Genomic DNA, 57,671 nt, shown 5'->3' with positions numbered 1-57,671 from the left:
GTTGTCCGATCATCTATATTTAAAGCCGAAAAAACAAATGGAAGCCGTCATGATGATGGGAGAATACACTCATTTCGGTTCTCTTTTGTTTCTTCATGAACAAGCCGATGCGAATGTAATCAAACAGCTGCAGAATATAGGGGAGAAGTATAAGGAAAAAGCACGGATCGGCTTTTCCATCCCGCCGGTTAAAGGGATTGTTATAAGGGTGCTTGCTTACCGGACACAAGTCATTGAAGCTCTTTTTTCCGAGTGTGAGGCTATGATTCGTAAACAGGTTTTGAATCAGCCAGCCATTCACTATCGAAAGTATTGAGGATATCGTTTCATACAAAGACGCTGGCTTGAGCGTTTTGTTATATAAGAACGCCCGCTTTTCGCTTTTATTGGATATTGAACTACCCACCACTTAATTTTCTAACGAAAATTTGAAGTGGGGGATTCCTGCGAACACCAGTGTATCCACCAGTTACGGAGCAGGCTCTGCCCGTAGTCCCTACGGTGAACGCTTTTTAGCATCTTGTACGTTGAACTCACCGCACGTTCTACTCTGCTTGGTTTTCGCTACTTCGATACGTGCGGGGCGACTGAACGTTGAAGATTTTACGTGACAGACGTTTTCCTGTCACAACCTTATATCTTCAGTTTTCAAAGAACAACCTGTACAGGAATAGTATACCATAGGAACAAATGTTCCGCTACGCAAAAAGGCAATTCATCTCCCACTTATTTTTGGGCTGCGCCCTGCACAAAATGGAAGTGGGAGTCTTCTCTCCTAAAATGATAAAGGAGAAAGGCGTGCGTTCAGCCAATATGAAGTGGGTATCATCTAGCCGAAAAGGGGAGATGTTAAACAGACTCATGCAAGCTGCTTAACGGAACCGTCTTTTCGATGTCTGGATGTTTTTTTTCATAAATGCGCGCTGTCCCATTTTCTTCATCTACATGTTGAATCATAACGGGATGTCCTAAATACGTTACATTCACCACATCCGCTGATTCAAGAATTTCCTTTGCACGTCCTGCATTCATGGATACAAACCTCCTTTGTTATGTCGTTAGTTTGTGACGGATAACGTAATTTATTCCGAGCGGTTTCTATGTCAGAAGTTTGAATTATAGGATGTACAAGTGCAGCGTTGCTCTCTTATGCTGCGTTCCTTATATTGTCCAGCTGCGGTTCCTGGCTCAGCATGGGAAAAGCTGCTTGCCCTCATAAGGCAAAAAGCGTATACGAGGTCAATCCCTATTTCTTTAAGTTGACAGGATGTGAGTCAGACCGACGTTGCCGCAGGACGCAGTGGTCTTAGTCGGCCTTGTTTAAACAGTGGCCTCCACTTTTCTCAACGAAACCAAATGGAGAATAATCCTTCGTTCACACCCAGGTTATACATATAATACAAGCCGAACAGCATGCTTACGAAACCGGTAAAACGTGTCAAGGAGCGGTTGAGGGTCAGTTTGTTTTTCGTCCGGACAAATGGGATGCCTAAGATGGTTGTAAAGGCGAGCATTCCAATGCATGTACCTATTCCGAATATGGCAATATAAACAGCACCTTGCCATGTATGCTCAACTGTACTCATCGTCAACAATACCATCGCCGCGCTTCCTGCAAGACCATGGATAAATCCGATTGCCATCGATTTTATGTAAGAGTGATGTGCATGTTGGTGTTGATCGGCAGAATGCTTCAAGGCAAAAAAGGTAGACAGGCCAAGATAAACGAGCATGATGCCGACCAAAAATTCAAGAGACATAGCCCATGAAGCGGGAATTTCATTTTTTAAGATGATCAAGACCATCCCGACAATAAACAAAGTCATTGTGTGTCCAATGCCCCAAAAAACTCCCGCTAATGAAGCGCGTGAAAGTTTTTGGCTTTGACTGGCGATGGTCGATACGGCAATGATATGATCTGGTTCGATCGCGTGTTTGATTCCAAGTACAAGTCCCAGTACTAATACTGATAGTAAACTAAATTCCATCATTTTCACATCCTTTAGTTGTTTAATTCGTTAATATTATAAAGCATAAAAATAGAAATGGAAATAGAATAAATAGAAAATTTAATCTTTTATGGGGAAAGAAGGCACTAGAATTATAGATTAAGAGAAGTATTTGTTCCTTTATAACTAGGGAAGGTTTGCTGGCAGTGATCATCTTATATTCCGATTCCATAATGAAAAGGGCCAAACGGTTTCCATCATATTCCTTGTGCTGTATAAAAAAGCGCCATACTTGTCAAAATAAGAAAAAAATAAAGGATGACCAGTATGAACAGACAGCACACAAACTTATTAGCATCAGAAAAATTTCGCGAAAATAAAAGACAATATATTGTGAAAAGGAATCCCGATTCGTGACAAAATTAGAGGCGTTGTTATGGAGCATTGCCCTCCCGGGGTTCGGACAGCTGCTTCAAAAACAATACATTAAGGGAATTTTGCTTGTTGTGCTGGAGTTTTTGATCAATGTCCAATCCAATTTTAATGAGGCTATTCGTTTTAGCTTCATGGGAGACATTCATCAATCCATTTCGGTTATCAATTTTCAATGGCTCATGTTTTATCCGTGTCTTTATTTTTTTGCGATGTGGGATGCATTTAAGGCAGTCGGTCCTGTGTCCCGTTATTCTTTTTTGCCATTTGTATTTTCTGCTTATTTTGTAACGGTTGGATTAATGTATTCTACTAAATGGACCCTTGGCGGCATTTTGCTCGGGCCGATTTGGCTTCCTATGCTATTTGTTATCCCGGGTGCTGTCGTCGGTGTTCTGCTTAAAGCCATTCTTTCTAGAAAGACGGTTTAATGAATAGGGTCTTGTGAGGAGTTAAAAGAAATCTGATAAGAAAGGCTGCCATTTGTTTTTGGCTGCTTTTTTTATTTACAAGCTAAATTTTATTTTTTTCCTCCATTTTTCTTTTCTTACTGATGGAATTGTTTGAAATGCGATACCATATTTTTGAAGTTGTGATATAATCTTATATTGTAATTAAGTGGAGTTGTATATAATAAAGGGGAAAAAAATGAATAGAATTAAAAACCGGAAACGGAAGAGGAAACGGCAGGAAAAGCAGTTTTGGCGTTTACTAGGTGCTCTTTTAAGTTTGTTAGTTGCTTTAATTGCCATAAATGTATATTACCTCGGGCCGAGCGAGCAAAAAGCCGTTTCAAAGCCTGTAGCAGAAAACGTTCTCATTGAAAGTGACCTTCCCGAAAAAGAAAATTATCTTGACCCCAAATGGATTATGGAAGAAGAGGATCTTCATGAGCCGATTACGCTGGCGTTTGCTGGAGACGTATTGCTTGATTCAGGGGTCGGAAAAGATATTGAAGTTCACGGTGTTTCCTATCCGTTTAAACATGTGGCTTCGCTTTTAGCTCAAGCCGACCTTGCAGCAGTCAATCTAGAAACTCCTGTATCAAAAAGAGGGACTCCTTTTCAAAAACAGTTTGCCTTTCGCTCTCGCCCAGAAACGCTTCAAGGGATAGTGGATGCTGGCATAGATGTCGTATCGCTTGCCAATAATCATACGCTTGATTATGGGGAAGAAGCATTATTAGATACAATCGATCATTTAAAGGCATACCGCATCGGATATACAGGAGCCGGCAAAAATGAAGAAGAGGCCTTTACCGCCCATTATAAGATCATTAAAGGGAAAAAGGTCGCCATTCTCGGTTTAAGCAGGGTGCTGCCCAATGTATCATGGTTTGCCAAAAAGGACCGTGCAGGCATTGCGAATGCTTATCACGAAGAACCGATGATGGAGTATGTGAAAAAAGCAGTCCAATCATCTGACTATACGGTTGTTATGATTCATTGGAATAAAGAGCTGGCGGATTACCCCGAGGAATACGCCAAAGCGATGGCCCGGCAATTCATCGATGCAGGAGTTACGGCGGTGATCGGTTCACACAGCCACTCGCTTATGGGGATTGAGTATTATAAAGGATCTCCGATTTATTACAGTCTCGGCAATTTTGTCTTTACAAACTCTTCGGTTCCTAAAGGCAGAGAGACGGTGATTGCACACATTACACTTGATAATGGAGCCGTTTCAAGTAGTCTTACACCTTTAAAAATTGCTGCCCATCAGCCTGTTCCGATGGATCAAGCATATAATGAACAATTAATCCAAAAGTTGAACAACCTATCCTATAATGTCCAAATCGATAAAAAAGGAAATGTTAGTTTAAAAGAATAATAGAGTCGGCTTTTCAAAAAGGTGTAATCAAGTGATGATTGCATCTTTTTTTTGGAAAAACGGAAGACTATACTTAGTGCATTTCAGTGAAAAGATCTAAAAAGACAGAAATAATGATCGTCATTAAACTTGAAAAATTCACTACGGTACTCCAAAAACTTAACTGGCTTCCGTCCATGTCCTTGAGCCAAAAGGCGCCTGCCAAAATTCCGAAAAAAGATAGAAAAAATACAAGCAGACAAGGCAGATATTTGAGGAAAGGACGTTTTTTATAGATTTTTGCTAGTAGAGCAGTAAGAAAAAATAGAGTGCTGATGGCAATAGTGGACACCCAGCCAATTTCATTCAACTACAATCACCTCATATGTGTTGTGTTTATATCGGAATGAGTAATCATATCAAATTCCATAGATGTTTTCGTCTATGGATATGAATCATAATATGTTTTCTTGTGTAGTTTACCATACATATGTAAATTTAAGGTAAATATGATGAAGATAATAATAAGAACACATTAAGATTATGTGTAAATAAGAGGACGTGGGTAAAAATACCCATACCTTTTATTTTCCCCTCATTGAGGGAAGTAAGACCCCCGCCGATGGAAGTCTCCTTTAAAGATTAGAAAATATGAGAAAGAGGCAGGACGATGGGATGGTTTCTGCATTGTATGGTTCACATAGTGGTAGGGGACCATAAAAGCATGAATGCATCTATCTTCTGCTTGCCGTTTTTGTTGGAATTAGGGTATGAGTGGAAAGGGAGGGAATACGCATGAAGAGAGTTTTAATTGTAGGAGGCGGGCTCGGTGGACTTGCTGCCGGAATGAAATTACAGGCGAACGGGTACAAAGTTTCTATTTTTGAGCAAAACCATCACTTCGGCGGGAAAATGGTACCCATCCAGCTTGGGGATTATTCCTTTGATTTTGGCCCGAATACCATTACAATGCCGCAAGTTTTTCAGGAAATTTTAACAGAGGCGGGGGAAAATCCGGATGATTATTTAGAATTCATTAAGCTTGAGACGCATACGGTCAACTTTTTTCCGGACGGCACCCCTTTTTTCATGACGACCGATCGAAATAAAATGGTCGAACAGCTCGAACGTCTCGACTCGCATGCGGAAATCAGTTATTATGATTATTTGGAAGAAGTAAAGATTCTATATGAGACGGTGGAAAAACAGTTTTTTTACCGGACGTTTTCTTCTTGGACGGATTATTTCGATCCATCATTGTTTCAAGCATTGTGGTCTGTTCACCCGTTTGAAACGATGGATCATTTTCACCGTCAATTTTTTCGAAATGATTACGTTCGTCACGCATTCAATCGCTATGCAGCCTACATCGGCTCATCGCCTTTTTCGGCGCCTGCCGCATTTGCTTATATCGGACATCTTGAGTTCAATGATGGGGTGTATTATGTCAAAGGAGGGAATACAAAAATTTCCGAGGCGTTTACCAGTGTATTGACAAAGCTGGGAGCTAATCTTTATACGAGCACAAAAGTGAGAAAAATTATGGTTGAGCAAAAACAGGCAAAAGGGATAGAATTGGAGAATGGAGAAACGGTCATGGGAGATATAATTATTGTTAACGGAGATGTGTTGACGGCCTACCCAGACTTAGTAGAGGAAAAACGCCATCCTCATTTTAAAAATGGGAAAGCGGACCGGTATGAACCTTCCCTTTCAGCTTTTGTCATTATGGCGGGACTGAAGGAACGTAATCCTCACTTTATTCATCATCAAGTGTACTCTTCCAGTGATTATGAGGCGGAGTTTCATGAGTTGTTTCAAGAGAAGCGTTTGCCGAGCGATCCGACCATTTATATTTGGAATTCGTCCTATATCGATCCTCAGAGAGCGCCTGGTGATAATTTATTTATCTTCGTAAACGCACCTGCTGACAGCGGTTCGTTCAGCTACAGACCGGAGGAGTATAAGCATCTTATTTATAAAAAGCTAAAACGATTCGGAGTGGATATCCCTTCGCAGCTTGTGGTGGAAAAAGTCATCACTCCAGGGGATCTTGCTTCTGCATTTTCAGCGTATAAAGGAGCGTCATATGGCATCCGTTCGACTCGGAAGTTAGACAGTTTTCTCCGGTCAAGCAATAAATCAAAAGATATTTCCAATCTGTATTTTTCCGACGGCACGACCCATCCAGCAGGAGCGCCGATGGCCGTTATCAGCGGCATAAATGCTGCTGATGCAATTATACATAAGTAGAAGGTGGATCCTGGCATTTATGATTTGGTTTACGTTTATATTGTTGTTTTTAACGGTTATCCGTCCTTATTTCGAGAGTGTCGCCATTCCGAGATTGGGAACCGGACCAAAACGGCTGCGCTTTTACAAAGAGCAAACGGCCTTTTACGTATTCATTCTTTTATTATTTGGCGCCGTGATTGTCCTTTATGAAATTCCATTATCCGTTTTTGGATGGAATGGCGCCTTCTTGGAGACAGTGAACGAATCCACCTATTTTCCTAAAGTGATTAATTATTTACTGTTGCTTGGTTATGTTCTGTACTTGCTGTTATGTTTTGCGATTCAATGGATGAAAGAAAGCGGAGAAACAGTATTTGCTGAAAATGAACTGCCTCTTTCCATTGAAAGAACAATGCCGAAAACAAACAAAGAATATTCATGGTGGGTGATTTATGCCGTTCTTTCGGCATTGGCCGAGGCAGTCGTGTACATGCCGTTTTTCATTTATTATGTCCAGCAGCTGCTTCGTGTGGACAATTCTTATTTAATGGTTTTATGTACGGCACTATTGTATATGATGAGTCATTTGGCTTTCCAGAAAGATCGTTTAAGCATCCAAACACTGCTTGTCGGCGCATTTCTAGCGGCTTTATACATGGTGACGAATTCCATCGTTCCGCTTCTTCTTTTTTACGGAGTAAGCTTTATGATTTCCGACTTGTACCAAGAATCCCAGCGTCGATCAGGCATATAAGGTCACTTAAAGGAAAAGACCCGCGCTTCATTCATTTGAGAGCGCGGGCCTTTTCTTTTTATTTAAAGGGGGTAGGGTGTACATATATTTAGACGAATGAATCGGGAAAAGGTTTCAAATATTAAGAGTGGATTTGTAAAAAAACATTTGTTCACAATTTTTTGTCTATTCTATCTTCTCTTTTCTATGAGTTGAGGAACTTGTCTAATCAAAAAGACTGCCAGTTTCATAAGATGAATTATCTTGCAATGAGGCATGAATCGGGAGGAGAGCAGAATAGAGATGATGGTTGATGAAGCAAAAGTTATATATGTATACGGCCTAATCCCGACTATGGAAATAAAAAAGGCCAATCGGGATAAAAATATCCAGAAAGTTCGATTGGAAGAATTTGAAGGTGTAACAGCCATTTTTGATTATATAGATTTCCAATTGTTTAATATAGAGTTAACTTTAAATGATGCCCAGTGGGTGAAAGAGAAGAAAATGTATCATCATGAAGTTTTAACGCTTTTCCAACAACAATTTACGGTGATTCCTTTAAAATTTTGTACCATCTTTACAAATAGGAAGAGTCTTGAAGAGATGATCGTTAAGCATTATGGGGAATTGATTTCCCTATGTACTTTTTTGCGTGAAAAAGAGGAGTGGAATTTAAAAGTTTATTGCAATAAAGAAAAATTTAAACATTTCATTATGCAAAGCAATGAAACTGTTAAAAGAGCGCAAAAAGAAATAGAAGAGATTTTATCTGATCGGCGTTGTCTCATGAAAAAGAAGTTAAACACGGTGATTGAAAATGAAATCGAAATCGAGATGAAGCAAATATGTAATGATCTGCATGAAGAGGCGGTATCCATTTCCATCGAGGATTTCGTTGAAAATGTACAAGAGCGGGATGTAATTCAGGGGGAAGAAGAAATAGCATGGAGCAGCGTGTACTTAATCGATCGCAGAGAAATAGACGAATTTATAGACATTATTAAACAGCATGGAAATGCATTCAAAGAGATGGGATTTTCATTCAAGTGTTATGGACCGTCACCTGTCTATCATTTTGTCGACTTGGATATAAGAGGGACTACGTGAGCGGAATTTATAAGTATAAAGCATCATTTTTCTTATAACGGGACAAACACCGTGACCCGATGAAATAGAAAAGAAGCGGCAGGGAAAATCCACAACGATTTTTCTGCAGCTTTTTTTCTATCATTTGACATCTTCCTTTCAAGAAGGGGAAGAATTTTGAAATATATTCGATAAGATAGTTCAAATTTGCTAAAATAACGGTGGTGATGAAAAAATGAATGGATTTGAACAACGAAAACAACAAAAAAAGCGTGATATTTTACAAGCGGCGTTCGGGCTGTTCAATGAAAAAGGGACAAAAGCGGTCAACATTGCCGATATAGCCAAAAAGGCGAGCGTATCTCAAGTGACCATCTACAATCATTTCAACAGCAAAGAACAGCTCATTCGTGAAGTTGTGAAAGATTACAGTTTTCGAAAATTTGAAGAATTTGCAGGTATGCTTAGAAGCGATCGACCGTTCCAGGAAAAAGTGAAAGTGTTTATTCTCGATAAGCTGCATTCACTGGAATCATTGAATATGGATTTTATGAAAGCAGCCATGGAAGAGGATGAAGAGCTGAAAGGATTTTTAGAAGAATTTTATCAGCAAAAAGCGGCGCCTTTATTTATGGAATTTATTCAAGATAGTCAACAAAAAGGAGACATCTCAAAGGATATCTCTATTCAAAGCATTTTATTTCATTTAAATATGTTCAAAACTGCGATGGACTCCCTGCCAGTCGTGACGATGTTAAAGCAGAATGAAAAATTAGCAGAAGAACTGCTGCATTTATTTTTTTACGGCATCACCGGAAGCTCTCCCAGCGAGGAGTAGCGGCTAAAGATTGATTTACATCGATAGTTATTGTTTTTCTTCTATATTAAAGAAAATGCCAACTGCTTTATTGAAAAATTCTCAGGGCATACTAACGGTATGTTTTTTGAAAAAGGAGGAGTAACTGTGAACAAAGTACATTTGTTTTCCCATAATGATTTAGACGGATTCAGTCCGGCGTTATTAGGTAAGCTGGCTTTTCCGGAAGATAAGTTTGAGTATTCGTGCGTCGGCATCGGACGGATCGATCAAGTCATCACCGAGTTTTTGGAGACGAATAAAGAAATGGAAATTGATTTATACATAACGGATATTAGCGTGAACGAAGAAGTGGCGAAGATGCTGCAAAAGCGGGTCCAAAAAGGACAAAAAGTCGTGTTAATTGATCATCATGCGTCCGCGATTCCGCTTGCTGAAAAATATAAGTGGGCATATGTCCAGCCCGTATACGAAGATGGAACGAAAACGGCAGCGACAAGTTTGTTTTACGATTATTTAGTGGAACAAACCTTCTTGGAAAAAACGCCGATTCTCGATGAATATGTCGAGCTTGTCCGCCAATTTGATACATGGGACTGGTTTGCCAATCAAAACGAAAAAGCGAAACAATTGAACCATTTATTTTACTTAATCAGTCGTGATGAATTTCAGAATGCAGTTTTGCCGGTACTGCAAAGCGAAGAGGAGGTCTTTCAATTTTCTGAGCGTCATCAAACGTTGCTGGAAGTAGAGGAGAAGAAGATTGAAAAATATATTCGTGAAAAACAAAAGCAAATGATGAAAGCAAGCTTGGCCATTGGAGGAAAAGAGTGGAAGGCAGGGATTGTCTTTGCTGAGAGTTATCAATCAGAGCTTGGAAATGCTTTATGCCTGGAAGATGAAGAAATTGATTTTTCAGCGATGGTGGATATGGGCAGAAGGAAAATCGGCTTCCGTACGGTGAAGGAAGATTTGAGTTTAATCGATGTCGTAGTCCCTCTTGGAGGAGGAGGGCACCCGAAAGCTGCTGGATGTTCGTTGACGAAAGAAACATTTGAATTATTTGTTCAGTCTCATTTGTTTCAAAATGAGGAGCGTTCTTAGTCTCTTTTTGCTCTTACATCTTGAATAAGATTACAAAGGTAATAATGGGCCGTGGATGTTTTTTTATCCATGGCCCATTATTTAGCGTTAAAACTTCAATGTTTTTCGTAAACGTGCTAATTTTTCCTCGGCTTTTTCAGCCGCTCTTTTTGAACCGAAGAGAAAGTTGAACATCGGCATTTCCTCCCATTACTTTGTACTTTGTTTCTTTTATTATAGCACGGTATCTATAAAATTCAATAAAATTGTATACCAAATACCGAAAATATTATATAATTATGAAAAAAATAAGGCGTATAACTACATTTTGGTATACCGTATAACAAAAGGGAAACTGGTTTTTGAAGCAGAAAGAATGATTAGTAGGCTGGAAGCAAGTATAATGATATCAATATCTTTCCATCATTTTCCTGATGCAGGAAGGTTTACATAGACACCTTTATGGGTGCCTCATAGTAGGGAGAAAATATATAATAAATGAATAGTTAGGGTGATCATATGCTGAGGCTCTTGTTTTTATCGGTTATTTTTTTGTATTTGTTATCCACTCTGTTTCCTGCGTTGAATATGGGAATGACTTTGTCTGTTTTATGTTTGGCAATCGTCGGGTATACAGTATGGCAAGTAAAACGGTTCGTCCAAATATTGGGAAGCATCTTTTTGATTCTCGGTTTGGGGATGCTATGGGAAAGCGGGGCACATTGGCATGAATATATCCGTTCTTTCGGACCGATGCTTGATCTTGTTACGATGTTTACATTAGTACCGATTTTAGGGATACCCATTCAATTAGGGGGATACAGCAGCGGGATTCAAACACTAATCCGGCAAAAAGTGAAAACATCGGGCCATCTTTATATGATGACTTCGGGCATTTCATATTTTTTTAGTATCTTTATGAATTTGGCTACGCTGCCGATGACGTATTATTCTATGCAGCCCGCTCTAAGCGTGTTTGGGGTCAAGAATGAAGAGCGATTTTTGAGCAGAGCGATTACCCGTGGATTCGCAATGCCTTTAACATGGGCACCAGTGACTCCGATTGTCGGGATTGTAATTGGGATGACCGGGGTAAGCTGGCTCTCTATTCTTCCATATGTCGTGCCGCTTAGTTTGCTGGGATTGGGACTAGATTGGTACATAGGTGTACGTAATGCAAAGAAATTATCAAACTTACGAAATAATGTATCGGTAGATGAAACGGCTGCGGCCGCTGAACAGGGAGAAAAGGGACGTCCTGGAAGGGTGTTTCAAATCTTATTGGCCATCCTTGTTTTTAATATCGCGATTTCCGTAGCTGAAAGGCAATTTTCATACTCATTTCTTATTCTCGTAGCCCTATTGGTTATTCCATTTGCGTTCGGGTGGTCTTTATTGTTGAAGAAAGGCAAAGAGTTTGGTCATAGTTTGCAAGAGCATTTTCGCTCGTTTTCTATTAAAATGAAAGATCAGTTCTTTATTTTTTTATCTGCCGGCTTTTTTATTTCGGCCATACAAATTTCCGGGACAAACGAATGGCTGACCGGATGGATTGACCAGTTCAAATCGGTGATAGGATCCGAAATCTTTTTGATTTTACTTCCGCTTATCCCCATGGCTTTTGCCTTTACGGGCCTTCACCCTGCTGTGACACTCGCCCTGATGGCTGAAGCATTAAACCCGAGTGTGTTAGGAGTTTCCCCGCATATCTTGACGGTGGCTATGCTGGCGGGAGCCGTGTCCGCATTTTTAGTGGGGCCATATAATGCGACGATTGGACTTATGTCAAACATTGTAAAGGAAACCTCGTATAAAGTGTCCAATTGGAATTTGTCTTTTACGAGCCTTTACATCGGGTGCGTCATGATCTATTTGTTTTTATTGGAATTGTGTATAGCGTAAAAAATGAGGCATGGCCATTCTTTGGCCATGCCCCATTTCCTAAGTCTTTAAACAGCCGCTTGCTCTGACTTGACAAGTTTGGAGTATTTGGAATCTTCGCTGTTGCCGGATGCTTTGACTATTTCATATAACTCTTCACGTGCTCCTTCAATCGTTGGAAATGTTTCGAAGAATTTCACGCGAATATGGTTCACATATTCTTTTTCCTCATATTTTTCAAATAGTTGGATTTTAATATCGTCATCAAGCACTTTAGCGATGGTATACTTTGCTTTTAATTGATCGAAAAAATAGAAATGGTATGTTTCTACAGGCTCTAATCCTTCGTTATCAATAACCGTTTGAAATGTGTCTTTATTTGTTAATACAATATATTTTTCCATGCTCAACACTCCTTCATATATAATACTGGTTCAACATTAAAATGATATTTTGCTGGATGAAATGAATGATGTATTCGTGATGTTCAATAAGGATTATCAAAAACGAGGGGAAAATAAGATTCATTAGTTTTTAGATTGGATCGGCATTCACCACCACTTTTAATGGCACATTGTATACCATATTCTTTTATTGATTAGTTTATACTATCAATCTTATATGTTCAATATTATTTTCTAAATTTTTAATTAATTTTTTAGTTCTGTATTAAAAGGACTATCGAAAAATAGAGAGAATAATATAACTTAAATAATATGTCAGTTTTTCTGACAAATATAGGGAAATATAGAGGGGGCTCTGTATAATAAGAAATATAGAAGAAAGCATCGATCCTTAGTTAAAATGTTTTGAGCGATCAAAAAGAAGGTTTACATTTTCGAGAAAGGTAGTTTATAATTTAGTAAAATTTCATAATTTTTAGAAAAAATGGAAGAGGAGTGATTGTATGCCAAAAGTAACATTGCATGTTGATGGAACTGTTGTCGAACAAGAAGTCAAAGAGAATGCTAATTTAGTTGTTTTAGCAGGCACTCGTCAATTTCCGCAATTAAAGTATGGATGTGGAATGGGCAGATGTACGAAATGTTCATGCCAGGTTATCTCTGGAGCAGAAGGGTTGGCACCCCCAAACTGGAAGGAAAAGAAGATGCTGGGAGATAAGGTTGAAGAGGGATTCCGCTTAGCCTGTCAATTTACCGTTCAACAAGATATCGAATTATCACAAGAACATGGTGTAATTAAACCTCCAAAGAAAGCAACCACTACTGTATCTGAATAGCTTTTTTATTTTTTAAACTTTTTAGGTATACAAAATACCTATAGGGTAAGATCCTTTCTTTTGCAGAACACCGCTCAATGAGGATAATCGAAAGAGGAAACTCTTATTGAAAGCGCTAACAAAAAATAAGGCAGGTGAATGGAATGAAATCTTATGTATTAACCAGTATGACATGGGAAGAGGTAGAAGCAGCACTAAAAACTGTTCAGCTTGCCATCATCCCGATTGGAGCACATGAGCAGCATGGCCCCCATATGACGGAAAGCTGTGATGCCGTGCTTGCTGAAAAGATGGCTGAAAAATTGGGGGAAAGGTTATTCCCGTACGTTGTTGTTACTCCTACCGTCAACATGGGGGTTTCCGCTCATCATATGAATTTTCCGGGAACGATTTCCCTGCAGCCGACTACATTGATTGCCATTTTAAAAGATATGATTTCATCTTTGAAACACCACGGCATCGAGAGATTTTTATTTCTTAATTCACATGGAGGCAACCAATCAACATTGAATGTTGCATCAAGCATGTTGACAGAAGAAATGAATGTGGACATTTATTATGCCAAAACAACTGCATCCGCTAAAAAAGCTATCTCAGCTTTTATTACATCTCCGTTATTTGGTCATAGCTGTGAACGGGAGGTTTCAGAAGCGCTGTACTTGGCTCCGCACCTCGTCCGTCCTGACAAGATCACAAAGGGAAATATTCAGGAGTCGGGAAGATGGAAACAGCTGAGGCCAGGAAAAGCCCTTCAAGGTTTTTACCGCTATGAGGAAATGACATCCAACGGGTGCATCGGAGACGCAACAAAAGCGAGCCGGGAAATTGGCGAACAGATTGTTGAGGAAGCATTGGACAACCTTGCGAAAGAACTCCAGCAACTATTGAATTTGCAAGTAGAATCTCTTTATTAATCGTTATTGAGAGAGAAATATCTCTTTTAATAAATATAAAAAAATGAGAAAGGATGAAGAGATTTGGAGTTGACTGCTGCCCATTGGATGTATGCTGTTGTAACTGTCGTCGTCATCGTTACCATGCTGTTTAAAAGAGGAGTCGTTCTTCCCACCCTTGTAGGAACGTTTTTAGTTGCCTGTATGTATAAGGGATCACTTGTAAGTGGATTCCAGGCAATGTTTAACGCCAACTTGGTTGCGGCAAAAGAATTGTTCAATATTTTTCTTATCATCACCTTTATGGTAGCGTTATTGCAATCATTAAAAGATTTGAAAGCCGATCAAAAAATGATTGCTCCGATTCAAAAGGTAATGAAAAATGGACATATTGCTTTTTTGGTCCTATTAGCAACGACGTACGTCATTTCATTGTTTTTCTGGCCGACACCAGCAGTGCCTTTAATCTGTGCATTGCTTGTGCCAGCAGCTATCCGGGCAGGTTTACCGGCTATGGCCGCGGCCGTTACGGTATCTATTGCAGGTCAAGGTATGGCACTATCTTCAGATTACATCATGCAAGTTGCTCCAATGCTTACAGCAAAGTCAGCAGGAATTGAAACAGGGGCTGTTGCAGACAAAGTACTGCTTCTTTCATTAATTACAGGCGGGGTTGCCATCGGAATGTCTTACTTATTGTTCCGAAAGGAAATCCGCAAACCGAATAGTGAAGTGGCAGAACAAGAGCTTCAATCCATTACCGGTATGGCTAATGTCGAATCGGCGGAAAATGAGATAGCGGCTGCTGCGGAAGGAGCAGCGCAAAACAAGGAAACAGAAAAATGGGGTAAATTATTCGCCGTTTTAGTCCCGTTGTCATTGCTTGCTGTCATGATCTTTATGTTTTCCACGAAGCTCGGGTCGAACTCGGGCGGCTTTGAAGGCGGAGATGGAGCAGCTTTCATCGGCGGTGTTGCAACAGTTTTACTCATTTTGGCATCTGTTGCATTTAAGAGGCTCGATGCGCTCGATAAAATTAGCGATCATTTAACTGAAGGATTTGTATTCGCTTTTCGCGCGATGGGTCCTGTCATTCCAATTGCCGGTTTCTTTTTTCTTGGCAGCTCAGATTTTACCGGTTCAATTTTATCATTGCCTGAAGATGCAGCGAAGCCGGCCTTTTTATTTGATTTGATTCAAACAGCACAACATGGAGCAATTCAAGCTGGTATACCAGACTTTCCGATTGTAACCGCCTTTTTAATTTTAATTGTCGGAATCATTACAGGATTGGATGGCTCAGGTTTTTCAGGATTACCGTTAGTAGGTGCTCTTTCCGGAGCGATGGCGACATCGGGCATTGATGCTGGTACATTAGGAGCCATCGGCCAAATCGGTTCAGTGTGGACTGGTGGAGGGACAATCATTGCCTGGTCATCCCTTGTGGCGGTGGCAGGATTTTGTGGGGTGCCGGTATTGGACCTTGCCAGGAAGAATTTTGGTCCCGTTGTAATAGGGATGTGTGTCGCCACGATCGTTGCTGTTTTTATTTGGTAGATTAACACTATTGGTATATTTAAAAAGTTAAAAAAATTCTAAAAATTTTATTTACAAACAGAAAAAGATAGGTTACTATATAATCAAATGGTATACCAAATAGATTCAAAGACAACATGAAAGGAATATTGAACAGCAAAAAACTTCAATAGCCTTTTATTTTTAAATCTATTTGGTATACAAAATATTAAACACCAAAGTTTTTGTTGAAAAGCCTACATAAAACATGAGGAGGAGATTAAGGATGACAGTATTATTATCAAAAGATGAATTTCGTAAAGAATTAGAGGAAGCAATCAAAGGTAATCATAGTCAAAAGGCTCCTTTTACAGTCGCATGGGCTGAAGGAAAATTAGAAAGAAAACACTTCGCTAAATGGGCAGAAAATCATTACCATTATGTAGGACCATTCGCTGATTACTTAGCGTACATTTATTCCAACACTCCAAACGATCCGAAATATACAGATGCAAAAGACTTTACGTTACAAAATATGTACGAAGAAGAAATTGCAGCTGACCGCCATACTGATTTATTAATCCGCTTTGCTGAGGCATGTGGAACAACGGCTGAACGTGTCATCGATCCTAAAAATATGGCTCCAACGACATTAGGTCTTCAAAGCTGGTGTTATGCGGTTGCTGCACGCGAGCACTTCGTTGTTGCAACAGCGGCGCTTGTAGTAGGCCTTGAATCCCAAGTTCCTGATATTTATCGCAAACAAACACCTGCTTTACGTGAACAATACGGATTCACAGATGAAGAAATCGAATTTTTCGACTTACACATCGTATCGGATGAAATCCACGGCGAACGCGGTTATAAAATTGTCCTTGAACATGCGGATACACCAGAATTACAGCAACGCTGCTTAGAAATCGTTCGTGTCGGAGCGAAAATGCGCCGCATGTACATGGACGGCTTATGGAGAGAGTATTTAGAACAAGACCTTGGCGCACTGATTAACGCTTAAAAGAAAAGCGGAGGCGACTGTTCAGCTCGTGAGGGAAATAGGGATTGACCCATAAGGCGCTTTTTGCCTTATGAGGGCAATCATCATTTCCACAACGAGCTAGGAGCCGCAGCTGGACAACAAGAAAAGCGGAGCGAGCTCGTTCACACCCATAGGGCATTTATAGCTTCTGACAGAGAAACCGCTTTTTGGTTTCGGAGGAAGAGGCGAAATGACCGTAGGGTGTAGCTCGCGCAGCTGGACAACAAGAAAAGCGAAACAAGCCAAGCTCACAAAAAAATAGATGGAATGGGCCGTCAAGTGTATCCGGTAAAATCGTGATTTTCATGGCGGCCTATTTCTTTATCAAAAAAGGAAAGCACATGATTAAACGGAAAGGATGAGGACTGTTGCTAACGACAAAAGTAGAAACATTCCATAACTTTATCGGCGGAAAATGGATTGAGTCAGGGAGCAGTAAAACATTTCAAAGTGTGAATCCGGCCAATCAAGAAGACATTGTAGGCGTGTTCCAGGCATCGAATGAACAAGATGTACAGCAGGCAATCGAAGCGGCCTGTCAAGCCTTTCCGAAATGGGCTGAAACAGCTCCTTCCAAACGAGCTGCCATTTTAAATAAAGCTGCCGCCATTCTTGAAGAAAACGTGGAGAAGCTGGCGGAAGAGTTGACGAGGGAAGAAGGAAAGCATGTGACGGATGCTAAAAATGAAGTGCTGCGTTCTGCCCAAACCCTCCGTTATTATGCAGTAGAAGGGCAAAGTTTTACGGGTGAAACATTCCCGAACGATGATCCGAACATGAAAGTTTCGACAGAAAGAGAACCGCTTGGGGTCGTAAGCGTCATTACTCCGTGGAACTTCCCAATTTCTATTCCTGCAAGAAAAATCGCTCCAGCATTGATTACGGGTAATACTGTTGTTTTTAAGCCTTCATCTGATACTCCATTAATTGCTTATCGTCTTGTTGAGGCATTACATAACGCCGGCATTCCGGAAGGTGTCATCAACTTTGTCACTGGAAGAGCCTCAGAAGTTGGCGATCTGTTAGTGACACATCCGGCAATAAGAGCTGTCACGTTTACAGGGTCGACGGCTGCAGGCGAAGATATCCATAAGAAGTCTTCGTTTACAACCCGTACGCAAATGGAGCTTGGCGGAAAGAATCCGATTATTGTCATGGACGATGCAGATATCGAATTAGCTGCAACGTTAACTGTTAACGGAGGATTTTCATTAACAGGCCAGGCATGTACAGGAACGAGCCGTGTCATCGTCTTGAAAGAAGTGAAGGAAGCATACGTCCAAAAGCTGATTGAAAAGACAAGTGCACTGAAAATCGGAAACGGCTTTGAAGATGGTGTGAAAATCGGTCCGCTGGCAAACGAAAAACAATTAAAAAATGTGTTGAAATATATTGAATACGGAAAAGAAGACGGCGCAACACTCGTATATGGAGGCAAACAGTTGACAGAAGGGCAATATGGGCAAGGATTTTATGTGCAGCCAGCCATCTTTACAAACGTGACACCTGATATGAGAATTGCGAAGGAAGAGATTTTTGGTCCTGTCGTAGCGGTCATTGAAGTGGGAACGTATGAAGAAGCGATGGCCATCGCCAATGATGTGGAGTACGGATTATCAGCTTCCATCATCACAAATAACTTGAAGGTAGCACATCAATTCACAAAAGAGATTCAGGCCGGAACGGTAAAGGTGAACCGGACGACGACGGGGAACTTGATCAATGCGCCATTTGGGGGACTGAAAAAGTCAAGTACTTCTACATTCCGTGAATCGGGAAGAGTAGGGTTAGAGTTTTTTACACAAGTCAAAACCGTATATGTAGGCTATTAATCTATCTATATAGATCGATCTAGAACGTTCGCATGGAACGGCCATGCAGAACGTTCTAGACCTAAGCGGCTGTCACCCCCCTTCCGGGGTTGGCGCCATCCGCATAGGTGAACCCTTGAGGGCGGGTTCCAGGTGTCTGGGTCGCCAATTGTGAATATTTCTTGATAAAACGAAGGCGTGTCGAGTTATGAAGTGGGATATATAAGAAAATCAAAATTAGGAGGGAATCCAAATGAAAACCGTTTTAAAGTTAGAATTAGAAGAAGCGAAATTAATGATTGAAGCGGCCAAGAAAAAGTCGGAAGAAATCAATGTTTTGGAGACGATTGCTATCGTGGATGACGGCGGAAATGTCATTGCGCTTGAAAGAATGAACGGTGCCCGCATTACCGGACCTGAAATTGCTATCGCCAAGGCTTACACGGCTTCCGGGCATAAACGTTCTACCCATCTTTTCAATACAGAGCCGAATGGTCCTGCACTTCCAGGCAATGAAGCGTTTGGTATCCAGCAAATGCTTCCTGGAAAGTTTGCGATTTTTGTTGGAGGATTTCCCATTGTTGTCAACGGGGAAGTGATTGGCGGAATCGGGGTCAGCGGCGGAAATGGGGAGCAGGATACAGCGGTCGGAACGGCAGCTTTACAAGCCTTGCAAACCTATGTAGAAAAAGACGGACTTGAAGTCGTTACAGACGCCGATATAAAAAAATAAAGAATGCAGGACCTCAGGCTTTGTGACATCGTAAGGCGACATGAGGTCCTTTTTTTTGAAAAGAAAGTATCATTCTTGTCGAAGGAAGAAGGAGATTGGATTGAAACCTTATATTGATTTGACAGTTGGGTTTGCTCGTACAGGTGTGACTGGATATGGCGGCGGCCCCTCTACCATTCCATTGATTGAGTACGAGGCAGTCCAAAAATATAAATGGATGACAGAAGAAGAATTTGGGGAAATTTTGGCATTAGCCAATACGCTGCCAGGTCCCATTGCTACAAAAATGGCAGCTTATATCGGGTATAAAGTAAAGGGGGGGATAGGTGCAACGGTAGCGATCCTTGCCCATATTCTCCCGTCCATCATTGCTATGCTTGGTTTGTTGGGCGTGCTTTATGCGTTTCGGGAGTCTCCGTTTGTCAGCGGCATGGTTCAAGGGGTCACTCCTGTCATCGGATTTATGCTGGCAGAGATGGCTTATCGATTTTTCGAGAATGGCCGCAAAGGGTTCGGACTATCCAAAATGCTGACATTATCCGTCGTTTCTTTAGGGCTTATCCAATTTTTCGGCATTCATCCAGGCATATTGATTGCCGTTTCCCTGTTATCCGCTTTTATTATTGCGGTGCGTAAAGAGAAGGCTTCTGCTAAGTCTGGCGATGTCATGATGGAAAGAAAGGAAAAGAGTGTATGATTTATTGGGAGATCTTTTTGGCCTTTTTCATTGCTAATTTATTAGGATACGGCGGGGGACCCGCTATCATTCCATTACTGCAAAATGAAGTCGTTAATCAATATGGATGGATGACGTTACGGGAGTTCGGTGATGTTTTAGCGATTGCGAATGCATTACCTGGTCCGATTGCCACGAAAATGGCAGGGTTTATCGGCTACGAAGCAGGTGGAGTGTTGGGAGCAGTGCTGGCGCTGGCTGCTACGATTCTTCCTTCTGCCATTGCGGTCATCATACTGTTCAAATTTGTGGATTTGTTTAAAGGTTCTCCAAGAGTAAAGCTTATGACGAAATCGGTGCAGCCGATCATCGCGGTGCTGCTTGCCGTCATGGCTTATCAATTCTTTTTGACAGCCTTTGAGCATAGCGGAATTTTTCATCTTCTGTTTTTGGCTGCAGCCAGTTATTTAACGTTGAATAAGCTGAAAGTTCATCCATCCATTGTCATTGTTTGTGCGTTGTTTTACGGAGGAATCTTTCTCTCATAGGGAATGACGGGGAAGCATGAAATCATGCTTCCCCGTCATTCTCCTGAAAGTGAACCGTCACGAAAAATTCATTAAAAATTAAGGGAGATTCGAAGGTTCATTTCAGTTCAAAAACAAGATGATCTTCCTTTTGGGGACTGATAGGCCAGCCTTTTACATAAATTATACATAAAATTTTTTTGAATCGAGCAAAATAGATGTTTCTTTTGTTAAAATGTTGTTACACTTATTCCAACTACACAACGATTGTACGCTGTTATGCGTTAGACCGCTCAGAAGGTAGAAATAGGAGTATTTTATAAGAAGCAGGTGAAGAAGATGGATATGAAGTGGAAGGAAGACAATCTGTTATCGATTCGAGAACATGCATACCGGTATTTAAAAGAGCTCATTCTCGAAGGAGAGTATAAACCGGGAGACCGGTTGATCGAGAGAGAGCTTGCGGCAAAGTTGAACATCAGCCGTACCCCAATCCGTGAGGCGTTGTTTCGCCTAGAATCACAGGGATTCGTAAAGACCGTTCCGCGCAAAGGGGTCGTCGTCTCGAATATTTCTGAAAATGAAGTGATTGAAGTATTTACCATTCTCTCTTCTTTGGAAGTGCTGGCCGCAAAACTGGCCGCGCAAAGAATGGATGAGGAAACACAAAAAGAGCTTGACCAAAAAATTGAGCAGCTCATGGAACTGGAAGCAAAATCCGAAGAACATTTTAATAGTGAGCATATTCAAATGAACCATCTCCTTAACAAATCGGCTAAAAGTCCAAAATTGTTTGAAATTCTATCCGGCCTTACTGACTACATACATATGTCAGCCAATATGGGGTACGAAACACCGGGGAGAAGAAAAGAGTCATTACGGGAACATATCGAAATCATGAAGGCGCTGCGCAATAAAGAAGCGGAAATGGCGGAGTATTTAATGAAGATTCATATCGAAAACTCCAAAAAAGCGTATATCAATTACATTGAAAAACTGAGAGAAAAACGAAATAAAGGGAAAGAGTGAAACAGGCTGCGACTTTTGAGCAGCCTGTTTTTATCTATATAAATTGATTTAGAAAATTGGGCATGACCAAAGAACGGCCATGCCCAATTTTCTAGACGAACCCTTGAGGGCACATTCAAGTTGTCTAAATGCCTGATTGTGAATGTCCCTCTTCGGAAGGAATATGTGACGTGTAACGTATATAGAATTAAATCCCGATTAAAATAGGTGAGGTAAGATTCTTAAGCGCCTTGCATATACTCATGGCAACGATGTAACCGGATTTAGGGTTATCGGCAGAAGGCGTGTTTTGGACTTTAATCTCCGCTTCCCCGAAAAACCCTTTTACAATGATTTGGTGGGTGTTCTTTTTTAAGGAAGGATCCACATATACCTCTACTTTCGTCTCGTCAAACCCTATACCGGCAAGGCTCAATGCAGCGGATACGTTTGTGCTTTCGGGAAATAGTTTAGAAGATTCCCTTGCCGTTCCCTTATAAATGCAAACAGGCTCTGCCACTGTATCTAAATCGACTTTGTCTTCCGCGATCGTCCCGCGCCAGGCATTCGGCGGTTTACGTGTTACAAGCTTTACCTCATCAAGTGTGTTGAACATAGAAGCCGCTACTCGATCTAACCCGGCAATCGCTGCTGAAGGCAGGATGAGCCGGGTTTTGTACTGTTCTGCTGCTTTTTGGACCCGGTCCAGCAATTGTGCGTCAGCGAAGGCCCCGACAGACACGACCACAAAATCACTTCCTGTCAAGAGTGCTTTTTCCGCATATTGATAGACCGCTTCATGACCGGCGTTTTCGACTATGACATCCAAACCTAATTGAAAGAATGCTTGCTCGTCGTCACAGACGATATATCCGTCCTGTTCCAATTCTTGATACTTTTCTTTGCTGCGAACGAGCAAGGCCGTTAATTCCGCATCTCCCGCCTTTTTCTCTCTTATATACTGAGCTACATCTTTTCCAATTGCTCCATATCCAATGATTCCAACTTTTAACACCATCATCTCCGCCTTTCTAATACATAACAGAATTTTCTGTGTGTGTATTTGGTATACCTAAAATTATATCGATAGGAGCTTTATAAAACAATAAAATAAGTGAAAATATTGAATTTTTCACATTTTTATATTGTCAGAAAATTATAAACATGGTATATTGTATACCAAGAGGAGAAAAAAGGAGGAATAAACAGATGCCTAACATTCATTTCGTCACTAGTGGAAAAGTATTGGAAGTACCGGAAGATTCAAATATTCTTAGAATGTCTTTACGTTATGATGGAGATCTTCCGAATCGATGTGGAGGGGGAATTTGCGGCCAATGTGTATTTAAGGCGGAAGAAGGGGCCGAATTCCTGGATAAGGTAAAAGTGCAAGAGCGCAGAAAACTAGGCGAAGAATGGCTGGAAAAAGGGTATCGTTTAGGGTGCCAGACATTTGTCACAAAGGGTGACATTGCGATTTCTTGGGATGAAGAAACGACGACTCAAGTGAAAAAGAGAAAACCGGACAAATTAAAACAGGAAGTGCCTGCTGCGAAATAAAGCGGTCATATAGACCATCAAAAAGGATTCGAAAAAAATCAAATAGGCAGGGGTGGGAGGAAATGTGGATCTGCAGTAAACATATCACAAAAGCGTTACGGGTTTTGGATACGCCTCATATTCAGAAAGCTCCGAGCGGGAGGAAATGTTCAGTGTGTGACGATCAAGCCATCGCCAATGTTTATTATGCTCATAAACCGTCCCAGTTAAAAAAGAGACGTTGGCTGTATGATCCGCACGGAACTGTTCAAAAGCAAACTTCGTAATCCCTTCGTAATCCCTTTCGCTTGATCATATGATTCATAAAGGGTTGTAGGAAATGCTGACAAGAGAACATCAAAAATAAAGGCGCCTTAAATACCATGAGTTGGCATTTGAGAGCGCTTTTTAATTTGATTTGACGAGAAAATCATATATATTTTTACTATGTTTTGATAACTGAAAACGAGGTCCATGAGCTAATGGACACTCAATTCGCAGAGGAGGTAAGATAATGGAATTTAAAGACCGGGTCGTCGTCATCACAGGCGGAGCGAACGGAATCGGAAAAGGGCTCGCTGCAGCATATGCCGAAAAAGGAGCAAATGTCGTAGTTGCGGATATAACAGAAGAAGCCGGCCAAAATGTAGTTGAAGAATTACACAAGCAAAATGGAAAAGGAATATTTGTCCAAACGGATGTCCGGAAAGAGGAAGACATTATCCGTTTGATGAAAGTCGCTTATGATACATATGGTTCCATCGACATTATGGTCAATAATGCAGGTGTATCCAGATGGAAATCTCCTTATGAGCTGACCATCGAAGAGTGGGATGATGTCATCAACACCAATCTTCGCAGCGTATTCCTTTGTTCCCGCGAAGCGGCACGTTATATAAAGGAGAATGAGGAGGGAGGTTCCATCGTCAATATTGCTTCAACGAGAGCAGCCATGTCTGAACCAAATTCAGAAGCGTATGCAGCGACAAAAGGAGGCATCCTTGCCCTTACCCATGCACTGGCCGTATCATTCAGCGAGGACCGCATCACCGTGAATGCCATTTCACCAGGCTGGATAGAGACAGGCAATTATGAGGAACTAAGGGATATTGATCATGACCAGCATCCGTCCAAGCGGGTCGGAAAACCGGAAGATATCGCCCGGGCGTGCTTATATCTGACTTCCAGGGATAATGATTTCGTCACGGGTATCAATTTGGTGGTTGACGGCGGAATGACGCGAAAAATGATTTACGAACATTGAAAAACGAGAGATGGGGCAAAGGCCTCTTCTCTCGTTTTTTTACGGTCGATCCCACATATAGGATTTTAAAATCGCTGCATATTCCCGTGCATACGTTTGGATTTTGACGACATTCGGGGTAGGGGCCGCCAACGTGTGGACGTTCATGTACCCAAGCCGTTTGGCGATCATTCGTGCGCGAAACAAGTGAAAATCATTGCTCACGATGACGACATCCGCATGTAAGTCAGGGATAAATTCTTTAGCGAATAAAAAGTTTTCAAACGTTGAGGTCGATTTGTCCTCTTTCAAAATCCGATTGTCCCCAATCCCGTTCTCCAACAAGTATGTTTCCACGGCTTCTGCTTCCGTAATATGCTCCCCGTGTCCTTTTCCGCCAGTTACGATGACCTTTGTTTCGGGATTTTTCTGCAAATAGCGAAGAGCTGCCTCTGCCCGGTTATATAAACTGAGTGACATATCAGAGCCGTTTACTTTCGCACCGAGTACGATGAGATATTCAGCTTTCTTCGGTGGTGCGTCATGTGCGGCACTGTACATGAAAACAGAAACGGCGAGTACATACAAACCAATAAGGAAACTGATTCCCCATATCCATTTACGTTTAATAAAAAACACCTCAATTTTCCAAAATCCTTTGTTAGTTTATCACGTCTTTGACCTTTTGCCATTAAATAAGGAAAAGAAAGGACAAAATAAAAAGAAAAGGTTTCTTGTTTTATGAAAATTATGTAAAATGGAACACGTCTTGTTTTTTTAATTATTCGAGTATTTCAACTTCAACGGAAAGGATAGAGCACTTCGGCAAAACGTACTATAATCTTTTAGTGCAGAAAGGAGTAAATGGATGAAAAATAAGAAAAAGCAACAAGAGAAGGACTGGCGCTTTCCCATTGCTCATCGAGAAGTGAAAATTGGAATCGGATTGGCTGTCTTTCATTTTCTTTGGTGGTTTGGATTCGCCTACGGAATGGGCGGCGGACCTGTCGAAGAATATACATACATATTGGGTTTTCCCGCATGGTTTTTTTATAGCTGCATTCTTGGGTTCATTGTCATGGTTTTATTAGTTATTTTCATGGTTAAACACTTTTTTACCGATCTTCCGTTTGATGATGAGAAGGAGGGGGATGCATCATGAATTGGGCAGTTGTGATTCCGCTCCTTCTTTTTCTTGCTGTTGTGTATGTCATTGGTTTTATGACGAACAAAAAAGTGAATGCATCCAATAATTTTGTTCAGGAGTACTTTCTTGGAGGACGTGAGCTCGGCGGTTTTATTTTAGCGATGACGATGGTCGCTACATATGGCAGTGCGAGCAGTTTTATAGGTGGACCTGGAACTGCTTATCAAACAGGACTTGGATGGGTGTTGTTGTCCGTTATACAGGTCGTAACCGGCTATTTCGTTTTAACGACTCTAGGAAAAAAGTTTGCGATTGTGTCAAGGAAAATGAAAGCCGTTACGCTGGTTGACTTTTTAAAGAATCGTTATGAGAGTACAGTTGTCGTAGTGTTGGCCGCTGTCAGCATTATTATTTTTTTATTCGCTTCGCTTGCGGCGCAATGGGTGGGCGGAGCTCGTTTAATCGAGTCATTGGTCGGCATTTCCTATCCGGCTGCTTTATCGATTTTCGCCGTTTCTGTCCTCGTTTACGTGGCCATTGGGGGATTCCGTGCGGTAGTAATCACAGATACCGTCCAAGGGATTGTCATGCTGTTCGGTACGGTAGTACTGCTTATTGGAACCGTTATAGCCGGGGGCGGCGTTGAAGCCATCATGAAGGAGCTCGTTCAAGAAAATCCGAGGTTGATTACCCCCTTTGGAGCCGACGGTTCTCTTACACCGCTTTATCTATCTTCATTTTGGATTTTAGTAGGGGTAGGGGTCGTCGGTTTACCGCAAATTGCCGTACGGGCCATGTCTTATCGTGATTCAAAAGCGATGCATCAGGCGATGATGATCGGAACAGTGGTAGTGGGGGCCATCATGCTTGGCATGCACTTAACGGGCGTCTTTGCCCGTGCCGTCATGCCTGGAGTGGAAGAGGGCGATAAGGTGATGCCTTTACTTGCCATGGAAGTGCTGCCTGCGTGGCTGGCGGGAATCGTGTTGGCTGCCCCGATGGCTGCCATTATGTCAACAGTGGATTCCATTTTGCTGCTCGTCAGTTCTGCAATTGTAAAGGATATCTATTTAAATTATGTGAACCCGGAAGCAAGCGAAAAACAGGTGAAAAAGTGGAGCTTTGCTGCGACGACGATTGTGGGCATTCTCGTGTTTCTATTTGCAATCAAGCCGCCTGAACTGCTCATTTGGTTTAATCTATTTTCTTTCGGCGGACTGGAGGCTGTCTTCATTTGGCCGATTGTCCTCGGATTGTATTGGAGCAGAGGCAATAAATACGGGGCGATTGCTTCGATGGTGATCGGTATGGTGAGCTATATTTTGATTCACATGTTCATGCCGAATCCATTTGGTATGCATACGGTAGTACTGCCTGTATTGTTCTCGCTCATAGCATTTTTGTTAATGAGCATACTGACAGAAAGAAGGAAGCAGAGCTAAGTCTCTGCTTCCTTTTCTTACAGTCTAGCTGCGGCTCCTAACTCGTTGTGAAAAGATGATTGCTCTCATAAGGCAAAAAGCGCCTTATGGATCAATCCCTGTTTTCTTGGGCTCACAGGATGTGAGTCATGCCGACGTTGCCGCAGGACGCGGCGATTTTAGTCGGCCTTCCTTACTGAACAGTTGCCTCCGCTTTTCTTCTTTGTCCAGCTGCGGCTCCTAGCTCGCTGTGAAAACGATGATTGCTCTCATAAGGCAAAAAGCGCCTTATGGATCAATCCCTGTTTTCTTCACGAGCTGAACAGTTGCCTCCGCTTTTCTTGTTGTCCAGCTGCGCGAGCTACACCCTACGGTCATTTCGCCTCTTCCGCCGAAACCAAAAAGCGGTTTCTCTGTCAGAAGCTATAAAGGAAACTTCCATCAGTGGGGGTTCTTCATTTCCCACTGATGGTTAGTTGATCTTATCGGGCTTTTACGGGCAGTTATCCCCCGCTTAGACTTCTTCGATTTCTCTCAGCTCTTGAAGTGGGGGTCTTACTGCCCGTTAATGCGGGGTAAATGCCCTAGGGGTGTGAACGAGCTCGCTCCGCTTTTCTTAATACCTCGATCGAAACGTTTGGCAGAATGTTTCTACGCTTTGGCCTGCACTTGTTTGGACTTCGCCGTTTAAGATGGCGTTTGTGTATTCATTGTTTACTTGTTCATCATAGGAATATGGAGATGCCTGAACAATGATCTCGCTTGCCTGACAATAATTTCCCTCTCCATAAAAGCTGCAATTGGATACATTACAACGAATTTGCTGCATTGTTTTCACTCCCACATTACAAAAGATAATTATATTGTGCAGTAAATATCACGATTTTATCCTTTATAGTTTAGAGGCAGCTTTTACGTTGAACGATTATTTGAGGAATCTTTTTTTCAGGAACCGATATTGATCGCGGATCTATTTCCTTCCCTGATGGATGAGTGAGAAGATTCTTCCTATAACAACATCCAGCGTCATTCTTGAAAAGTGAAGACGATGAATAAAAGACCGTTACGAAACGTCGCTTTATAATCGGCATCTTCAATATTTCGAGGGAGATCGATTTCTCGGTGAAACCCACCCTCCCGCCTTTCTTTTTGAATAATGGTCGTTTGTGAAAGGGGACAAATGGTTCTGCCTTTTATCACAAGCCGATTTCCTACTGCTGAAAGCTCAATTTGTTCACGATTGGCACCGGCAATCTCCATAATCACAATTAATTGGTGGTCTCGTTCGTGCACATCAACAGGGGGAAAGGGAGGGGGGGAATGAACCATTTGCGGACTGGTGGATTCATTGGATGTAAAGGCTTCAACAAATGGCTCGTCAAAGATACGGTCCCAAAAATCACTCCGTTCTTTCGCGGATAGATGTTTCAGCCATTGTTCAAATTTATCCTGTTCGATAACGCATCACCTCATGTTTTTCGTTTCTCATATGTATGTATAGAAAAAGACGCTCATGTTAATCGTGATCATGAACGTCGATCTCAGACATTGGCATATGAGAGTGTTTTGGCATTTTGATTTCCAGAATACCGCTTCGGTAAATGGCTGTTGTGCCTTTACGGCGAACGGAGCTTGGTAATCGGATTTCTTCGCGATGGGGTTCTCCATCAAACCATTCTATGATGCATTGATAAGGGGTGTGAAAAATTTTTAAATGCTGCAGAATCGATTTATCGGGAATTTTGATTTGGACGATGCATTGATCCAATGTCTCAAAAACATGGCTATCCAGCTTTCGAGATAAAGGGGGGGCAGAACTGGAACCGCTATCCTGAACAGACCTAAAAAAATCATGGTTTTTAAAAAAATCTGACATCGATCCTGAAAAGGCGGAAGATAATAAATTTTGCGTGTGTTCATCCATTCCTGTTGTATTCATTTGTTTAAGGAATTGATCCATGTATTTATGATATGGAAACTTTCCGAAGGGAAACATATCTCTCATCCTTTCACCCTACTATTTTAACCTCAAAAAGGGCGGGAACATGATTAAATCTGATTAATTCATAGTGCAGTATATGTGGATGGATGCCTAAACGTTCTTCTTTTTCTATCAAGGGATTACAGGGGAATGAAGAGTTTTGTCGAAGTAATGAAAGAAAAACCCCTTCCGGTTACTCACTGTCGGAAGGGGAATTTTGTATGTCTACAATTTCTTTGCCTTCTTCTTGTAAAATGTACGCAATTGACTGGCGTACACTTGCGAAGGTGGTCCAATTATAATCGAAGTTGACAAGGGATAAGGCCATCTCGGCAGAAATACCGACAATCAGGCATCTTGTTCCGATCAACCTTAGTGCTTCATAAATATTATTGATATGATGGGCGGTATGATCGTTCATTTCTTTAAATGAAGAGAGATCAATTAAAAAGTAGCGGGCACGCTCTTTCACGCATTCTTCCAGAACTTTTTCAGCAAGCTTCGTTCCGCGTGAATCATCCATTTTTCCGACAATCGGGACAGACAAGATGTTATCCCATATTTTTAAAATGGGGGTAGACAGCTCTTCAATGATTTTTTCGCGCTCTCTTTCGGCATTCGCTTGTGTTGTCACATCTAAGAGCATTAATAAATATGCCCGTTTGTTTCCTTTTTCATCATAAATAGGGTGAATAATTGTTTCAGCGACATACTGGTCTTTAATGTTGATACGCGCGCGATGTGTTGTTTCTAAGCCTTCCATGATGTGTTGTTGGTGGGAAGGTGCAGCGTGAAACATGTCCATACTCATGCCGATCACATCGTTCACATTTTCCACACCGTACAGTTTGAATAATGGCCCTAATTGCTCCACCGCTGTAGAATTTAACCACTGAATACGATATTCCAAATCTGCTACCATGATGGTTTCTTGAATTCCTTCCAATACGAACTGACCATTCAGGTGAATAGGCAAATGACCAATTGCATCCATTCCGCTCACTCCTCTTGTTAAGTAGTTGTCCTCTTTGATCAGGAAGATTACTTTATATAGACGATAGAATCGTTGTTCATGTAAAAGCTATTACATATTTTACAGTTAGATGGTCAATTGGTAAAGGCAAAAACCATGTGTTTATAGAAATGGCGTTGAAGAAAAAGTTTCCAGCTTTTTCTTTGAAAAATGAGACCAATTCCGCTACACTTTAACTAAATAAAGGTTAAAGGTGTGCTTGTTATGACGATTTCATTTGTAAGAACGAAAGAGCAGCAAGAACGATATAAGATGATTGAAGAGTTGGCAGACGAATTTGCGAAGCATGCGCAAGAAATCGATGAAAAAGGGGTTTTCCCCCATGAAAATATCGAAAAACTGAAACGGTCCGGCTACACGAAATGGACTTTGCCCCAATCGTTTGAAGGCTCATCCATTTCCCTATATGAAATGCTTCTTTATCAAGAAAGATTGGCAAAAGGAGATGCTTCGACGGCCCTTAGTATTGGCTGGCATTTAGGAATCGTCATGGATTTATGGGAGAAACAGAACTGGAACGAAACGGCATTGGACTGGATGATGAACGAGGTGGCTTGCGGTGCGCTCCTTAACAGCGCTGCGACCGAACCGCAAACGGGAAGCCCGACCCGCGGAGGGAAACCGCAAACGACCGCGCAAAAAACGGAAACAGGGTGGTTGTTGAATGGCCGCAAAACCTTTACGACGATGTCACCGGCTCTTGATTATTTCTTGGTGAAAGCCTCTATCCAAGGCACAGACGAGGTAGGCAATTTTATCGTACCGCGGCATGTAGAAGGAGTCAGCATTGAGGAAACATGGGATATGATTGCGATGCGCGGTACAGGAAGCCATGACCTTCTATTAAAAAATGTGCGGTTAACCAAGGAGTCTTTAGCGGAGAAAATAACAGCCCAACAGAAACTGAAACCGAATGGCTGGCTTCTTCATATTCCTGCCTGCTATATGGGAATTGCCCTGGCAGCGAGGGACTATGCGGTTGAGTTTGCATCTTCCTATTCACCAAACAGCATTGTTGGAACAATCAAGGAATTGCCGAATGTGCAGCGTTTAGTGGGAGAAATCGAACTGGAGCTGATAAATGCCCGTCATTTCATGTATGCAGTGGCGGAAAAGTGGGACCGCAGCGAAAACCGTGAGGGAATGCAAGGGGAACTCACAGGGGTGAAGCATGTTGTCACAAATGCTGCCGTCTCCGTCGTCGATAAAGCGATGAGAATTGTCGGGGCTAGAAGTTTGCATCGCTCCAATCCCCTGCAGCGGTATTATCGCGATGTGCGAGCGGGCCTTCATAATCCGCCGATGGACGATATGACAATCATGCATTTAGCAAAACAAGCATTCCGTTCGCGCTAACTGGCATCAGACGATATATTCAAACTATAAACAGATATGTAGCAAACAAAAACGCTAACCGAATCGGTTAGCGTTTTAAGGGGGAAATAACTCAATGTAATGTTGATAGTTAACTTTACCCTGTTAAGAAATCGTCTAAACATTAAAGTGATTTTTTTAATCAAAGAGAACATGTTCGATTTCCCCTGGAATTACGCAGTTTTAACAAAACATAATCCAAGGACAAGGCGGCATCCGGTATTATTCTAATATCACCTTGCCGGAGGTAACGTTAACGAAGCGGGAGATGGAAGAGGATGGATAATATAAAAACGGCTGGAGTAAAGTCATCCGAAATGTAATAGAATTTTAAAGAAAAAGCAAAAAAATGTCGATTTAAATAGACAGTAAACGTGCTATAATGAATCCAATATTAATCTTTGTGGAGGAATTACGGCTCGTGAAGAAAATACTTGTATTTACACTGGTTGCATTATTGTCTGTCTTTCTCATTGACCATTCATACAGCAAACATAATCAAGCCGTTAGCCAGCAGGCGTTAATTGAGGAGATAAAGAGGCAGAATCAAGCCGTTTCTACAATTGATCTTCGTCAACTATTGGATTTTAAATGGGATGATGTATACGTCTTTACTCCTGGTACAAAGCTCAAAACAGTCGAAGAAACATTGGGTTTCCAGTGGTTTGATGCTAAATCGACGAGAATTGACCAAAGAGATGATGTAAATTTGATTGTGTTTGTGGAAAACCATCAGGTAGCCCAGTATGTGATGCTTCCAACGAAGTATGGCATATTGAAACCGACAGCCCAAAAAGGAACGTTTACGGTAGAAGCCTTTTAATCCCCGATTACGGGGTATTAAAAGGCTTCTTTTCGTTTTATTTCCCTTTTTTTCATATTCTGATCCGGAGGGGCAATAGGGTAATCCAAGCTTGCTTTCAAAGCGGCCATCAAGTTGGCCACATTTTTCGGCGCGGGCTCATGGCCGAGGGTGATTGTCTCTTTTTGTTCCAACTTTTGTTCAATAAATTTAGTAAACGCAGCTTGATACTCATTTTTATAGTGTTCAGGCTGAAAAGGACTTGTCAGTTCTTCTAACAATGTTTTCGTTAGCTGTAAATCTTGAGGAGAAACCTCTTGTGCAGCCGAAAGGTTCGGCACATCTCGGATATCCCGAATTTCATGATGATAATGGAGGGTTTCCATAACTATTGCTTCTTTATACGGGCGAATAAGAGCAAGCTTTTCGTCAGAGTGAAGAAACAGTTTGGCGAAACCGGCTCGTTTCGATTGTGAAAGGGCTTCATGAAGGAGAGAATAGGCTCGTTTCCCGCCTTCGGATGGTGAGAGAAAATAGCTTCGATCAAAATAAAGAGGATCTACTTCATCTAAATGGACAAAGTTCATAATACGAATATCTTTTTCCTCTTCAAACGGCTTCTTCAAGTTTTCGATTTCTTTATCTGTAATCGGAATAAATTTCCCTGATGACGTTTCGTATCCTTTCATGGTTTCATCATTGTTTACTTCTCGGCCGCAAGATGGACACATTTTTTCGTATTGAATGGGAGTATGACATATTTTATGGATGGTCCGTAACTTGATGGAAACATCATCGATTGCGGAATGAAGCCGGACAGGCACATCAATCAATCCAAAATTCAGCTTGCCTTTCCATACGGTATGGAGCACAATTTCACCTGCTTTTGTTTTTATTAATTATTGTTTGTTTGAATGCATACTTCATTCGCAACGAAATATTGAAATTTTTAACAGGGGTCTGCTGCAGAAAAAAAGAAAATAACTGAATTTAATTAAACTATGTTCTAAATGAAAGTAAGGAATCCCCGGACAAATAATCAGGGTGTTCTAATTTAAAAAAATAAGATCGAACAGGAGTTGTTGTCACTTTTTGAGGAATAAATCCATATTTTTTAGGATGATTTAGAACATTTGATTTTAGTAGATCGCGATAGCCGGCTTATGTTATACAAAAACCGGTAGAGGAATCATTCGTTTGATTGGTAAACATTCTTTCTGAAATATCCCTGATGTTTTATCTCCTATTGGTCACATACTAAAACATGTAGGAGGTGTATGAACATGGAACGAGAACTTGGAAAACAAACAGAAGAAGGATATACAACGGAGATTTTAACAGGTGCCGCACTTGTCCCTGTTAATCGTGATGCTGCCCCGATGATTGGCGCAGCAACAGAAGAACTAGAAGAAATGAGACGGCAAGAAGATGCAAGGCGTAAGCAATAAGGACATATAAAAAAGCGCCCGATGGCGCTTTTTTATATGTCCAGCTATGGCTCCTAGCTCAGCAAGGGAAAAGATGCTTGCCCATGGGGTCAACCCTGTTTTCTTAGGCTCACAGGATGTGAGTCATGCCGATGTTGCCGCAGGACGTGGCGATCTTAGTCGGCCTTCCTTACTGAACAGTCGCCTCCGCTTTTCTTTTTTGTCCAGCTGCGGCTCCTAGCTCGCTGTGAAAACGATGATTGCTCTCATAAGGCAAAAAGCGCCTTATGGATCAATCCCTGTTTTCTTCACGAGCTGAACAGTTGCCTCCGCTTTTCTTTTTTGTCCAGCTGCGGCTCCTAGCTCGCTGTGAAAACGATGATTGCTCTCATAAGGCAAAAAGCGCCTTATGGATCAATCCCTGTTTTCTACACGAGCTGAACAGTTGCCTCCGCTTTTCTTGTTGTCCAGCTGCGCGAGCTACACCCTACGGTCATTTCGCCTCTTCCGCCGAAACCAAAAAGCGGTTTCTCTGTCAGAGGCTATAAATGCCCTATGGGTGTGAACGAGCTCGCTCCGCTTTTCCTACATGTCATGTCCGCTGTTATGTTTTTGGCGGGTATGGTTGCGGTTTTTTACTTTATGAGACCCGCTCAATGGAGCAGGCTGTCCGGGCTGATCTCCTTTGGGTGCGTTTTTGCGCATATCTTTGCTGTCGTTTTTATTTGTCATGGTGATTCCTCCTTGGATATTTTACGCTAAGGACAGACCAATTTGGTCTGTCCTTAGCGTAAAACATTCTCCGTTTTTTATTCATAAATACCCCGAATGAAAAACGCGATTGCAAGGAAAACTATCGACAGAACATGAAGAAAGGAGCTGTCATATCATGCCATATCATAAAAATAAACAACAAGCGTTTCAAGCAGCAGAGCAAGGACATAAACAAGCAATGGATGCTTATGCGTATTCACAGCTTGTAAAAGAAGAGGCCGATTACGGCAAGCAATTAAAGCATTTGAAAGAAGAGATAAACGAAACATATGCGCAAATCGATAATGCAATGGAAGTAGCTTCCGATACACAGCGCCGTCAGCTGGAACAATTTCAGCAAGATCTTCAGTCCATGGTGAATGAAGTGAACCTTGATTAAAAAAATAGAACACGGGCGTTTGCCTGTGTTCCATTTTTTATGCAGAGACCATATCCAACATCTCTCAAAGCTGAACAGTCGCCTTCGCTTTTCTTGTATTACTGATTTTTTTTGCGTTTTTTGTTGTTTTGCTTTTGTTCTGCTGTGAGCGGCTCATTTGAAAATTCTTCATTGTATCCAGTGCCTTTTCCTTGTCCGCTTGCTGCGTTCATCCCAGGAATGACGTGGTTCGCTTTCCGTTTTACCATGTTCGTTCACCTCCATGAATTAATATGTGCAACAATTCGACATTTATGAATTATTAGAAAAAATAAGGGGTTGGTAGATATGATATAAGAAAATCTTATCAGGATTAATAACATTCTTTTTATTTACTTATGTATAACATTATATTAAGATAGATGACGTAGAGAATGATTTGGATGGAATCATTAATTCTTTTATACATACGTTTTTAAGGGGGTAATATGATGACAAAGCAAGATCAATTTAACGCTCGTTCATCTTTCCAAGTGAATGGGAAAACATATAATTACTACCGCTTACAAGCATTGGAAGATGCTGGTATCGGAAATGTATCGAAACTTCCGTACTCAATTAAAGTATTATTAGAATCTGTTCTTCGCCAGGTAGACGGCCGTGTTATCAAAAAGGAACATGCCGAAAACTTAGCAAAATGGGGAACAGCAGACGTTCAAGACGTTGATGTACCTTTTAAACCATCCCGCGTCATTCTTCAAGACTTCACAGGCGTTCCAGCTGTCGTAGATTTAGCATCTCTTCGTAAAGCGATGGCGGATTTAGGTGGAGATCCGGATAAAATCAACCCAGAAATTCCTGTTGATTTAGTTATTGACCACTCTGTACAAATTGATAAAGCAGGTACACCTGATTCTTTAAACTTCAACATGGATTTAGAGTTTGAGCGTAACGCAGAGCGTTATAACTTCTTAAGCTGGGCTCAAAAATCCTTTAATAACTATCGCGCTGTTCCGCCGGCAACGGGTATCGTTCACCAAGTAAACCTTGAATATTTAGCGAACGTTGTTCATGCTGTGGAAACAGAAGCGGGTCAATTTGAAGCATTTCCTGATACATTAGTCGGTACAGACTCCCATACAACAATGATCAACGGTATTGGTGTTCTTGGATGGGGCGTCGGCGGTATTGAAGCAGAAGCCGGTATGTTAGGTCAGCCTTCATACTTCCCGGTTCCAGAAGTAATCGGTGTTAAATTAACAGGACAATTGCCAAACGGTACGACAGCAACTGATCTAGCGTTGAAAGTAACACAAGTTCTTCGTCAAAAAGGCGTGGTTGGAAAATTCGTTGAATTCTTTGGTCCTGGCGTATCACAATTACCGTTGGCTGATCGTGCGACAATCGCTAACATGGCGCCTGAATACGGGGCAACTTGCGGTTTCTTCCCGGTTGATGATGAATCTTTAGAATACTTACGTTTAACAGGACGCGATGAAACTCAAGTGAAAGTTGTTGAAGAATACTGTAAAGCAAATGGTTTATTCTATACGCCTGATGCAGTAGACCCAATTTTTACAGATGTAGTGGAAATCGACCTTTCTGAAATCGAAGCAAATCTTTCTGGTCCAAAACGTCCGCAAGATTTAATTCCGCTTTCTCAAATGAAGTCCGAATTCCAAAAAGCGCTTGCCGCTCCGATGGGCAACCAAGGTTTCGGTTTGACAGCTGATGATGCAGCAAAGGAAATTACGGTTGAATTCGCAAACGGCGATCAAACAAAAATGAAAACAGGCGCAATTGCCATTGCATCTATCACAAGCTGTACGAACACGTCTAACCCATACGTATTAGTCGGTGCAGGTTTAGTAGCGAAAAAAGCTGTTGAAAAAGGGTTAGAAGTGCCGAAGTATGTTAAAACATCTTTAGCTCCTGGGTCAAAAGTTGTAACAGGCTATTTACAAGATTCAGGATTGCAGCCATATTTGGATCAATTAGGATTCAATATTGTTGGTTACGGCTGTGCGACATGTATCGGTAACTCCGGTCCATTGGCTCCGGAAATCGAAAAAGCGGTAGCGGAAAGCGATTTACTTGTTACTTCTGTTCTTTCCGGTAACCGTAACTTTGAAGGACGTATCCATCCGCTTGTTAAGGGTAACTACTTAGCATCACCACCGTTAGTAGTAGCTTATGCACTGGCAGGAACGGTTAATATCGATCTTCAAAGCGATGCGCTTGGTATTGATAAAGATGGAAATGAAGTATTCTTTGCAGACATTTGGCCATCCGCTGATGAAATCAAAGAAGTAGTAAAACAAACAGTAACGCCTGAATTATTCCGTAAAGAATATGAGAGTGTGTTCGATGCCAACGAACGCTGGAATGAAATCGAAACAAGCGAAGAAGCTCTTTATACATGGGATACGGAATCAACATACATTCAAAATCCGCCGTTCTTTGAAGGGTTATCTGCTGAAGCTGGCGAAGTAAAACCGTTAGAAGGTTTACGCGTAGTGGCGAAATTCGGTGATTCTGTGACAACTGACCACATTTCACCGGCAGGTTCTATTGCTAAAACGTCACCAGCAGGCATTTACCTGTTAGATAAAGGCGTTGAGCAAAAAGACTTCAACTCATACGGTTCTCGCCGTGGTAACCATGAAGTGATGATGCGCGGTACATTTGCGAACATCCGTATCCGTAACCAGGTGGCTCCTGGTACAGAAGGCGGCTGGACAACGTACTGGCCGACTGGTGAAGTCATGAGCATTTATGATGCATGCATGAAGTACAAAGAAGACAACACAGGTCTTGCTGTATTCGCCGGAAAAGATTACGGTATGGGAAGCTCTCGTGACTGGGCTGCAAAAGGAACAAACCTTTTAGGCATCAAAACAGTTATCGCTGAAAGCTTTGAGCGTATTCACCGTTCAAACCTTGTATTAATGGGTGTATTACCTCTTCAATTCAAACAAGGCGAAAGCGCTGAAACATTAGGCTTAACAGGTAAAGAAACCATCGAAGTTCACGTTGATGAAAATGTGAAGCCTCGTGACTATGTAAAAGTAACAGCAACAAATGAAGCAGGCGAGAAGAAAGAATTTGAAGTACTTGTTCGCTTCGACAGCGAAGTAGAAATTGACTACTATCGTCATGGCGGTATTTTACAAATGGTTCTTCGCGAAAAATTACAATCTATAACATTGGCTTAATAATAAAGCCTTCTTCCTGAATTGGAGGAAGGCTTTATTGTGTTAATGACTAACTTCTATACCTTATTCGACTGTATTACATTAGGCAAAACAGAGAAAAGAGAGGGGATAACCAGGGGAACGGCAAAAATTAAATAGATGTTTAACAAATTTTCTTCAATTGTCTTCTTTTATCTCTTTTTCGTTGGAAATTTAGTATAATTTTAGTGTATCCCGGAATGTTAATACATATTATTTATAGATTTTGCCTAAAAGAAGGAGAGAATTGCAATGATGAAAAAACTTCTAGCGGCAGTATTGCTCCTTGGCCTTATCGGTTATGCCCTTTGGCAGGCACTGCTCCCTAAAGAAGCAGCGGTAGAGGATGAGCTGGAAAGTTACGTAAACGGCTCGGTTGATGTACAAGAAATGCCGGTTGCAGGAATCGATAAAGGACAAGAAGCCCCTCATTTTACTTTACCTTCAATTGATGGGGCAAATACATCATTGAGGGACTTTCGAGGAAAAAAAGTCATATTGAATTTTTGGGCGACATGGTGTCCCCCATGTAAAGCCGAAATGCCCGAAATGCAAAAATTCCATGAACAATATGGAAACGATGTTGTGATCGTCGCCGTTAATCTTACGAGCACAGAGGCCAACCCGAACCAGGTTCAAACCTTTTTAAAAGAGGGAGGATTTACATTTCCTGTCTTACTGGATAAGGAGGATGTAGTCGGAACAAAACAATACGGAGTACTGACGATTCCGACTTCTTATTTTATTGACGAAAAAGGGATCATTGTAGAGCGGATTAATGGACCGATGAATTTTGCTCAGATGGAAAGTTTTGCGAAAAAGTAAATAGAAAGAAAAAAGCTGTTGAAGAGGATGTATCAAAAGGGTGAACAGCAACCCTTTTAACACATCCTCTTGAAAGGCCCCGTCATGAAAATCCAGTAAAATCAAGGATTTAGTGACGGGGTCTTTCAATAGACGGCTATTTTACGAGTGATTAGGGGTTTGTGTGCCCCACATTGCTTCTTCTTTTATCTTTTTTCGAAAAATCTGAAAAAATAGGATTATTCTTTTACGATTTTGGGAAAGATGATATACAAGACAGAAATGTGGGAAAATTCTTTTATTAAAATAAATAGAAAAGAGGCCAAGCATGAGAAAAATGAGAAAACGCACGTTTGCGGAATTAGTAATGGAAAATAAAAAACAATTATTAAAAGACCAGGCAGCACTTGATAAAATTGAAGAGCGCTTAGAGACCCGGATGATGATTGAAAAAGCAGAATAATAATAAACCTTACCAGATCATAGGCTGACAATTCCTTGAATGAAATGCCTAAAAATGAGCCAGACCCTATAAATCTTTAGAGGGACTGGCTCATTTGCTTGATGTTAACCATAATTTAAAGTGATAAGTTGAAAACAATTAGAGGTGATTTATGCTAGAAAATGATGCGGTTGAATTCTTCTTCATATAATCTTGGGCGAAGAAGAATGATGATTATATGATTCAATACAATCGCTTCGTTTACATTCATGTCATTTATTTAAACTAACAGGCAACAGGAGTTGGCGACATCGTGCAGACAATCGTGTTTATTGAGACAAATAAATCAGGTTCCAGCAGAGAAGCAATCAAAGCAGCAGAGCGTCTCGGCTATTTAACGATACTTTTGACAAATAAAAAAAATTTTTTGCAACAGCGAAGTGAATTTCCCGATATACATCAGATATATTATGTGAGCCAAATCAATGTCCGGTATTTAAGACAAAAAATCGCTTTTCTTGAACGCCAAGGCAAAGATATCATCGCCGTATTAAGTTTCATTGATCCCTTTGTTCAAGTTGCGGCACGATTATCAAGAGAGTTTTGTGAGACGGATTTCGATGTAACAGCCATTTCTAAAATGGAAGATAAGATAGAAACACGAAAAGTATTGCAAAGACAATCAATTTCCCCTTTTTATGCCGTTCTAAATCCAGCCAGCCTTGATCAAGAAAGCGCTAAATTGCGCCATTTCATTACTAAATATACCCAATTCTTGCCGCTGATTGTGAAATCCCCCGTATCAACCGGATCTAAGGATGTATTATATGCTGGAAACCGGTACCAGCTGAAAACATCTATTCAGACTCTTTTAAATAAATACCCCAATCAACCCATTTTAATTGAAGAATATTTGCGTGGTCCGCAATATTTGTTAGAAGTTTTGGTGCAAAATGGTGAAGCCCATGTTGTAGCAGTGATTGAACAGAAAATTTCCAAACAAGACCGATTTATCGTGACTGGTTATGGACTCTTAGCTGAAGTTGAAGAGGAAATGAAAAACAGTCTCTATCAAGTTGCGACTACGATTGTAAAGGCTTTTAACATCAAAAATGGTGCATGTCATTTAGAACTAAAGTTTGTAAATGGGGAATGGAAGTTAATCGAAATCAATCCGCGAATTTCTGGAGGCGTGATGAACCGCCTGATTGAAGTCGGATTTGGCATCAACCTTGTTCAAGAAACCATTAAATTGTATACAGGTCAAAAGGCTTCGCTTCGTAAAGTTCACCAAAAATTTGCGTATGCTCACTATATCACGTTGAATTCAAAAGGAAGATTGAACAAAGTAACAGGTAGACGTCAAGCGTTGCGTCATGAAGGGGTGGAAGAAGTATACATTAAACCCCGAAAAGGTATGAAGCTAACTCCGCCTTTGTCAATGGGACACCGTTATGGATATGTATTATCCTCAGCTGACACACTGGAAAAAGCAAAAACAATTGCTGAAAATGCTGCAAAAGAAATTCAATTTCACTTGGATCCGCTTTAGAGTGTATGGGGGGATGAATATTGGTAACCGTAGGGATGTTGTCTCACCGAAATAATCCCGAAACTGTATTTAAATCTTATGCATACGCAGCCGCAGCTAAAATGGAAGGTGTAAATTTTTATTTTTTTTCACCCGGACGAGTCAATTTCAAGAATCGAACGATTCGGGGCTGGGTTTATGAAAACGGACAGTGGTTAGAAAAAAGCATGCCATTTCCTGATGTCATTTACAATGCGAGTCCTCCAATGACGGAAAAGCAGGAAAAGATCATAGATAAATTAAGTGCCGCTATACCATTTACGAGTCATCCAATTGGCAATAAAATATACGTCCATCAAAAGATTAAACGAGCCAAAACTTTTGCTCAGTACTTGATTCCTTCTATGGAAATCTCAAAAGTTGAAGATGTGTTTGAATTCCTTAATAGTCATCAAGACATTGTCATGAAACCACTCAACGGTCACAAAGGAGAAGATATTCTTTTTGTTCAAAAAAAATCCGAAACATTTATTGTACGGAAAGACGAGCGACAGATCATGAATGCCCCAGAATTAAAGGATTTGATTGAGCGGTTAATAAAAGATGAGGGGTATCTTATTCAAGCCTATATTCCATCGAAAACGAGAGCAGGTTTTTCTTATAATTTACGACTGCACGTTCAAAAAGATGGAGCGGGAGAATGGAATTTGACCACGATTTTTCCTTGTATAACTCTTCAAGGGATTGTCGCCAATTTAAACAGTGATGGCTATACTATCATGTTTGATGATTTCTTAAAACAGGAATTTGGGGACGACGCTTATAATGTAAAAAGGTATTTAGAGCAGTTCGCCATCCATTTTTCCGAGCATTTTGACGGATTATATGATGAACCCCTTGATGAATTAGGAATTGACGTCGGGTTGGATTCAAACCAAAAAATTTGGATTTTTGAAGTGAATTGGAGACCGGGGACTCCACCGACTTTTTCTTTGGAACTAGATGTGGCAAAGCAGATGATTCGCTATGCTCGCTATTTGGCTGAAACAGCCAGCAGACAATAGAAGGGCTGGCGTTATTTTTAAAAACAACTGCGGCTAATGGTTCGACAAATTTTAGAGAAAGAAACGTATTTTTAAAGCAGAATAAACTGCCAACATAACAAGCATGAAAAACGGTTAAAGTATAGGTGAGGAGGCGAGCAGACAATGAGTAATCCAAAAGGAAGCCGCAAACATTTCGTTCCAAATCACCTTGGTACACAACCGCAAGCAGCTGGCGGAAACAAAGGAAAGCAAATGCAAGATAAATCCGGTCACTACCCGCAAGTCATTCAAACAAAAGGGGAATAGCTTGCTTTATCAGGACCCGTCACGAGAATTCAGAAAAATTAAGGATTCAGTAGCGGGTCCTTTTAGTAAAAAAATAATTTTTCACTCTATTTATAACCTATGGGATATCATTTATTTCTTTTAATATAGTTTACATAATATAATTATGATATATAATATGGGATCCGCTTAATCACTTGGTATTTTTTTATCATACGTTAACGATTTCACCGAAGGGGGACTTGGATAGGATTGACGCATAAGTCCCTTAGATCCTTAACAATTGATTTTTTATGAAAGGCCCCGTCAAGAAATCTCTGGCTTTACTGGATTTTGGTGACGGGGGGCCTTTCATGCGAATGACCTGAAGGGCAGAAAAGCCCTTCAGGTCATTCGCATATATTAATTATTACCATCAATATTCTTATCGCCCTTTCACATACTACTGATGTAGCAACATTACAATGCACAGGAGGAATGTACAATGGCATGGAGCCGTCCGAAACCAGACGATCGCAGTGATAATGTAGAAAAACTGCAGTCAATGGTTCAAAATACTATTGAAAATATTGAAGAAGCTGAGGAAAGCTTAGCGTTTGCTGAATCGGAAGAGCAACGTCAGCAAATTAAAGAAAAAAATCATCGCCGTGAAGAAAGCATCCAAGCGATGAGAAGTGAAATTCAAGATGAAGCGGCAGCCCGTGAAAGCGGATATGCAGAAGACGGGCAAAAATAAGAATAAACAATCAAACCAGAGATATTTTCTCTGGTTTGATTGTTTATTCAGGCAGTGGATTTTCTAAAAATAGAGGTTGACGATTTGGAAACATTCTTTTTATAATTATCTCGAATTAAAAATATATTAAATAAATATATATTGCTTCAAACGATGATTATACGTAAGTTTAAATCCAATTTCAGGCTTCATGTTAATAAATCATTGAAAAAACAATATTCTACGGTATTAATAAATAAGAATCATGAGTGGTGTAACAAATGAGATTTTTAAACAAACTCATTGGAAATTTAACTGAAAAGGAGATGAAAATGTAAAAACAGCTATATTTTTCTAATGAATAAGCATCTTTGATTCGTTTATGTCCCTACTGCGTTTAAAAAAGGAGAGGAGTGGAACATTAAAAAGGTAAAAAACTGTATGAAAAGGGAGTGGATGATATGACAAATATTAACCTTGCTGTAATCTATTATAGTTCTACTGGAACGAACTATCAGCTGGCACAATGGGCAGAAGCAGGAGCAAAAGAAGCGGGTGCTGAGGTAAAAGTATTGAGAGTGCCAGAAACGGCTCCGCAAGCAGCAATCGATTCAAATCCGGCATGGAAAGCTCATGCAATCGAGGCAGCATGCATTCCAGAAGTGACCCTTGCTGATTTAGAATGGGCAGATGCAATTATTTTCAGTATTCCAACTCGTTTTGGGAATGTGCCTGGTCAAGTGAAACAATTCTTAGACACAACTGGCGGTCTTTGGTTCCATGGAAAGCTTGCGAATAAAGTTGTCAGTGCAATGACTTCCGCGCAAAACCCTCACGGCGGGCAAGAGCAAACTATTTTATCGCTATATACAACCATGCATCACTGGGGGGCAATCGTAGCATCTCCTGGTTATACGGATCCAGTAATCTTTGGAGCTGGTGGAAATCCATACGGTACAAGTGTTACAGTTGACCAAGATGGAAAGATGAAAGAAGATGTGAAGGAAGCCGTCAAACATCAAGCTCGCCGCACAGCTGAAGTAGCCAAGTGGGTGAAGGCTGGATTAACGCAATAAGGCTTCATTAGGTAATAGGAGAGTAAAAGGATGGATCAGACATAGTTTTTTCTTAATAGAGGGAGCTATGTCTTAAAAAAACATGTTATTTATCTTGAAATCAAGATAAAGAAGAAGGGAGATTATTCAGATGACTAAAAAATCAATGGGAATTCACCACATTACTGCTATCGTGGGACATCCACAAGAAAATGTGGACTTTTATGCGGGAGTATTAGGGCTTCGATTGGTAAAACAGACGGTTAATTTTGATGATCCGGGGACGTATCACCTTTATTTCGGAGACGAAGGAGGGAATCCGGGCACGATTATGACGTTCTTCCCCTGGCCAGATGCTTATCAAGGCCGGATTGGTGACGGACAAGTGGGGGTGACTTCCTTTGTGGTGCCAAAAGGGGCGATGGAGTTCTGGAAACAGAGATTAGAGAAATTCAAAGTTTCCTATACCGAACTAGAGCGATTTGGGGAACAGTATCTAGAATTTGACGATCCTCACGGGCTCCATTTAGAAATTGTGGAGCGTGAAGAAGGGAAAAAAAGCCAGTGGAATTTTGGTGGTGTGACATCTGATGTAGCCATTAAAGGGTTCGGAGGAGCGACTTTATTATCGGTTAAACCCGAAGGCACAGCTGAGTTATTACAGCATGTAATGGGCCTTGAACAAATTGGACAAGAAGGAGACTTCCTTCGCTTTCGTTCCACCGACGATATCGGAAACATCGTTGATCTAAAATTATCGCCAATCGGAAGGGGATCGATGGGAGTCGGGACCGTTCATCATATTGCCTGGCGTGCGAAGGATAACCAGGACCAGTTAGAGTGGAGAGAACACGTCGAGAAGCATGGATATAGGGTGACTTCGGTAAAGGAAAGACAGTATTTTAAAGCCATTTACTTTAAGGAGCATGGCGAAATACTGTTTGAGATTGCAACAGATCCACCAGGTTTTGCCCATGATGAATCGGAGGCAACCATGGGTGGGAAACTGATGCTGCCGGAATGGTATGAGCCGAAACGAGATCAAATCGAGAAAGTATTATTACCTATCGAAGTGAGAAAATTAGATTAAAAAAGAGGACAAATGGGAGGAACCGCCGTGCTTTCAATCGATCCGTTATCTTTAGCTGAAAGAGAGAATTATAAATTTTTAATTGGCAGCATCATTCCAAGGCCAATTGCCTTTATCACCTCTCTATCAGAAAATGGGGTGTTAAACGGAGCACCGTTTAGCTACTTCAATATTGTATCATCCAATCCCCCATTAATCTCTGTTTCCATCCAAAGAAAAGATGGAAACAGAAAAGATACATCAAGAAATATCATCTTGGGCCGTGAATTTGTGGTCCATATTGTAGACGAAACAAATGTAAAAAAAGTTAATGTAACGGCCTGCAATTTGCCATCGAATGAAAGTGAGATACAACTGGCGGGCTTAACGCCTGTGGAGAGTGTAAAAGTTTCCGTTCCAGGTATTCAAGAAGCGAAAATTCGAATGGAATGCGTCCTGGAGCATTACGTGGAATTAGGTGATAAAGCAGAGACGCCCGGGTGCGAACTAATTATAGGCAGAGTTGTCCAGTATCATATTGAAGAGAGCCTATATAACAAAGGAAGAATCCATCAAGAAAAGCTCGGAGCAGTTAGCCGATTAGCCGGCAATAACTATGCAAAGATAGGCGAAGTTTTTACAATCGAAAGGCCAAATTAAAGAAAGTAAGGTTGGATTTAATGAACGAAGGTCAAAGAAACAACTAGTAGGATGCTATTGCCGTTTTGAAGTTTACCATGAATGATTTAATTACCTTTTCAGAATGGAAAATTTTCATCTTTGTTGTATCAAATGGTATGAAGGGAGCTAATGATATGAAAAGAACGGCAGGAATTCATCACATTACGATTTAAATCGTTAGCCCCAATTGGCAATATCATTGATATTAAATTGAGCGCAACTGTCCGAGGCTTAATGGGGACTGGTACGGTTCATCACATCGCTTGGAGAGCAAAAGATGAGGTTGACCATGAAGAATGGAGAAGTGAGATTCAAAAAAAGGGTATCACCCAACGGAAATTCTAGATCGAAACTATTTGAAGGCTATGTATTTTTATGAAGAGAGCGGGATTTTCTTTGAAATTGCAACGGATCCTCCGAGCTTCACTCATGATGAATCGAAAGCCGAATTGGGAAGTCATTTAATGTTGCCTTCTTGGTTGGAACCGCAGCGAGAGGAATTGGAAAAGACATTGCCCCAGTGGAAGCCCGTGTGTTGGAGGGAGATCGATCATGAAACATAGTTTTCATAGTGATTGCAAATAATAAAAAAAAGATAAGGGTGTTGAAAATGGAAAAAGTAATGTTAAAGGGACTATTTGCTTTATGTGTTGGCTTATTCCCTTTTATAATGAAGAAACCAAAATTAAAAGAGATGCTTATCGTGTTTTTTTCAAAAGGTATCTTAGCTACTCTTATTGATGCATACGTCGTAAATACGAAAAGAGTTGAGTATCCAGTTCGTCCTTTCCCTAAAATCTTCAAAACAAACATTCTTTATGATATGTTGTTTTTTCCACTCTTGAGTGTTGTATGGGTTAAGCAATCGTATAACGATAATATCAAAAAAATTTTACTGAAAAGTCTAACTTGGAGTGTACCAATGAGCATTTTCCAATGGTACTTTGAAGGGAATAGCAAATTGTTTAAATGGAAAAGGTGGTCTATTCTTCATACTTTTGGAAGTATAAACTTCACTCTATTTACCATTAGAGCCTTAGCAGGTTTGATAAAAAGAGTAGATGATTATTAAAAAATGAAGGAATTAATAGATGATTATACTTGCTCAATGAAACAACTAATTGAAAAGTGTATTTGTTTACATATAAGCAAATACTACTTTAAAGAGTAGGATAAAGCAGCAAAGGATTTGTGGGGGATAAAAATGGTAAGAGGTTTAATGAGCAATGTCTTGAAAAGAAAAGAAAAAAAAGAAGAAAAGAAAAGCTTGCTTCAAATTCTTGAAACGGCAAGAAAATCAAGTGACTTTAACCAGTTTTCACCTTCGGAAAATCGAGATTTTATATTGATCAGTTACTATCGAACATTGATAGACGCAGAAAAATTGCAGCAAATTTTGTTGCCCTGTATCCAAAGCAATCTTCAAAAGATACAAGACTTAAAAGAACTGATACATCTTATTCCTTTAGAAGATATTTTGATCACAGATAACAGTGAAGAAATTGAGCTGAAGTTGAATCAAGGATTTGTAGTAGTGCAGCTTAAACAAACGGATGAGGTTTGTGCATTAATTAATATTGAAAATGCGAATTTAGGATTTAGGGAAAGCAATGACACCGAGAATGAATTTAGTGTAGTAGGACCTAAACTAGGGTTCGTTGAAAATATTGACATTAACATACACTTGTTAAGAAGACAAATAGTGGCATCAGATCTCATATTCGAAGAAATAACTGTTGGTTCCATGTCAAAGACAAAAGTGGTTATTAGTTATTTAAATGGTGTGACCAATCCTCAACATGTGAATACAGTCAGAGAAAGGTTGAAAAAAATCGATTTCGACGTGGTGTTTGACAGCTCCCAAATCGATCAAATTATTACAGACCATTCTAATACGCCATTTCCATTATTCCTATCAACTGAAAGGATTGACCGTGTTACATATGCAATGGTTAACGGACAAGTTGCCATCATGAGTAACGGATCACCGTATGTTATCACAGGGCCGTCTACTCTGATGGATTTTTTTGTTTCTCCGGAGGATTATTACTTGCCATGGGTAATAGGTTCTTTTTTTCGAATTATACGAATAGTTGGTGTTATTTTTTCCCTGTTCTCCACACCCATTTATGTCGCTGTTTTGACCTATCATTACGAAGTCATCCCGAAAGATTTGCTTGGGCCTATTATCAATTCAAGGGCAAATGTTCCCTTTCCTCCTGTATTGGAAGTAATCTTTTTGGAAATCACGATTGAACTATTAAGGGAAGCGGGAGCCAGGCTGCCAACAAAAATAGGCCAAACATTAGGAATTGTCGGAGGAATTGTTATTGGCCAGGCTTCTGTTGAAGCGGCGCTTACAAGTAATATTTTATTGATTATAGTCTCTCTATCAGCTTTAGCATCGTTTACAACCCCTATTTTCAAAATGTCAAATACCATTCGGTTATTAAGGTTTCCCTTCATCCTGAGTGCATCTATTTGGGGAGGGTTTGGAATCATTATTAGTTTTGTGCTTCTACTAGGTCATCTTATGAGGTTAAAATCTCTTGGGACTCCGTACATGGTTCCTTTATATCCATTTAGGAAATCGGATTATGCGGACAGCTTTATTCGTTCATCTTATAAGCACACAACAAAAAGATTAGAGTATTTAAAGCCAAAGCTATTAAAAAGATATAATGCCGGGGATGACCTCGATGATATTAATGCGGAGTGATGGTTAATAATTACTAAAAAAAACGGAGATGCTGACATGAAAAAAATCATTTGTTTAGTCATCATTACTAGCGTTTTAAGTGGATGTCTTCGAATGAAGGTAGTGGATCAGTTGAACATTCTTAAAGTCATTGCTTTTGATAAGAAAGAGGATAAATTCGAGGGAATGGCACTTTACCCGCAATACACACTGAGTGAAAACCAAAATAAAGCCGGTTTTCTAAAAGCAGAAGCTTCTACTGCAGGCCTCGTTCTTAGTAAAATGAATCAACAAGCAGGCTTACCTGTTGAAATAGGAAAACTAAGAATGTTAGTGTTCGGGGAGGATTTAGCTAAAGCAGGGGTTTCTGAGTTCGTACGAACCATATGCAGAGATCCGCTGATAGGGAGCAATATGCAAATAGCTTTTGTGGAAAATTCAGCAGAAGAATTATTGAAATTGTCAAAAAAAGAAGGGGCGTTATTTTTATCGGATTTAGTGGAACAAAATATAAAAAAAAAAACTTGCCTCTTACCAACCTTCAAGTGTTTTTATTTGACTACTATGGAGAAGGAAGAGATCCCTTTGTCCCTTATTTAAAAGTGAATAAGGAGAATGCAGTAACACTTGATGGAATTGGCATTCTAAAAGGGGATAAATTGAAATTACATTTGAATGATAAAGAAACTTTTTCTTTCAAGCTGCTATCTGGCCATCACATGAATGGAGATATTGAGTTCCTCTTTGAAAAAGAAGGTAAAAAAGGGCATGTCGTCTTAGCTCATTTATATGGTGATACCAATATGCATGCCAGTAATTTAGAATCGATTCCTCAAGTGACTATCAACTTAACGATGAATGCAGTTATCAAGGATTATCCCAGCTGGCTAGATTTAAAAGACGATTCGGAAATAAGGATAGTATCCAAACAATTAGAAAAAAAGGTGGAGCAAGAAGTTGATCAACTTTTAAAAAAGCTACAGGATCATGAAGTAGATCCAGTAGGAATCGGGGACTTTATCAGAGGAAAACAGCGTGATTGGAATGAAGAGGAGTTTTATAAAACATATCCATATATTAAGTTCAGGGTAGAAACAAAGTTGAATCTTTTACAATCAGGTATTGGCGAATAAGTTGAAATGGTGAGATAAATGATTAATCAAAAAATAAAAGAAAACTCCCTTGTAACCCCATTTTTTATGTTCTTTCTGATCCATTCTTCACAGACCGGGATAGGGATCTTAAATTACCAAAGAAAGCTGATCGAAGGAGCAGGCCACGATGCTTGGCAATCGATTTTATTGACAGGACTAAGTATGCATCTTGTGATAGGGATGATGTATTCTGTCTTAAAGCATTCAGAAGAAGGAGATTTGATTTCCATCAATAAAAGTCTCTTTGGAAAGTTGATAGGTCATACCCTATCATTGTTTTTTGTAGGATACCTAGCTCTTTCAGCCACTACCGTTATCAGAACTTACATAGAAATTTTGCAGGTCTGGGTTTTTCCTATGATCCATACATGGGAGCTTACATTGCTGATGTTGGTGGTTATATATTACATTGTATCAGGCGGGTTCAGGATAGTGACGGGAATAAGTTTTTGGGGTGTATTAATTCCGTCATTCTTACTATTGACCGTTGTTATTCCATTGAAGTATGCCCATTGGAATAACTTGCTGCCTCTTTTCAATCATGATGTATTTGAGCTGTTAGAGTCAGCAAAAGCTTCCACGCTTATTTATATTGGGTTTGAATCATTATTTCTATATTATCCATTTGTTAAAAATGCTGATAAATCAGCCAGATGGGCCCACTTGGCTATTCTTTATACAACGATTTTATATTTGCTTATAACCATTATTTCCTTAGTATATTTTAGCCAGGGGCAATTAAAACACGCTGTTTGGGCTACCTTGGTTCTGACAAAAATTTATCAAATGCCTTTTATCGAGAGATTTGAGTATATCTTTATTTTTACTTGGTGTTTTGTCATATTGCCGCCTATCTGTATTTCTATCTGGGGATTTACAAGGGGTATCAAAAGAATATTCAATATCAAACCGAAAACGTCCTTAATTTTTGTGATCATACTGATATTTTGTATTTCCTTGATGATCAATAACCGCATTGAAGTAGATACTTTAGGAAACATTACATCTACTATCGGGTTCTATATTATATACATTTATGTCACGATACTATATATAGCGACAAAAATAAAAGGTCGTTTTGCCAAATAGGTATTTGTTCTTTTAGGTTTTGGAACAAAGACTACTATCTAGAAACATAGAGGGCCAATTTACTTTAAATTGCTAACCTTCATTCTTAACGCAATGGAACCTTCAACGAAGGCTTTATTGCATATGATTGGATGAAAGGGGAAAAACAGACCAAAATATGTTAAGATAACGAATGGTACATACTTTATTTTGAAAAGAAGTGCAGGGGGAGTAAGATGTTTATCAGCAAAAAGGAAATTGATGTGCGCTACGCCGAGACCGATCAAATGGGAGTCGTTTATCATGCCAATTATTTAGTCTGGATGGAGGTAGGGCGTACAAGCCTTATTCAAGATTTGGGTTTCAATTATGCGAAAATGGAAGAAGATGGAATTTTATCGCCAGTGACGGATGTACAAGTGTCCTATAAAAAACCGCTTCGCTACGGCGATACTGCCGTGGTCCATACGTGGGTCGAGTTATATGACGGTTTACGGGTCGTGTATGGGTATGAAATTTTAACAAAGGATGGAGAAGTGGCTGTGAGTGCTACCTCATCGCATGTTTGTGTCAAAAAAGAAAATTTTCGTCCCATTTCTATTCGAAAACGTTATCCAGATTGGCATGAAGCGTACGAAAGCGCAAAAAAGAAGCAAGAGAATGAATAAAAAGAAGGATAGTTCAAACGGGGAAAAAGAACCCCTTTTGAACCATCCTCCTGAAAGGCCCCTTCATGAAAATCCAGTAAAACCAAAGGATTACCTGAAGGGGCCTTTCAGTAAAAATCAGTTTTTGTGTTTTATTAGAGGCTTATGGGGCAGCCTCTTCATGAAAAGCCTGTTAACGAAAAAACATGGCTCGCTCCGCTTTTCTTATTTCGTCACGGAAAATTCGGGTTCGCCTTTTGTTGCATCAAAGGTTACAACGAGATCATTGTCTTCGAAATACCATAAATCCTGGTCTTCTATATAAAAGGTAATTCCTTCTATTTCACTTTGAGCGCCGATTAACACAGGCTGTTGTTTGGCGACACCAAGAGAAAACCCTCTTTGTACGGTACTGCATCCGCCGTAACGCACAAAAAATTTCACCATATCTCCTCTGTTGATTTCTAATTCTTCCTTGTACCATTGAAGGGCTTCATTTGATACTGTAATATTCATGGCTTACATCTCCCTTTTCTAAAACATCTACTCTCATTATAAAGAAAACTTTTTTTGAAAGCTATAATCTTACTTGCATAAACATAATAGAGAAAAGGAATAAGAGTAGTATTTGTCGAATTATGACCGTCAAAACCGGTTTGTTTCCTAAGCTTGCTGTTACTTTTTGGATAATAAGTCTCCTTGATTCGGTTTATCAATATCATCGTTTACAAAAAGGGGAAGAAGAACTTGACGAATCTTTTCATTTATAGACGATTCTAACTCAATGATCGGCTATGTAAAGGAGAAAAGAGGGAAGCGCGAATATTTATACATAATATTCGTATTTACCTCTTGAAAATGTAAGCGTTTTCTTTTATACTTAATATTAGGTTGGATGGCATAAGTGGCTATCGTGGTATATAGCGTAGGCGGGGCTTGTACCAAGAGCGGGACATAAAAGGCAATGGAAACTTTCACTGTATAAGATCATTTTTTATGCACCCGGTCGGTTTCTCAATAAGTCAAAAAGAGCAATTTGGCATCTATGTTTATAAAGTTTTGTCAATTCCATACATGGCAAAAATGGTTCAAAACCTTTATCTGATAAGGTTTTGAACCATTTTTGCATTTAAGGTAATTTTCCCCTTTTTTATTTGGATTTAAGAGCGGGTTCTCAATCTCGTCATCATATTCTAACTAAACTATGTTCTAAATGATAAACAAATAAAATTACAGTTCACCAGGAAAATAATTGAACAAGTTAAAATAATAGCTTACCTTAACAAAAAGGCGAACTAAAGGGTTCGTCTTTTTCGATTTATTCAAATTTTTCCAGCCAATGGTAAACTTTACGTTTTGAAGTTTTATTCAACATCTACAAGTTTTTCATACTTTGTGTTTTTTAAGGGAAATGTAACGGGCTTCGACAATTCGCCATATTTTATAGTAAATATCAAGTTATATGAATGTGAGATTGATTATGAACTATGTAAATAAAGAATTCAATCCCCCTTGTATTATCGTATTTTCTATATAAATTAATGAGAGTTCCCATCTGACGAAAAAGGAGGTGAATGAAATCATGAGCAAACTCATTGCTTTAGATGACGGACATGGAATCAATACTCCCGGCAAGCGTACACCTTCATTTCCTGACGGAAGCGTGATGAAAGAAAATGAATTCAATCGCCGTGTAGTCGCCCTTTTGGACATTGAGCTAAAAAGGTGTGGTTTTCGAACTCTACTCGTAGCTCCGACAGATGAAGATACACCGCTTGGAACACGTGTACAAAAAGCGAATAACGCCAAAGCTGATTTTTATTTATCTGTACATGCCAACGCATCGGGCAGTACATGGAGCAATGCGGAAGGAATTGAGACGTATGCAGGCACAAGTGATGGCTCAAAACGGGCAGCTCATATTCTTCACCGCTACTTAATCCAAGGTACGAATTTAAAAGATCGAGGGGTAAAAGATGGATCCTGGCTGTATATCGTCAAGCGCACAACTATGCCGACTGTGTTAGTGGAATGTGGGTTTATGAACAACAGAAGGGAAGCTGAGCTTTTAAGAAGTGATGCATACCGTAAAGAGTGTGCGGTGGAATTAGCAAAGGGGCTATGTGAGTACTTTTCAGTTCCTTATGTGCCGGGGGTTTCAAGTCCGTCCTTTGCAGATAATGATAAACTATATCGATTAAAAACGGGATCGTTTTCTTCACTAGAGGAATATTTGAAAGGAAAGAAACTGTTACAAGACCAGTATAATTGGGTCTTATATGATTCGTTCGACCGGGCATTCAATCCGACCGATTTTCGAATCGTTACAGGCAGCTTTAAAGGAATAGCAACCGTTACACGATTAAAGCAGGAGTTAACACAAAAATTCGGCTGGACCATTTATATTGAAGAAGTAAATGATGCGTAAAGTTTGATAAGAAAAAAGCACCGAATGCATAAGGCATTCGGTGTTTTTTACAGCCATTTAATTTTTGGTTCTGTTTTGTTCATAATACGCTGAATATTAGCACGGTGACGCCAAATTACAAAACCGGCAAGGAAACCCACGACAATAATAAGCGGAAGATCTCCTTTAAAGAGAGCGAACGTAAAAGCAAAAATTCCGGTTAGGATAGAAGAAAGGGACACGTATTTTGATAAATATAAACAGATAAAAAAGCAGGCAAGCATCGCGACAAAAAGAAGCGGGCTGTAAAATAGTAAAACGCCGCCGGAAGTTGCGACCGCTTTTCCGCCTTTGAATTTTGCAAACAACGGATACACATGTCCAATTACCGCGAACATCCCAACAAATAAAGGATGCAAATCGCTGCCAAACCAAAACGGCAGGGAAGCGGCAAGCGTTCCTTTCAGAATATCGGCGATCGTCACGATTAACCCGGCTTTCACGCCCAGTGTACGAAACGTATTTGTACCGCCGAGATTACCGCTCCCATGTTCGCGAATATCGGTGCCATATCCTATTTTCCCGACAATCAGGCCAAACGGAATAGATCCGAGTATATATGCAATAATTGGTAAGATAAATGCCATATGTATATCTCCTTTTCTTCACTTGTCTTAATTATTTTACCATGAGTCTTTTAAAACTCCATCCCTTATTCATTCGCATTTTTCTATCGAAATTCCTTTTTAATAGACATAGTGGATTTTAACAGGAACTTGTTCAAGCGACAACCGTTCCTCAATAAAAAGTCAATTTTTCATGAGCGGGCTTGTTTCATTATATGTGCTGCCTTGAAAGAAAATAGCTATGAAAAGCAGGAATTTGGGTATACATACAGAAAGTAGTACCAAATTTATTTAAATGAAGGAGAGATTGCCCATGAATATAGAAATCCCATCTCGTCAAGAACTTGGAGAAATCTTAAAGAAAAGTAAGCGCATCGCGGTGGTAGGCTTATCAGACAATCCGGCGAAAACGTCTTATATGGTGTCAAAAGCCATGCAGGATGCCGGCTACGAAATTATACCGGTGAATCCGAATGCCGAGGAAATACTGGGAGCCAAAGCGGTCAAATCATTGAAAGAAATCGACGGTCATGTTGATATCGTGAATGTTTTCCGCCGCTCGGAGCATTTACTTGAAGTAGCGGAAGAATTTTTAGAAATTGATGCAGATGTATATTGGGCACAGCTTGGACTTGCCAATGAAGAGGCCTACCGGTTGTTGAAAGAAAAAGGATATACAGTCGTGATGGATCGATGCATTAAAGTCGAGCATGCCTTAACTAGATGACCTTTTTTAGGAAGCTGTCCCATAAGTCTCTAATAAAACACAAAAACTGATTTTTGCTGACAGGCCCCTTCAAGTAATCCTTTGATTTTACTGAATTTTTATGAAAGGGCCTTTCGGGAGGATGGGTCAAAAAGGTTTCTTTTTCCCTTTTTGCCCCATCCTCTTTGTTTTTTTCATAAATTTAGTATTAGAACTATCCATTTGTCGCTAAAATAGTGCTAAGATATTTATGATGCAAAAGGTCAGCTCAATCTGTATAAAAAGGTAGGAAAGTGAGTTATTATATTTTAAAAATGAAGAAGTTGTGTTAAAATCAAACATACGTTCTATTTGTTGTGAGAATATGAAGGAGAAATGTTGTGTTTCCTTCAAGCAGAAAAAAAGAAAGACCATATCTCTTCAATTGAATGAGTTGAATCGTATTGTGCGACACTACACATTTAAGAGATAGTCGAAGTGGGTAATTGAAAGGGGTATGTATTTTTGGGCAAGAAACAAGTTTTTGAGTACAATGATGATGCGATTCAAGTTCTGGAAGGACTTGACGCGGTCCGAAAACGTCCGGGCATGTACATTGGCAGTACAGACAGCCGCGGTCTGCACCATCTCGTATATGAAATTGTAGATAACTCAGTCGATGAAGCACTCGCCGGCTACGGAAACGATATTAAAGTGACTATACATAAAGATAATTCAATCTCGGTACAAGATAAAGGACGCGGGATGCCAACAGGTATGCATAAGCTCGGCAAGCCGACGCCCGAAGTAATTTTAACCGTCCTTCACGCCGGCGGCAAGTTTGGACAAGGCGGTTATAAAACAAGCGGCGGTTTACATGGAGTGGGTGCATCCGTCGTAAACGCGCTGTCACAGTGGCTTGTGGTAACCATCAAGCGTGACGGTATCGTGTATCAGCAGCGCTTTGAAAACGGCGGAAAGCCCGCTACAACGCTTGAAAAAATCGGAAAAACACGCGAAAATGGAACAAAAATCCATTTTAAGCCGGATGAAAGCATTTTCAGCACGACCGCTTACAACTATGATACATTGAGCGAACGGCTGCGCGAATCCGCCTTTTTATTAAAAGGGCTGAAAATTGAATTAATCGATGAGCGATTTGACCAACGGGACATCTTCCATTATGAAAACGGTATCGAGGCATTCGTTTCGTATTTGAATGAAGGGAAAGATACGCTTCATCCTGTGCTGTTTTTTGAAGGTGAGCAAAATAACATTGAAGTGGAATTCTCGTTTCAATTCAACGACGGGTATTCCGAAACGATTTTATCGTTTGTCAATAACGTTCGTACGAAGGACGGAGGAACACATGAAGCCGGATCGAAAAGTGCGATGACGCGTATTTTCAATGAGTATGCACGTAAAGTGGGATTATTGAAAGAGAGGGATAAAAACCTGGAGGGAACCGACATTCGTGAAGGTCTCGCAGCCATCGTTTCCGTCCGCATTCCGGAAGAATTGCTGCAATTTGAAGGGCAGACGAAGGGAAAGCTCGGGACAAGTGAAGCGCGATCTTCTGTCGATGCCGTCGTGTCTGAAAAGCTCGCTTATTTCCTTGAGGAGAATCCAGATATTAGCTCCCTGCTTGTAAAAAAGGCGATCAAAGCCGCGCAAGCCCGTGAAGCAGCGCGCAAAGCCCGTGAGGAAGCAAGAAGCGGGAAAAAGCGAAACCGAAAAGAAACAGTGTTGAGCGGAAAGCTGACGCCTGCGCAATCGCGCAATCCGCAAAAAAATGAACTTTACCTTGTCGAGGGTGATTCTGCCGGGGGCTCTGCCAAACAAGGGCGGGACCGGCGTTTCCAAGCCGTTTTGCCGCTTCGCGGGAAAGTCATCAATACGGAAAAGGCAAAGCTTTCGGATATTTTTAAAAACGAAGAAATCAATACAATCATCCATGCCATCGGTGCAGGTGTGGGAGCCGAGTTTGCATTGGATGATGTGAATTACGATAAAATCGTCATCATGACTGATGCCGATACAGACGGCGCGCACATTCAAGTGCTGCTTCTGACGTTTTTTTATCGCTATATGAAGCCGCTTGTAGAAGCCGGAAAGGTATTCATTGCGCTTCCACCGCTTTACAAAGTGAGTAAAGGAACGGGGAAGAAGGAAGTCGTCGAGTATGCATGGAATGAAGAGGAGTTACAGGGTGCGGTGAAAAAAGTGGGACGCGGCTATATGATTCAACGCTATAAAGGTCTTGGTGAGATGAATGCCGATCAGCTTTGGGAAACGACGATGAATCCTGAGACGCGTACGCTCATTCGTGTTCGTATTGATGACGCTGCCCGCGCCGATCGTCGTGTTACGACACTCATGGGAGACAAAGTCGAGCCGCGCCGTAAGTGGATTGAAAACAACGTCGCCTTTGGCCTTGAAGAAGATCCAAACATCTTAGATAACGAAAATGTCTCGGTCGCAGCAAAGGAGGACGAATAGAATGACACAAACAGAACGCTTTTTGGACTTGCCTCTTGAAGATGTGCTTGGCGACCGCTTCGGACGATATAGTAAGTACATCATTCAAGAGCGGGCGCTGCCGGATGCCCGCGATGGATTAAAACCGGTGCAGCGTCGTATTTTATATGCGATGCATGTAGACGGCAATACACATGATAAAGGGTTCCGCAAATCGGCGAAAACGGTCGGGAACGTCATTGGTAACTACCACCCGCACGGTGATTCGTCTGTATATGATGCGATGGTGCGCATGAGCCAGGATTGGAAGCTGCGCAATTTGTTAATTGAAATGCACGGAAACAACGGAAGCATTGACGGCGATCCGCCGGCTGCGATGCGTTATACAGAAGCTCGCCTTTCGTCTATCGCCTCTGAATTATTGCGTGATATCGATAAACAGACGGTAGAATTTGTTCCAAACTTCGATGACACAAGCAAA

At 40.6% G+C, this 57,671-nt stretch carries 62 protein-coding genes (2 of these 62 only partly in view); 47 read left to right on the top strand and 15 right to left on the bottom strand.

The genetic code is table 11. From position 1 onward, the window contains the following. Positions 1-316, top strand: partial view of an urease accessory protein UreD gene (locus tag BK575_RS13690; protein WP_139368036.1) — the 3' end only. The gene continues 539 nt to the left of window position 1, outside the view; 316 of the gene's 855 nt are visible here — the last part of the coding sequence; its start codon lies off the left edge, out of view; the stop codon is at positions 314-316. Between the two features lie 533 nt (positions 317-849). Here the strand turns inward: BK575_RS13690 and BK575_RS13685 are convergent. Continuing rightward, complete coding sequence (locus BK575_RS13685) at positions 850-1,032, bottom strand: H-type small acid-soluble spore protein (RefSeq protein WP_078410868.1); 183 nt, start codon at positions 1,030-1,032, stop codon at positions 850-852. Positions 1,033-1,343: 311 nt separating this feature from the next. Beyond that, complete coding sequence (locus BK575_RS13680) at positions 1,344-1,988, bottom strand: urease accessory protein UreH domain-containing protein (RefSeq protein ID WP_078410867.1); 645 nt, start codon at positions 1,986-1,988, stop codon at positions 1,344-1,346. Positions 1,989-2,362: 374 nt separating this feature from the next. Between BK575_RS13680 and BK575_RS13675 the strand changes: the two genes are divergently transcribed. Both BK575_RS13675 and BK575_RS13670 read left to right on the top strand, forming a co-directional pair. Continuing rightward, positions 2,363-2,812: a hypothetical protein gene (locus BK575_RS13675; protein ID WP_078410866.1), complete on the top strand. Its 450-nt coding sequence runs from the start codon at positions 2,363-2,365 to the stop codon at positions 2,810-2,812. A gap of 217 nt (positions 2,813-3,029) precedes the next feature. Next, positions 3,030-4,211 (top strand): CapA family protein, encoded by a 1,182-nt coding sequence (locus tag BK575_RS13670; RefSeq protein WP_139368035.1) that lies wholly within the window; start codon positions 3,030-3,032, stop codon positions 4,209-4,211. 73 nt (positions 4,212-4,284) lie between these two features. On the opposite strand, the gene BK575_RS13665 is transcribed toward BK575_RS13670, so the two are convergent. Continuing rightward, the gene (locus tag BK575_RS13665) at positions 4,285-4,560 is read right to left on the bottom strand and encodes a hypothetical protein (protein WP_078410865.1); all 276 of its coding nucleotides are present in this window, start codon (positions 4,558-4,560) and stop codon (positions 4,285-4,287) included. 425 nt (positions 4,561-4,985) lie between these two features. Between BK575_RS13665 and BK575_RS13660 the strand changes: the two genes are divergently transcribed. The 6 genes from BK575_RS13660 (at position 4,986) to BK575_RS13635 (ending at position 12,049) form a co-directional block, all read left to right on the top strand. Continuing rightward, the gene (locus tag BK575_RS13660; RefSeq protein WP_078410864.1) at positions 4,986-6,443 is read left to right on the top strand and encodes a phytoene desaturase family protein; all 1,458 of its coding nucleotides are present in this window, start codon (positions 4,986-4,988) and stop codon (positions 6,441-6,443) included. Positions 6,444-6,462: 19 nt separating this feature from the next. Continuing rightward, positions 6,463-7,179 (top strand): CPBP family glutamic-type intramembrane protease, encoded by a 717-nt coding sequence (locus BK575_RS13655; RefSeq protein ID WP_078410863.1) that lies wholly within the window; start codon positions 6,463-6,465, stop codon positions 7,177-7,179. A gap of 282 nt (positions 7,180-7,461) precedes the next feature. After that, entirely contained in the window at positions 7,462-8,268 is an 807-nt protein-coding gene (locus tag BK575_RS13650) for a GvpL/GvpF family gas vesicle protein (protein WP_169907805.1), read from the top strand. Between the two features lie 214 nt (positions 8,269-8,482). Beyond that, on the top strand, positions 8,483-9,085 hold the full coding sequence (locus BK575_RS13645; protein WP_078410861.1) for a TetR/AcrR family transcriptional regulator: 603 nt from the start codon (positions 8,483-8,485) through the stop codon (positions 9,083-9,085). A gap of 126 nt (positions 9,086-9,211) precedes the next feature. Continuing rightward, the gene (locus BK575_RS13640) at positions 9,212-10,168 is read left to right on the top strand and encodes a DHH family phosphoesterase (protein ID WP_078414782.1); all 957 of its coding nucleotides are present in this window, start codon (positions 9,212-9,214) and stop codon (positions 10,166-10,168) included. Between the two features lie 498 nt (positions 10,169-10,666). Then, positions 10,667-12,049 (top strand): hypothetical protein, encoded by a 1,383-nt coding sequence (locus tag BK575_RS13635; protein WP_078410860.1) that lies wholly within the window; start codon positions 10,667-10,669, stop codon positions 12,047-12,049. A gap of 47 nt (positions 12,050-12,096) precedes the next feature. Here the strand turns inward: BK575_RS13635 and BK575_RS13630 are convergent, their stop codons facing one another. Then, positions 12,097-12,432, bottom strand: coding sequence for a hypothetical protein (locus BK575_RS13630; protein ID WP_078410859.1), 336 nt, complete (start codon positions 12,430-12,432; stop codon positions 12,097-12,099). Positions 12,433-12,935: 503 nt separating this feature from the next. Here BK575_RS13630 and BK575_RS13625 point away from each other — a divergent pair. From BK575_RS13625 to BK575_RS13585, 9 genes are all read left to right on the top strand, one after another. Further along, a complete protein-coding gene (locus BK575_RS13625; protein ID WP_078410858.1) occupies positions 12,936-13,268 on the top strand; it encodes a 2Fe-2S iron-sulfur cluster-binding protein in 333 nt (110 codons plus the stop codon). A gap of 143 nt (positions 13,269-13,411) precedes the next feature. After that, positions 13,412-14,182 carry a creatininase family protein gene (locus BK575_RS13620; protein WP_078410857.1) on the top strand — a complete coding sequence of 257 codons (771 nt, stop codon included), beginning with the start codon at positions 13,412-13,414 and terminating at the stop codon, positions 14,180-14,182. A gap of 63 nt (positions 14,183-14,245) precedes the next feature. Next, the gene (locus BK575_RS13615; protein ID WP_078410856.1) at positions 14,246-15,718 is read left to right on the top strand and encodes a hypothetical protein; all 1,473 of its coding nucleotides are present in this window, start codon (positions 14,246-14,248) and stop codon (positions 15,716-15,718) included. Positions 15,719-15,962: 244 nt separating this feature from the next. Further along, the gene (locus BK575_RS13610; RefSeq protein WP_078410855.1) at positions 15,963-16,691 is read left to right on the top strand and encodes a TenA family transcriptional regulator; all 729 of its coding nucleotides are present in this window, start codon (positions 15,963-15,965) and stop codon (positions 16,689-16,691) included. Between the two features lie 386 nt (positions 16,692-17,077). Further along, positions 17,078-18,544 (top strand): aldehyde dehydrogenase family protein, encoded by a 1,467-nt coding sequence (locus tag BK575_RS13605; RefSeq protein ID WP_204524906.1) that lies wholly within the window; start codon positions 17,078-17,080, stop codon positions 18,542-18,544. A 232-nt stretch (positions 18,545-18,776) separates the two neighbouring features. Further along, the gene (locus BK575_RS13600) at positions 18,777-19,256 is read left to right on the top strand and encodes a GlcG/HbpS family heme-binding protein (RefSeq protein WP_078410853.1); all 480 of its coding nucleotides are present in this window, start codon (positions 18,777-18,779) and stop codon (positions 19,254-19,256) included. A 100-nt stretch (positions 19,257-19,356) separates the two neighbouring features. After that, a complete protein-coding gene (locus tag BK575_RS13595) occupies positions 19,357-19,953 on the top strand; it encodes a chromate transporter (RefSeq protein WP_078410852.1) in 597 nt (198 codons plus the stop codon). Then, positions 19,950-20,480: a chromate transporter gene (locus BK575_RS13590; RefSeq protein WP_078410851.1), complete on the top strand. Its 531-nt coding sequence runs from the start codon at positions 19,950-19,952 to the stop codon at positions 20,478-20,480. Before BK575_RS13595 ends, BK575_RS13590 begins: the two co-directional genes overlap by 4 nt. Positions 20,481-20,798: 318 nt before the next feature. Beyond that, positions 20,799-21,488 (top strand): GntR family transcriptional regulator, encoded by a 690-nt coding sequence (locus tag BK575_RS13585; protein ID WP_078410850.1) that lies wholly within the window; start codon positions 20,799-20,801, stop codon positions 21,486-21,488. A 187-nt stretch (positions 21,489-21,675) separates the two neighbouring features. Here BK575_RS13585 and BK575_RS13580 read toward each other — a convergent pair whose 3' ends face one another. Further along, the gene (locus BK575_RS13580) at positions 21,676-22,488 is read right to left on the bottom strand and encodes an aspartate dehydrogenase (RefSeq protein WP_235867388.1); all 813 of its coding nucleotides are present in this window, start codon (positions 22,486-22,488) and stop codon (positions 21,676-21,678) included. Positions 22,489-22,676: 188 nt separating this feature from the next. On the opposite strand from BK575_RS13580, the gene BK575_RS13575 reads away from it, so the two are divergent. Beyond that, on the top strand, positions 22,677-23,027 hold the full coding sequence (locus tag BK575_RS13575) for a 2Fe-2S iron-sulfur cluster-binding protein (protein WP_078410849.1): 351 nt from the start codon (positions 22,677-22,679) through the stop codon (positions 23,025-23,027). Positions 23,028-23,520: 493 nt separating this feature from the next. Next, positions 23,521-24,270 carry an SDR family NAD(P)-dependent oxidoreductase gene (locus tag BK575_RS13565; protein WP_078410847.1) on the top strand — a complete coding sequence of 250 codons (750 nt, stop codon included), beginning with the start codon at positions 23,521-23,523 and terminating at the stop codon, positions 24,268-24,270. Between the two features lie 39 nt (positions 24,271-24,309). Here the strand turns inward: BK575_RS13565 and BK575_RS13560 are convergent, their stop codons facing one another. Next, entirely contained in the window at positions 24,310-24,888 is a 579-nt protein-coding gene (locus BK575_RS13560) for a YdcF family protein (protein WP_235867387.1), read from the bottom strand. 229 nt (positions 24,889-25,117) lie between these two features. Between BK575_RS13560 and BK575_RS13555 the strand changes: the two genes are divergently transcribed. Continuing rightward, entirely contained in the window at positions 25,118-25,411 is a 294-nt protein-coding gene (locus tag BK575_RS13555) for a YhdT family protein (RefSeq protein WP_078410846.1), read from the top strand. Further along, the gene (panF, locus tag BK575_RS13550) at positions 25,408-26,838 is read left to right on the top strand and encodes a sodium/pantothenate symporter (RefSeq protein ID WP_078410845.1); all 1,431 of its coding nucleotides are present in this window, start codon (positions 25,408-25,410) and stop codon (positions 26,836-26,838) included. Before BK575_RS13555 ends, panF begins: the two co-directional genes overlap by 4 nt. Before the next feature lie 595 nt (positions 26,839-27,433). On the opposite strand, the gene BK575_RS13545 is transcribed toward panF, so the two are convergent. From BK575_RS13545 to BK575_RS13530, 4 genes are all read right to left on the bottom strand, one after another. Next, positions 27,434-27,646, bottom strand: coding sequence for a DUF1540 domain-containing protein (locus tag BK575_RS13545; protein WP_078410844.1), 213 nt, complete (start codon positions 27,644-27,646; stop codon positions 27,434-27,436). A gap of 197 nt (positions 27,647-27,843) precedes the next feature. Continuing rightward, the gene (locus BK575_RS13540; protein ID WP_078410843.1) at positions 27,844-28,146 is read right to left on the bottom strand and encodes an Hsp20/alpha crystallin family protein; all 303 of its coding nucleotides are present in this window, start codon (positions 28,144-28,146) and stop codon (positions 27,844-27,846) included. Positions 28,147-28,333: 187 nt separating this feature from the next. Next, positions 28,334-28,822: an Hsp20/alpha crystallin family protein gene (locus BK575_RS13535; protein WP_235867386.1), complete on the bottom strand. Its 489-nt coding sequence runs from the start codon at positions 28,820-28,822 to the stop codon at positions 28,334-28,336. A 169-nt stretch (positions 28,823-28,991) separates the two neighbouring features. Then, on the bottom strand, positions 28,992-29,792 hold the full coding sequence (locus BK575_RS13530; RefSeq protein WP_078410841.1) for an STAS domain-containing protein: 801 nt from the start codon (positions 29,790-29,792) through the stop codon (positions 28,992-28,994). A 243-nt stretch (positions 29,793-30,035) separates the two neighbouring features. Here BK575_RS13530 and BK575_RS13525 point away from each other — a divergent pair, with 243 nt between their 5' ends. Both BK575_RS13525 and BK575_RS13520 read left to right on the top strand, forming a co-directional pair. Next, positions 30,036-31,187: an acyl-CoA dehydrogenase family protein gene (locus tag BK575_RS13525; protein WP_078410840.1), complete on the top strand. Its 1,152-nt coding sequence runs from the start codon at positions 30,036-30,038 to the stop codon at positions 31,185-31,187. A 439-nt stretch (positions 31,188-31,626) separates the two neighbouring features. Then, a complete protein-coding gene (locus BK575_RS13520) occupies positions 31,627-32,028 on the top strand; it encodes a hypothetical protein (protein ID WP_078410839.1) in 402 nt (133 codons plus the stop codon). Between the two features lie 17 nt (positions 32,029-32,045). On the opposite strand, the gene ku is transcribed toward BK575_RS13520, so the two are convergent. Further along, positions 32,046-32,879: a non-homologous end joining protein Ku gene (gene ku / locus BK575_RS13515; RefSeq protein ID WP_169907801.1), complete on the bottom strand. Its 834-nt coding sequence runs from the start codon at positions 32,877-32,879 to the stop codon at positions 32,046-32,048. Positions 32,880-33,290: 411 nt separating this feature from the next. On the opposite strand from ku, the gene BK575_RS28630 reads away from it, so the two are divergent. Beyond that, entirely contained in the window at positions 33,291-33,455 is a 165-nt protein-coding gene (locus BK575_RS28630) for a hypothetical protein (RefSeq protein ID WP_169907799.1), read from the top strand. A gap of 564 nt (positions 33,456-34,019) precedes the next feature. On the opposite strand, the gene BK575_RS13510 is transcribed toward BK575_RS28630, so the two are convergent. Continuing rightward, on the bottom strand, positions 34,020-34,166 hold the full coding sequence (locus BK575_RS13510; protein WP_078410837.1) for a small acid-soluble spore protein P: 147 nt from the start codon (positions 34,164-34,166) through the stop codon (positions 34,020-34,022). A 157-nt stretch (positions 34,167-34,323) separates the two neighbouring features. On the opposite strand from BK575_RS13510, the gene BK575_RS13505 reads away from it, so the two are divergent. Continuing rightward, positions 34,324-34,587 (top strand): hypothetical protein, encoded by a 264-nt coding sequence (locus BK575_RS13505; protein WP_078410836.1) that lies wholly within the window; start codon positions 34,324-34,326, stop codon positions 34,585-34,587. A gap of 98 nt (positions 34,588-34,685) precedes the next feature. Here BK575_RS13505 and sspO read toward each other — a convergent pair whose 3' ends face one another. After that, positions 34,686-34,835, bottom strand: coding sequence for a small acid-soluble spore protein O (gene sspO, locus BK575_RS13500; RefSeq protein ID WP_078410835.1), 150 nt, complete (start codon positions 34,833-34,835; stop codon positions 34,686-34,688). Between the two features lie 222 nt (positions 34,836-35,057). Between sspO and acnA the strand changes: the two genes are divergently transcribed. From acnA to BK575_RS13420, 17 genes are all read left to right on the top strand, one after another. Then, the gene (gene acnA, locus BK575_RS13495; RefSeq protein ID WP_078410834.1) at positions 35,058-37,781 is read left to right on the top strand and encodes an aconitate hydratase AcnA; all 2,724 of its coding nucleotides are present in this window, start codon (positions 35,058-35,060) and stop codon (positions 37,779-37,781) included. Between the two features lie 270 nt (positions 37,782-38,051). Next, positions 38,052-38,624 carry a TlpA family protein disulfide reductase gene (locus BK575_RS13490; protein ID WP_078410833.1) on the top strand — a complete coding sequence of 191 codons (573 nt, stop codon included), beginning with the start codon at positions 38,052-38,054 and terminating at the stop codon, positions 38,622-38,624. A 307-nt stretch (positions 38,625-38,931) separates the two neighbouring features. Next, on the top strand, positions 38,932-39,066 hold the full coding sequence (locus BK575_RS13485; protein WP_078410832.1) for an FbpB family small basic protein: 135 nt from the start codon (positions 38,932-38,934) through the stop codon (positions 39,064-39,066). Between the two features lie 292 nt (positions 39,067-39,358). Further along, entirely contained in the window at positions 39,359-40,597 is a 1,239-nt protein-coding gene (locus BK575_RS13480; RefSeq protein ID WP_078410831.1) for an ATP-grasp domain-containing protein, read from the top strand. A 20-nt stretch (positions 40,598-40,617) separates the two neighbouring features. After that, the gene (locus tag BK575_RS13475; protein ID WP_139368034.1) at positions 40,618-41,640 is read left to right on the top strand and encodes a YheC/YheD family endospore coat-associated protein; all 1,023 of its coding nucleotides are present in this window, start codon (positions 40,618-40,620) and stop codon (positions 41,638-41,640) included. A 144-nt stretch (positions 41,641-41,784) separates the two neighbouring features. After that, positions 41,785-41,928, top strand: coding sequence for an acid-soluble spore protein N (locus BK575_RS13470; protein WP_028397559.1), 144 nt, complete (start codon positions 41,785-41,787; stop codon positions 41,926-41,928). 463 nt (positions 41,929-42,391) lie between these two features. After that, positions 42,392-42,643: a small acid-soluble spore protein Tlp gene (gene tlp, locus BK575_RS13465; RefSeq protein WP_078410830.1), complete on the top strand. Its 252-nt coding sequence runs from the start codon at positions 42,392-42,394 to the stop codon at positions 42,641-42,643. Positions 42,644-43,083: 440 nt separating this feature from the next. Then, positions 43,084-43,698, top strand: coding sequence for an NAD(P)H:quinone oxidoreductase (gene wrbA / locus BK575_RS13460; protein ID WP_078410829.1), 615 nt, complete (start codon positions 43,084-43,086; stop codon positions 43,696-43,698). A gap of 130 nt (positions 43,699-43,828) precedes the next feature. After that, entirely contained in the window at positions 43,829-44,767 is a 939-nt protein-coding gene (locus BK575_RS13455; protein WP_078410828.1) for a ring-cleaving dioxygenase, read from the top strand. Positions 44,768-44,794: 27 nt separating this feature from the next. Further along, positions 44,795-45,406, top strand: coding sequence for a flavin reductase family protein (locus BK575_RS13450; protein WP_078414778.1), 612 nt, complete (start codon positions 44,795-44,797; stop codon positions 45,404-45,406). A gap of 65 nt (positions 45,407-45,471) precedes the next feature. Beyond that, positions 45,472-45,600 carry a hypothetical protein gene (locus BK575_RS29375; RefSeq protein ID WP_268877728.1) on the top strand — a complete coding sequence of 43 codons (129 nt, stop codon included), beginning with the start codon at positions 45,472-45,474 and terminating at the stop codon, positions 45,598-45,600. A gap of 437 nt (positions 45,601-46,037) precedes the next feature. Then, positions 46,038-46,499: a CBO0543 family protein gene (locus BK575_RS13440; RefSeq protein WP_078414777.1), complete on the top strand. Its 462-nt coding sequence runs from the start codon at positions 46,038-46,040 to the stop codon at positions 46,497-46,499. 147 nt (positions 46,500-46,646) lie between these two features. After that, positions 46,647-48,146: a spore germination protein gene (locus tag BK575_RS13435; protein WP_078414776.1), complete on the top strand. Its 1,500-nt coding sequence runs from the start codon at positions 46,647-46,649 to the stop codon at positions 48,144-48,146. Between the two features lie 36 nt (positions 48,147-48,182). Then, a complete protein-coding gene (locus BK575_RS28625; RefSeq protein WP_169907797.1) occupies positions 48,183-48,725 on the top strand; it encodes a Ger(x)C family spore germination protein in 543 nt (180 codons plus the stop codon). Next, the gene (locus tag BK575_RS28620; protein ID WP_268877727.1) at positions 48,671-49,258 is read left to right on the top strand and encodes a Ger(x)C family spore germination C-terminal domain-containing protein; all 588 of its coding nucleotides are present in this window, start codon (positions 48,671-48,673) and stop codon (positions 49,256-49,258) included. Before BK575_RS28625 ends, BK575_RS28620 begins: the two co-directional genes overlap by 55 nt. 18 nt (positions 49,259-49,276) lie before the next feature. Beyond that, a complete protein-coding gene (locus BK575_RS13425) occupies positions 49,277-50,368 on the top strand; it encodes a GerAB/ArcD/ProY family transporter (RefSeq protein WP_078410825.1) in 1,092 nt (363 codons plus the stop codon). Positions 50,369-50,583: 215 nt separating this feature from the next. After that, complete coding sequence (locus BK575_RS13420) at positions 50,584-51,015, top strand: acyl-CoA thioesterase (protein ID WP_078410824.1); 432 nt, start codon at positions 50,584-50,586, stop codon at positions 51,013-51,015. A gap of 204 nt (positions 51,016-51,219) precedes the next feature. On the opposite strand, the gene BK575_RS13415 is transcribed toward BK575_RS13420, so the two are convergent. Then, on the bottom strand, positions 51,220-51,510 hold the full coding sequence (locus BK575_RS13415) for a HesB/YadR/YfhF family protein (protein ID WP_078410823.1): 291 nt from the start codon (positions 51,508-51,510) through the stop codon (positions 51,220-51,222). Positions 51,511-52,576: 1,066 nt separating this feature from the next. On the opposite strand from BK575_RS13415, the gene BK575_RS13410 reads away from it, so the two are divergent. Then, positions 52,577-53,422: an N-acetylmuramoyl-L-alanine amidase family protein gene (locus BK575_RS13410; RefSeq protein WP_078410822.1), complete on the top strand. Its 846-nt coding sequence runs from the start codon at positions 52,577-52,579 to the stop codon at positions 53,420-53,422. A gap of 47 nt (positions 53,423-53,469) precedes the next feature. Here BK575_RS13410 and plsY read toward each other — a convergent pair whose 3' ends face one another. After that, positions 53,470-54,048, bottom strand: a complete 579-nt coding sequence (gene plsY, locus BK575_RS13405; protein ID WP_078410821.1) for a glycerol-3-phosphate 1-O-acyltransferase PlsY — start codon at positions 54,046-54,048, stop codon at positions 53,470-53,472. Between the two features lie 292 nt (positions 54,049-54,340). On the opposite strand from plsY, the gene BK575_RS13400 reads away from it, so the two are divergent. From BK575_RS13400 to parC, 3 genes are all read left to right on the top strand, one after another. Continuing rightward, positions 54,341-54,754, top strand: coding sequence for a CoA-binding protein (locus BK575_RS13400; protein ID WP_078410820.1), 414 nt, complete (start codon positions 54,341-54,343; stop codon positions 54,752-54,754). A 483-nt stretch (positions 54,755-55,237) separates the two neighbouring features. Further along, positions 55,238-57,211 carry a DNA topoisomerase IV subunit B gene (parE, locus tag BK575_RS13395; protein ID WP_078410819.1) on the top strand — a complete coding sequence of 658 codons (1,974 nt, stop codon included), beginning with the start codon at positions 55,238-55,240 and terminating at the stop codon, positions 57,209-57,211. 1 nt (position 57,212) lies between these two features. Continuing rightward, on the top strand, positions 57,213-57,671 hold the beginning of the coding sequence (gene parC, locus BK575_RS13390; protein ID WP_078410818.1) for a DNA topoisomerase IV subunit A. 1,968 nt of this gene lie beyond the right edge of the window; 459 of the gene's 2,427 nt are visible here — the first part of the coding sequence; its start codon is at positions 57,213-57,215; its stop codon lies beyond the right edge, outside the window.

Source organism: Priestia abyssalis, from assembly GCF_002019595.1.
Classification (GTDB): Bacteria; Bacillota; Bacilli; order Bacillales; family Bacillaceae_H; genus Bacillus_BA; species Bacillus_BA abyssalis.
Note: the sequence above shows the minus strand (reverse complement) of the source record. Positions and strands in the feature narration are given on the sequence as shown.

Excerpts from the sequence above, each read along its gene's own strand:
- BK575_RS13620 (WP_078410857.1), top strand. The coding sequence starts at position 13,412 with ATGAAATCTTATGTATTAACCAGTATGACATGGGAAGAGGTAGAAGCA.
- BK575_RS13680 (WP_078410867.1), bottom strand. The coding sequence starts at position 1,988 with ATGGAATTTAGTTTACTATCAGTATTAGTACTGGGACTTGTACTTGGA.
- BK575_RS13635 (WP_078410860.1), top strand. The coding sequence starts at position 10,667 with ATGCTGAGGCTCTTGTTTTTATCGGTTATTTTTTTGTATTTGTTATCC.
- BK575_RS13440 (WP_078414777.1), top strand. The coding sequence starts at position 46,038 with ATGGAAAAAGTAATGTTAAAGGGACTATTTGCTTTATGTGTTGGCTTA.
- BK575_RS13510 (WP_078410837.1), bottom strand. The coding sequence starts at position 34,166 with ATGACAAATAAAAACGACAGCAAAGATATGCGCAAAAACGCACCCAAA.
- BK575_RS13425 (WP_078410825.1), top strand. The coding sequence starts at position 49,277 with ATGATTAATCAAAAAATAAAAGAAAACTCCCTTGTAACCCCATTTTTT.
- BK575_RS13455 (WP_078410828.1), top strand. The coding sequence starts at position 43,829 with ATGACTAAAAAATCAATGGGAATTCACCACATTACTGCTATCGTGGGA.
- BK575_RS13590 (WP_078410851.1), top strand. The coding sequence starts at position 19,950 with ATGATTTATTGGGAGATCTTTTTGGCCTTTTTCATTGCTAATTTATTA.
- wrbA (WP_078410829.1), top strand. The coding sequence starts at position 43,084 with ATGACAAATATTAACCTTGCTGTAATCTATTATAGTTCTACTGGAACG.
- BK575_RS28625 (WP_169907797.1), top strand. The coding sequence starts at position 48,183 with ATGAAAAAAATCATTTGTTTAGTCATCATTACTAGCGTTTTAAGTGGA.
- BK575_RS13420 (WP_078410824.1), top strand. The coding sequence starts at position 50,584 with ATGTTTATCAGCAAAAAGGAAATTGATGTGCGCTACGCCGAGACCGAT.
- BK575_RS13585 (WP_078410850.1), top strand. The coding sequence starts at position 20,799 with ATGGATATGAAGTGGAAGGAAGACAATCTGTTATCGATTCGAGAACAT.
- BK575_RS13505 (WP_078410836.1), top strand. The coding sequence starts at position 34,324 with ATGCCATATCATAAAAATAAACAACAAGCGTTTCAAGCAGCAGAGCAA.
- BK575_RS13625 (WP_078410858.1), top strand. The coding sequence starts at position 12,936 with ATGCCAAAAGTAACATTGCATGTTGATGGAACTGTTGTCGAACAAGAA.
- BK575_RS13525 (WP_078410840.1), top strand. The coding sequence starts at position 30,036 with ATGACGATTTCATTTGTAAGAACGAAAGAGCAGCAAGAACGATATAAG.
- BK575_RS13415 (WP_078410823.1), bottom strand. The coding sequence starts at position 51,510 with ATGAATATTACAGTATCAAATGAAGCCCTTCAATGGTACAAGGAAGAA.
- BK575_RS13530 (WP_078410841.1), bottom strand. The coding sequence starts at position 29,792 with ATGGATGCAATTGGTCATTTGCCTATTCACCTGAATGGTCAGTTCGTA.
- BK575_RS13410 (WP_078410822.1), top strand. The coding sequence starts at position 52,577 with ATGAGCAAACTCATTGCTTTAGATGACGGACATGGAATCAATACTCCC.
- BK575_RS13645 (WP_078410861.1), top strand. The coding sequence starts at position 8,483 with ATGAATGGATTTGAACAACGAAAACAACAAAAAAAGCGTGATATTTTA.
- sspO (WP_078410835.1), bottom strand. The coding sequence starts at position 34,835 with ATGGTAAAACGGAAAGCGAACCACGTCATTCCTGGGATGAACGCAGCA.
- BK575_RS13535 (WP_235867386.1), bottom strand. The coding sequence starts at position 28,822 with ATGAGAGATATGTTTCCCTTCGGAAAGTTTCCATATCATAAATACATG.
- acnA (WP_078410834.1), top strand. The coding sequence starts at position 35,058 with ATGACAAAGCAAGATCAATTTAACGCTCGTTCATCTTTCCAAGTGAAT.
- BK575_RS13575 (WP_078410849.1), top strand. The coding sequence starts at position 22,677 with ATGCCTAACATTCATTTCGTCACTAGTGGAAAAGTATTGGAAGTACCG.
- BK575_RS13545 (WP_078410844.1), bottom strand. The coding sequence starts at position 27,646 with ATGCAGCAAATTCGTTGTAATGTATCCAATTGCAGCTTTTATGGAGAG.
- BK575_RS13400 (WP_078410820.1), top strand. The coding sequence starts at position 54,341 with ATGAATATAGAAATCCCATCTCGTCAAGAACTTGGAGAAATCTTAAAG.
- panF (WP_078410845.1), top strand. The coding sequence starts at position 25,408 with ATGAATTGGGCAGTTGTGATTCCGCTCCTTCTTTTTCTTGCTGTTGTG.
- BK575_RS13580 (WP_235867388.1), bottom strand. The coding sequence starts at position 22,488 with ATGATGGTGTTAAAAGTTGGAATCATTGGATATGGAGCAATTGGAAAA.
- BK575_RS13555 (WP_078410846.1), top strand. The coding sequence starts at position 25,118 with ATGAAAAATAAGAAAAAGCAACAAGAGAAGGACTGGCGCTTTCCCATT.
- BK575_RS13435 (WP_078414776.1), top strand. The coding sequence starts at position 46,647 with ATGAGCAATGTCTTGAAAAGAAAAGAAAAAAAAGAAGAAAAGAAAAGC.
- BK575_RS13660 (WP_078410864.1), top strand. The coding sequence starts at position 4,986 with ATGAAGAGAGTTTTAATTGTAGGAGGCGGGCTCGGTGGACTTGCTGCC.
- BK575_RS13490 (WP_078410833.1), top strand. The coding sequence starts at position 38,052 with ATGATGAAAAAACTTCTAGCGGCAGTATTGCTCCTTGGCCTTATCGGT.
- BK575_RS13600 (WP_078410853.1), top strand. The coding sequence starts at position 18,777 with ATGAAAACCGTTTTAAAGTTAGAATTAGAAGAAGCGAAATTAATGATT.
- BK575_RS13670 (WP_139368035.1), top strand. The coding sequence starts at position 3,030 with ATGAATAGAATTAAAAACCGGAAACGGAAGAGGAAACGGCAGGAAAAG.
- tlp (WP_078410830.1), top strand. The coding sequence starts at position 42,392 with ATGGCATGGAGCCGTCCGAAACCAGACGATCGCAGTGATAATGTAGAA.
- BK575_RS13470 (WP_028397559.1), top strand. The coding sequence starts at position 41,785 with ATGAGTAATCCAAAAGGAAGCCGCAAACATTTCGTTCCAAATCACCTT.
- BK575_RS13650 (WP_169907805.1), top strand. The coding sequence starts at position 7,462 with ATGATGGTTGATGAAGCAAAAGTTATATATGTATACGGCCTAATCCCG.
- BK575_RS13485 (WP_078410832.1), top strand. The coding sequence starts at position 38,932 with ATGAGAAAAATGAGAAAACGCACGTTTGCGGAATTAGTAATGGAAAAT.
- BK575_RS28630 (WP_169907799.1), top strand. The coding sequence starts at position 33,291 with ATGGAACGAGAACTTGGAAAACAAACAGAAGAAGGATATACAACGGAG.
- BK575_RS13540 (WP_078410843.1), bottom strand. The coding sequence starts at position 28,146 with ATGGTTCATTCCCCCCCTCCCTTTCCCCCTGTTGATGTGCACGAACGA.
- BK575_RS13630 (WP_078410859.1), bottom strand. The coding sequence starts at position 12,432 with ATGGAAAAATATATTGTATTAACAAATAAAGACACATTTCAAACGGTT.
- BK575_RS13685 (WP_078410868.1), bottom strand. The coding sequence starts at position 1,032 with ATGAATGCAGGACGTGCAAAGGAAATTCTTGAATCAGCGGATGTGGTG.
- BK575_RS13610 (WP_078410855.1), top strand. The coding sequence starts at position 15,963 with ATGACAGTATTATTATCAAAAGATGAATTTCGTAAAGAATTAGAGGAA.
- plsY (WP_078410821.1), bottom strand. The coding sequence starts at position 54,048 with ATGGCATTTATCTTACCAATTATTGCATATATACTCGGATCTATTCCG.
- BK575_RS13565 (WP_078410847.1), top strand. The coding sequence starts at position 23,521 with ATGGAATTTAAAGACCGGGTCGTCGTCATCACAGGCGGAGCGAACGGA.
- BK575_RS13655 (WP_078410863.1), top strand. The coding sequence starts at position 6,463 with ATGATTTGGTTTACGTTTATATTGTTGTTTTTAACGGTTATCCGTCCT.